Source organism: Gluconobacter morbifer G707 (assembly GCF_000234355.1).
Classification (GTDB): Bacteria; Pseudomonadota; Alphaproteobacteria; order Acetobacterales; family Acetobacteraceae; genus Gluconobacter; species Gluconobacter morbifer.
In genome coordinates, this window is record NZ_AGQV01000013.1 from 55,017 (window position 1) to 112,687 (window position 57,671).

Annotated in this window: 50 protein-coding genes; 29 read left to right on the top strand and 21 right to left on the bottom strand. The window is 61.6% G+C overall.

The genetic code is table 11. From position 1 onward, the window contains the following. Positions 1-6: 6 nt before the first annotated feature. The 3 genes from GMO_RS12545 (at position 7) to dld (ending at position 4,355) form a co-directional block, all read left to right on the top strand. Positions 7-579 (top strand): DUF3035 domain-containing protein, encoded by a 573-nt coding sequence (locus tag GMO_RS12545; protein WP_040509668.1) that lies wholly within the window; start codon positions 7-9, stop codon positions 577-579. Positions 580-665: 86 nt separating this feature from the next. Continuing rightward, entirely contained in the window at positions 666-2,543 is a 1,878-nt protein-coding gene (mutL, locus tag GMO_RS12550) for a DNA mismatch repair endonuclease MutL (protein WP_008852811.1), read from the top strand. Between the two features lie 81 nt (positions 2,544-2,624). After that, entirely contained in the window at positions 2,625-4,355 is a 1,731-nt protein-coding gene (dld, locus tag GMO_RS12555; RefSeq protein WP_008852812.1) for a D-lactate dehydrogenase, read from the top strand. 21 nt (positions 4,356-4,376) lie between these two features. Here dld and GMO_RS12560 read toward each other — a convergent pair whose 3' ends face one another. From GMO_RS12560 to GMO_RS12580, 5 genes are all read right to left on the bottom strand, one after another. Beyond that, positions 4,377-6,482 carry a TonB-dependent receptor gene (locus GMO_RS12560; protein WP_139064478.1) on the bottom strand — a complete coding sequence of 702 codons (2,106 nt, stop codon included), beginning with the start codon at positions 6,480-6,482 and terminating at the stop codon, positions 4,377-4,379. Between the two features lie 177 nt (positions 6,483-6,659). Further along, positions 6,660-7,124: a DUF2946 family protein gene (locus GMO_RS12565; RefSeq protein WP_040509671.1), complete on the bottom strand. Its 465-nt coding sequence runs from the start codon at positions 7,122-7,124 to the stop codon at positions 6,660-6,662. A gap of 237 nt (positions 7,125-7,361) precedes the next feature. Continuing rightward, the gene (locus GMO_RS12570; RefSeq protein ID WP_008852817.1) at positions 7,362-8,258 is read right to left on the bottom strand and encodes an EamA family transporter; all 897 of its coding nucleotides are present in this window, start codon (positions 8,256-8,258) and stop codon (positions 7,362-7,364) included. 2 nt (positions 8,259-8,260) lie between these two features. Further along, complete coding sequence (parE, locus tag GMO_RS12575; protein ID WP_008852818.1) at positions 8,261-10,282, bottom strand: DNA topoisomerase IV subunit B; 2,022 nt, start codon at positions 10,280-10,282, stop codon at positions 8,261-8,263. A 69-nt stretch (positions 10,283-10,351) separates the two neighbouring features. Continuing rightward, positions 10,352-10,927: a hypothetical protein gene (locus GMO_RS12580; protein WP_040509721.1), complete on the bottom strand. Its 576-nt coding sequence runs from the start codon at positions 10,925-10,927 to the stop codon at positions 10,352-10,354. A gap of 314 nt (positions 10,928-11,241) precedes the next feature. Here GMO_RS12580 and GMO_RS12585 point away from each other — a divergent pair, with 314 nt between their 5' ends. Then, entirely contained in the window at positions 11,242-11,808 is a 567-nt protein-coding gene (locus GMO_RS12585) for a hypothetical protein (protein WP_040509722.1), read from the top strand. Between the two features lie 126 nt (positions 11,809-11,934). Here the strand turns inward: GMO_RS12585 and GMO_RS12590 are convergent, their stop codons facing one another. From GMO_RS12590 to gltX, 9 genes are all read right to left on the bottom strand, one after another. Then, on the bottom strand, positions 11,935-13,083 hold the full coding sequence (locus GMO_RS12590; RefSeq protein ID WP_040509674.1) for an OmpA family protein: 1,149 nt from the start codon (positions 13,081-13,083) through the stop codon (positions 11,935-11,937). 142 nt (positions 13,084-13,225) lie between these two features. Further along, positions 13,226-13,570 (bottom strand): DUF1491 family protein, encoded by a 345-nt coding sequence (locus GMO_RS12595; protein ID WP_040509677.1) that lies wholly within the window; start codon positions 13,568-13,570, stop codon positions 13,226-13,228. A gap of 24 nt (positions 13,571-13,594) precedes the next feature. Beyond that, entirely contained in the window at positions 13,595-15,355 is a 1,761-nt protein-coding gene (locus GMO_RS12600; protein ID WP_008852823.1) for a S41 family peptidase, read from the bottom strand. Between the two features lie 101 nt (positions 15,356-15,456). After that, entirely contained in the window at positions 15,457-18,147 is a 2,691-nt protein-coding gene (gene topA, locus GMO_RS12605; protein WP_008852824.1) for a type I DNA topoisomerase, read from the bottom strand. After that, positions 18,144-19,349, bottom strand: coding sequence for a DNA-processing protein DprA (dprA, locus tag GMO_RS12610; protein WP_008852825.1), 1,206 nt, complete (start codon positions 19,347-19,349; stop codon positions 18,144-18,146). Before dprA ends, topA begins: the two co-directional genes overlap by 4 nt. Before the next feature lie 47 nt (positions 19,350-19,396). Beyond that, a complete protein-coding gene (gene plsY, locus GMO_RS12615) occupies positions 19,397-20,035 on the bottom strand; it encodes a glycerol-3-phosphate 1-O-acyltransferase PlsY (protein ID WP_008852826.1) in 639 nt (212 codons plus the stop codon). Continuing rightward, a complete protein-coding gene (locus tag GMO_RS12620) occupies positions 20,032-21,306 on the bottom strand; it encodes a dihydroorotase (protein WP_008852827.1) in 1,275 nt (424 codons plus the stop codon). The genes plsY and GMO_RS12620 overlap by 4 nt, the downstream gene beginning before the upstream one ends. Continuing rightward, entirely contained in the window at positions 21,303-22,244 is a 942-nt protein-coding gene (locus tag GMO_RS12625) for an aspartate carbamoyltransferase catalytic subunit (RefSeq protein ID WP_008852828.1), read from the bottom strand. The genes GMO_RS12620 and GMO_RS12625 overlap by 4 nt, the downstream gene beginning before the upstream one ends. After that, positions 22,237-23,670, bottom strand: coding sequence for a glutamate--tRNA ligase (gene gltX / locus GMO_RS12630; RefSeq protein ID WP_008852829.1), 1,434 nt, complete (start codon positions 23,668-23,670; stop codon positions 22,237-22,239). Before gltX ends, GMO_RS12625 begins: the two co-directional genes overlap by 8 nt. A 498-nt stretch (positions 23,671-24,168) precedes the next feature. On the opposite strand from gltX, the gene GMO_RS12640 reads away from it, so the two are divergent. From GMO_RS12640 to GMO_RS12665, 6 genes are all read left to right on the top strand, one after another. Continuing rightward, the gene (locus tag GMO_RS12640) at positions 24,169-24,756 is read left to right on the top strand and encodes a cupin (RefSeq protein WP_008852831.1); all 588 of its coding nucleotides are present in this window, start codon (positions 24,169-24,171) and stop codon (positions 24,754-24,756) included. Beyond that, complete coding sequence (locus GMO_RS12645) at positions 24,753-25,478, top strand: NADPH-dependent F420 reductase (RefSeq protein WP_040509723.1); 726 nt, start codon at positions 24,753-24,755, stop codon at positions 25,476-25,478. The genes GMO_RS12640 and GMO_RS12645 overlap by 4 nt, the downstream gene beginning before the upstream one ends. Before the next feature lie 53 nt (positions 25,479-25,531). Continuing rightward, on the top strand, positions 25,532-25,819 hold the full coding sequence (locus GMO_RS14285) for a hypothetical protein (RefSeq protein ID WP_008852833.1): 288 nt from the start codon (positions 25,532-25,534) through the stop codon (positions 25,817-25,819). Then, a complete protein-coding gene (locus GMO_RS12655; RefSeq protein WP_008852834.1) occupies positions 25,816-27,552 on the top strand; it encodes a ComEC/Rec2 family competence protein in 1,737 nt (578 codons plus the stop codon). The genes GMO_RS14285 and GMO_RS12655 overlap by 4 nt, the downstream gene beginning before the upstream one ends. A 40-nt stretch (positions 27,553-27,592) precedes the next feature. After that, positions 27,593-27,787 carry an energy transducer TonB gene (locus tag GMO_RS12660; RefSeq protein WP_008852835.1) on the top strand — a complete coding sequence of 65 codons (195 nt, stop codon included), beginning with the start codon at positions 27,593-27,595 and terminating at the stop codon, positions 27,785-27,787. 168 nt (positions 27,788-27,955) lie between these two features. Further along, positions 27,956-28,468: a hypothetical protein gene (locus GMO_RS12665; protein WP_139064474.1), complete on the top strand. Its 513-nt coding sequence runs from the start codon at positions 27,956-27,958 to the stop codon at positions 28,466-28,468. Between the two features lie 8 nt (positions 28,469-28,476). On the opposite strand, the gene nth is transcribed toward GMO_RS12665, so the two are convergent. After that, on the bottom strand, positions 28,477-29,172 hold the full coding sequence (gene nth, locus GMO_RS12670; RefSeq protein WP_175282627.1) for an endonuclease III: 696 nt from the start codon (positions 29,170-29,172) through the stop codon (positions 28,477-28,479). A 123-nt stretch (positions 29,173-29,295) separates the two neighbouring features. Between nth and GMO_RS12675 the strand changes: the two genes are divergently transcribed. Next, the gene (locus tag GMO_RS12675; protein ID WP_008852838.1) at positions 29,296-31,134 is read left to right on the top strand and encodes an ABC transporter ATP-binding protein; all 1,839 of its coding nucleotides are present in this window, start codon (positions 29,296-29,298) and stop codon (positions 31,132-31,134) included. A gap of 83 nt (positions 31,135-31,217) precedes the next feature. Next, positions 31,218-32,600: an amidohydrolase family protein gene (locus GMO_RS12680; protein ID WP_008852839.1), complete on the top strand. Its 1,383-nt coding sequence runs from the start codon at positions 31,218-31,220 to the stop codon at positions 32,598-32,600. Between the two features lie 20 nt (positions 32,601-32,620). Here GMO_RS12680 and GMO_RS12685 read toward each other — a convergent pair whose 3' ends face one another. The 3 genes from GMO_RS12685 to rph form a co-directional block, all read right to left on the bottom strand. Beyond that, positions 32,621-33,838, bottom strand: coding sequence for a cation:proton antiporter (locus GMO_RS12685; RefSeq protein WP_008852840.1), 1,218 nt, complete (start codon positions 33,836-33,838; stop codon positions 32,621-32,623). 148 nt (positions 33,839-33,986) lie between these two features. Further along, the gene (gene rdgB, locus GMO_RS12690; protein ID WP_008852841.1) at positions 33,987-34,586 is read right to left on the bottom strand and encodes an RdgB/HAM1 family non-canonical purine NTP pyrophosphatase; all 600 of its coding nucleotides are present in this window, start codon (positions 34,584-34,586) and stop codon (positions 33,987-33,989) included. Then, entirely contained in the window at positions 34,586-35,296 is a 711-nt protein-coding gene (gene rph, locus GMO_RS12695; protein WP_040509684.1) for a ribonuclease PH, read from the bottom strand. The genes rdgB and rph overlap by 1 nt, the downstream gene beginning before the upstream one ends. Before the next feature lie 83 nt (positions 35,297-35,379). Between rph and hrcA the strand changes: the two genes are divergently transcribed. From hrcA to GMO_RS12740, 9 genes are all read left to right on the top strand, one after another. Continuing rightward, complete coding sequence (hrcA, locus tag GMO_RS12700) at positions 35,380-36,450, top strand: heat-inducible transcriptional repressor HrcA (RefSeq protein WP_040509687.1); 1,071 nt, start codon at positions 35,380-35,382, stop codon at positions 36,448-36,450. Between the two features lie 127 nt (positions 36,451-36,577). Beyond that, the gene (locus GMO_RS12705; protein WP_008852845.1) at positions 36,578-37,462 is read left to right on the top strand and encodes an aldo/keto reductase; all 885 of its coding nucleotides are present in this window, start codon (positions 36,578-36,580) and stop codon (positions 37,460-37,462) included. Positions 37,463-37,564: 102 nt separating this feature from the next. Further along, positions 37,565-40,210, top strand: a complete 2,646-nt coding sequence (locus GMO_RS12710; protein ID WP_040509725.1) for a penicillin-binding protein 1A — start codon at positions 37,565-37,567, stop codon at positions 40,208-40,210. 34 nt (positions 40,211-40,244) lie between these two features. Then, positions 40,245-41,376 (top strand): peptide chain release factor 2 gene (gene prfB / locus GMO_RS12715; RefSeq protein WP_139064475.1). Its coding sequence is split into 2 segments (ribosomal slippage): positions 40,245-40,313 and positions 40,315-41,376, totalling 1,131 coding nucleotides; the frame shifts between segments, so codons are not numbered across the junction. A gap of 384 nt (positions 41,377-41,760) precedes the next feature. After that, entirely contained in the window at positions 41,761-42,429 is a 669-nt protein-coding gene (locus GMO_RS12720; protein ID WP_008852848.1) for an energy transducer TonB, read from the top strand. 135 nt (positions 42,430-42,564) lie between these two features. Next, positions 42,565-43,632, top strand: coding sequence for a MotA/TolQ/ExbB proton channel family protein (locus GMO_RS14045; protein ID WP_083813686.1), 1,068 nt, complete (start codon positions 42,565-42,567; stop codon positions 43,630-43,632). Between the two features lie 4 nt (positions 43,633-43,636). Continuing rightward, positions 43,637-44,062, top strand: coding sequence for an ExbD/TolR family protein (locus GMO_RS12730; RefSeq protein ID WP_040509690.1), 426 nt, complete (start codon positions 43,637-43,639; stop codon positions 44,060-44,062). A gap of 72 nt (positions 44,063-44,134) precedes the next feature. After that, positions 44,135-44,569: an ExbD/TolR family protein gene (locus GMO_RS12735; RefSeq protein ID WP_008852851.1), complete on the top strand. Its 435-nt coding sequence runs from the start codon at positions 44,135-44,137 to the stop codon at positions 44,567-44,569. Between the two features lie 3 nt (positions 44,570-44,572). Next, positions 44,573-45,814: an outer membrane protein assembly factor BamD gene (locus tag GMO_RS12740; protein ID WP_008852852.1), complete on the top strand. Its 1,242-nt coding sequence runs from the start codon at positions 44,573-44,575 to the stop codon at positions 45,812-45,814. A gap of 58 nt (positions 45,815-45,872) precedes the next feature. Here the strand turns inward: GMO_RS12740 and flgH are convergent, their stop codons facing one another. After that, positions 45,873-46,619: a flagellar basal body L-ring protein FlgH gene (gene flgH, locus GMO_RS12745; RefSeq protein ID WP_040509693.1), complete on the bottom strand. Its 747-nt coding sequence runs from the start codon at positions 46,617-46,619 to the stop codon at positions 45,873-45,875. Positions 46,620-46,822: 203 nt separating this feature from the next. Here flgH and GMO_RS12750 point away from each other — a divergent pair, with 203 nt between their 5' ends. The 3 genes from GMO_RS12750 (at position 46,823) to GMO_RS12760 (ending at position 51,266) form a co-directional block, all read left to right on the top strand. After that, positions 46,823-49,651 (top strand): mechanosensitive ion channel domain-containing protein, encoded by a 2,829-nt coding sequence (locus tag GMO_RS12750; RefSeq protein WP_008852854.1) that lies wholly within the window; start codon positions 46,823-46,825, stop codon positions 49,649-49,651. Between the two features lie 363 nt (positions 49,652-50,014). After that, entirely contained in the window at positions 50,015-50,182 is a 168-nt protein-coding gene (locus tag GMO_RS14475) for a hypothetical protein (protein WP_008852856.1), read from the top strand. 175 nt (positions 50,183-50,357) lie between these two features. Then, positions 50,358-51,266 (top strand): NAD-dependent epimerase/dehydratase family protein, encoded by a 909-nt coding sequence (locus GMO_RS12760; RefSeq protein WP_008852857.1) that lies wholly within the window; start codon positions 50,358-50,360, stop codon positions 51,264-51,266. Between the two features lie 4 nt (positions 51,267-51,270). Here GMO_RS12760 and GMO_RS12765 read toward each other — a convergent pair whose 3' ends face one another. Further along, on the bottom strand, positions 51,271-51,840 hold the full coding sequence (locus GMO_RS12765; RefSeq protein ID WP_008852858.1) for a D-sedoheptulose 7-phosphate isomerase: 570 nt from the start codon (positions 51,838-51,840) through the stop codon (positions 51,271-51,273). A gap of 229 nt (positions 51,841-52,069) precedes the next feature. On the opposite strand from GMO_RS12765, the gene GMO_RS12770 reads away from it, so the two are divergent. Both GMO_RS12770 and GMO_RS12775 read left to right on the top strand, forming a co-directional pair. Then, entirely contained in the window at positions 52,070-52,876 is an 807-nt protein-coding gene (locus GMO_RS12770; protein WP_008852859.1) for an MOSC domain-containing protein, read from the top strand. 36 nt (positions 52,877-52,912) lie between these two features. Continuing rightward, on the top strand, positions 52,913-54,652 hold the full coding sequence (locus GMO_RS12775) for a glycoside hydrolase family 13 protein (protein ID WP_083813685.1): 1,740 nt from the start codon (positions 52,913-52,915) through the stop codon (positions 54,650-54,652). Positions 54,653-54,666: 14 nt separating this feature from the next. Here the strand turns inward: GMO_RS12775 and GMO_RS12780 are convergent, their stop codons facing one another. After that, positions 54,667-55,434, bottom strand: a complete 768-nt coding sequence (locus GMO_RS12780) for a glucosamine-6-phosphate deaminase (protein ID WP_008852862.1) — start codon at positions 55,432-55,434, stop codon at positions 54,667-54,669. A 274-nt stretch (positions 55,435-55,708) separates the two neighbouring features. On the opposite strand from GMO_RS12780, the gene hpxZ reads away from it, so the two are divergent. Genes hpxZ through GMO_RS12795 form a run of 3 tightly spaced genes read left to right on the top strand, consistent with a single transcriptional unit; the run spans position 55,709 to position 57,626 of the window. Beyond that, positions 55,709-56,092, top strand: a complete 384-nt coding sequence (hpxZ, locus tag GMO_RS12785) for an oxalurate catabolism protein HpxZ (protein ID WP_040509729.1) — start codon at positions 55,709-55,711, stop codon at positions 56,090-56,092. 20 nt (positions 56,093-56,112) lie between these two features. Further along, positions 56,113-56,292, top strand: a complete 180-nt coding sequence (locus tag GMO_RS12790) for an AtzG-like protein (protein ID WP_040509698.1) — start codon at positions 56,113-56,115, stop codon at positions 56,290-56,292. Continuing rightward, a complete protein-coding gene (locus GMO_RS12795) occupies positions 56,289-57,626 on the top strand; it encodes an AtzE family amidohydrolase (RefSeq protein WP_008852866.1) in 1,338 nt (445 codons plus the stop codon). The genes GMO_RS12790 and GMO_RS12795 overlap by 4 nt, the downstream gene beginning before the upstream one ends. Positions 57,627-57,671 lie beyond the last annotated feature (45 nt).

Sequence of the window (57,671 nt, forward strand, 5' to 3'; positions counted from 1 at the left end):
TCCATCATGACCGCGTCCCAGGGGCTCTCCATGCGTCGTTACCGTCTCTCTGCCGCCCGTCTCAGCGCCCGGATGGGTGTCGTTGCTTCTGTGGGGCTACTGCTTTCCGGCTGTTCCGGCAGCGATGTTTCGCGCGCCCTAGGGCTCCAGCGTTCCATGCCGGACGAATATACCGTCACCACGCGTGCACCACTTTCGATGCCGCCTTCGGAAAAGATGCAGCTTCCCGGCGCCGCCGATGCGCACCGTCCGGATGAAAGCCCCCGGATGCAGGCGCTCGAAACCCTGTCTCCCGATACGGCGGTGCATCCCAACGTGGGAAGCAACAGCCCCGGGCAGTCCGCTCTCGTCGGGCAGGTGGACAAGTCGGCGGAAGGGCCGAACAACGCCGAACTGGGCGCGGCTGATGCGGGCTTCGTGGACAACATTATGTTCTGGAAGGGCGGCTCCGCCGGTTCCGTCGTCGATGGGGACGCCGAAAACCGTCGTATCCGTGAGAATTCCGCCCTTGGACGCAATGCGGCCACCGGAGCGACGCCGACTGTCCGCAAGAAAGGCCGTGTCCTCGGCGTCTTCTGATCCCGGAAACGCTGTCTTCCATATCCGGCGTCTCTCAGGGATGCCGGCGGAACGATCTGCTGCCGTCCAGATCATGAAGGACCGTCATGTCTGAGACTTCTTCCCCCCGTTCCAGCATCCGTCGTCTTTCCGGGCATGTCATTGACCTGATCGCCGCAGGCGAGGTCATCGAGCGGCCAGCCGCAGCCCTGAAGGAACTGGTCGAGAACGCCATTGACGCGGGGGCGACGCGCATTTCCGTCGCACTCCGGGGTGGCGGAACGGATCGGATCGACGTCACCGACAATGGCTGCGGCATGACGCCCGCTGAGCTTGAACTGGCGGTCGAGCGTCACTGTACTTCCAAATTGCATGACGAGCATCTGGTCCAGATCCGCACGCTCGGCTTCCGGGGCGAGGCCCTGCCGTCCATCGGAGCGAGCGCCCGTCTTTCCATCACGTCCCGCACGCCGGACGCGGACACGGCCTGGTGCCTGAGGGTGGACGGCGGTGTCATCACGCCACCGCAGCCCGCATCCGGTCCGGCTGGCACGCGGATCGTCGTCACGGACCTGTTTTTCGCCACGCCCGCGCGCCGCAAGTTCCTCAAAAGTGCACGGGTGGAGGGTGGCCATGCCGAATCCGTGATGCGGCGTCTGGCCCTGTCCGCGCCGCATTGCGCCATGCGGGTGACGATGGATGACAGGCTCCTGTTCGATCTTCCGGAACAGAGCCCGATCGCCCGGACCGCCGCCATCCTGGATACGACGCCCGAAATGCTCCTGCTGCTGGACGAGCAGCGCGGCGCCGTGCGGCTGTCCGGTTTTGCCTGCGGACCGGCCCGGACGCGCGCCACCGGGGCCGGGCAGTTCATTCTCGTCAACAACCGCCCCGTCACGGATCCGATGCTCAGGACCGCCATTCGCGTGGCCTATCGTCCCGTGATCGAGCGGGGGCGTTTTCCCGTCATGGCGCTGCATCTGAAGGTCCCGCTGGAGCGGCTGGACGTGAACGTCCATCCCGCCAAGACGGAACTCCGTTTTGCCGATGAAGCAGAGGTCCGAAGTCTCGTGATCGGTGGTCTGGGGCGGGCGCTGGGGCATGGGTCCAGCAGGGGCGGCGGACTGCATGCCAGCTTTGGCAGTCGCCCGCGTCCCTCCATTGCCTATCCGCCCCGACCGGACAGGGCGGCCTTGGAAGAGCGTCTGCCGGCCTTTACGGCGGAGCAGGATGAACAAGACGGGACGCCTTTGCCTCCTGCGTCCTCGGCCATTTTCGTTTCGTCGGACGTCAGCCTGCCGCGCCGTGAGGGCTTTGCCGAGACGGATCAGGAATTTGCGCCTGCGGCCCGCGTCCCGCGCCAGCCTGAAGCGCTGGATGCCGCTTTTCCGCTGGGCGCTGCCATCGCACAAGTTTTCGACACCTACATTATCGCCGTGGCTCCGGACGGTGATCTCGTCCTCGTGGACCAGCATGCGGCCCATGAACGCCTGACGCATGAGCGCCTGCGCGCGCAGTACGCCAGCGGGCACCTTCGGTCACAGGCGCTTCTGCTGCCCGAGGTCGTGGATCTGCCGCGCCGGGAAGCCGAGGCGCTCCTGGCCTGCACGGAAGACCTCTCGAAACTGGGGATCGAACTGGAATCCTTCGGTCCGGGCAGCGTCCTGCTTCGTTCCGTGCCGGCCCTTCTGGGCACGAAGGACGTACAGGGGCTGCTGCGGGACATTGCGGATGAACTCGCGGATGATCCTGCCCTCGATGCAGGCAGTACGGACAGCTTTTCCCATCGTCTGGACGCAGTGATCGCGCGGATGGCCTGTCACGGCAGCATCAGGGCGGGCCGTCGGCTCAAGCCGGAAGAAATGGATGCCCTTCTGCGCGAAATGGAACGGACGCCACGCGCCAATACCTGTTCACACGGAAGGCCAACATGGCTGAAATTGACCCGTAATGAACTTGAACGCCTTTTTGGTCGCGTTAAATAACACAGAAGCTTGAAATACGGCTGAAGCATCCGTGTGCTAGATGCAGTGCCAATAACTTTGCCGGAAGGGATAGACAATAGTATGTCAGCGCCATCACGGGCAAACACAAAGGCCGAAAAAGCATCGTTTATTCATTCTTTACGGAATGTCGTTGGTAAAAGACATGTTCTGACCCGTCCGGGCGCTACGTACCGCTTCCGGAAAGGCTTCCGCTTCGGAATGGGGAACGTGCTTGCTGTCGTGCGCCCTGCCAACCTGATCGAACTGTGGCACACCGCCAGGCTCTGCGCGGAAAGTGACCGGATCATCATCATGCAGGCCGCCAATACCGGCCTGACAGGTGGTTCCACCCCGGATGGCAATGACTATGACCGGGACATCGTCATCATCAGCACAAACCGTCTTGATGGTATTCATCTGATTGGTGGCGGAAAACAGGTTGTCTGTCTGCCCGGCTCGACTTTGCATGACCTTGAAGAGAAACTGGCGAAGGTCGGACGCGAGCCGCATTCCGTCATCGGGTCGTCCTGTATCGGGGCTTCCGTTCTCGGCGGTGTCAGCAACAACTCGGGCGGCGCGCTCCTTCAGCGTGGTCCGGCCTATACGGAGATGGCGCTGTTCGGCCAGATGGGGGAGGACGGGAAACTCCAGCTCGTCAATCATCTGGGCATCCGGCTGACCGGCGAGCCGGAACAGATCCTTTCTGCTGTTCAGGAAGGTCGGCTGGTGGACAGCACCGTGGACTGGAACGCGGGCCGCGGTCACGACGCCAGCTACGCCACGCATGTGCGCGAGGTCGATGCCGACACGCCGGCCCGGTACAATGCCGATCCGCATCGCTGGTACGAGGCTTCGGGCTGTGCGGGCAAGCTGGTCGTGTTCGCCGTGCGGCTGGATACGTTCGAGGCGGCGAAGAACCCCGCGGTCTTCTACATCGGTACCAACAACACCAGCGACCTCGAAGACCTGCGCCGTCACATGCTGACGCATTTCGATGAGCTGCCGATCGCCGGCGAATACATCCATCGCGATGCGTTCAATATTGCGGAGGAATATGGCAAGGATACTTTTGCCGTTATCCGCTATTTCGGCACGCGCTATCTGCCGATGTTCTTCAGCATGAAGTCCCGTTTCGATGTACTGGCGCAGCGTCTGCCGCTCATTCCCAGTCATTTCAGTGATCTGGCGATGCAGTTCTTCAGCCGCTTCCTGCCCAAGCAGCTTCCGAAGCGGATGTGTGACTACCGGGACCGCTTCGAGCACCATCTGATGCTCAAGGTTGCCGCTGATCTGACGGATGAAACCCGCCAGTATCTGACCGAATGGGCCTCCAGCACGGGCGGGGAGTTTTTCGAATGTATGCCGGATGAAGGCAAGCGTGCGTTCCTGCACCGTTTTGCCGCCGCTGGCGCCGCCGTCCGTTACCGTGCGGTCCATACAAAAACGGCCGAAGACATTGTGGCGCTCGACGTGGCTCTGCGCCGGAATGACCGGGACTGGTTCGAGACCCTTCCGGAAGATATCCAAGACAAGCTCATCGTCAATCTCTATTATGGCCACTTCTTCTGCCACGTAATGCACCAGGATTACGTGGTGAAGAAAGGCTTCAGCGCCATGGAGGTTGAACATTCCATGCTGCCGGGTCTGGACGCCCGTGGGGCGCGCTACCCGGCGGAGCACAACGTCGGTCATCTCTACAAGGCGCCGGACGAGATGATTGCGCATTATCGCAGTCTAGATCCGTGCAACTGCTTCAATCCGGGGATCGGCATTTCCACCAAGAAGCGCAACTGGGTGGCGGAGAGCGTCTGACCCGCTCCCGCGTTCTTCGCGTCAGAAGGAGGCGGTCAGGTTCATGTTGAACGACCGCCCCATGCCCGGCAACGGCCCCAGAATACCCGTCGCGTCATAATCGCCCAGTGAGAGGCCGCCGAGCGGCAGGTAATATTTCTGGTTCAGCACATTGGCCAGTTCCGCATTGAGCGTGAAATACCGCCATTTGTAGCTTCCTCCCAGACCCAGAAGAGCATAGCCGGGCGTGCGCGGTTCATTGCGCAGCCAGTCCACCGTGCTTTTGGATTTCACCAGCGTGACCTCCACGCGGCCGGTCCAGTTCTCATAGGTCTCATGCACGCCGATGACACCATTTGTTGGCATCTGATGGTACAGGCCGGAATGCGTGACCAGATCCTGGCCCCGCACCCAGTTGACGTTCCCGACCAGTTCTCCCCGTCCGAAGGCCTTCGTCTCCCAGAGCCGGAGGGCGCCCGACGCATTGATGCCATAGCTCTGGGCATTGTGATTGACGAAGCGGAGCATGGACAGGCCGTTCGAGAAGCTCCCGATCCGGCGGACGTTTATGTAGTTGTGGGTGTAGGTGTAATAGGGCTGGATCTTCACGTCCCACCGCTTCGCAGGGGTAGGATCATGCCAGTTGATCGTCACGCTGGCGGTATTGGCGACTTCCGGCGTCAGGTTGAGGTTGCCCACATACCCGTTTCCGTCGCCGAACCACCCGATCATGCGTGTGGACATGCTGCCCATGCCCCAGGCATAGCGCTCATACAGGTTCGGGGAACGTGTCTTGCGGGCATAGCCGCCCTCGATGGTCAGGCTGTCGAGCGGATGCCAGCGGCCGGTGGCCGTGACGTCGAAATTCACATCCGTCCGTGCGCGTGATGCCGCGTTGAATGCTTTTGCCGCCATGGTGTCGGCCATGGACATCATGCCTGTCCAGGAATAGGGCGCGACCTGCCCCGTATTCATCATGACCAGATCACTGCGAAATCCGAGCTGCGTCGAAAAGCGGGGGAGCCACTGTGCGTCCCATTCCGCGTAATGACCCAGACGGTCCCGGTGGCCGTTATTGATGTTGTGGAAGGTTCCCGGCCCCATCATCATGCTGCCCTGAAGGGGCGGCCACCAGTCATTCAGGCCGTTATGATCAAAGGAACTGCCGAGGGTCAGCTTATGTTTCAGACCCAGCGGAATGGTGGCTTTCAGGGCATATCCCGCCGTCCGCTCATCCGTGTTCATGGGCATACCGGTCGTGGCGGAGTGGCCGCCCTTGTCATCCAGCATATCCATGACATGCGAGACACGCTGCCAGAAGCCACGAGCTTCCAGCGTGCCCCAGTTGAAATCCCCCTTGTATTTCCCGTTCAGGAAGGTGGAGCGGTTGTTCGTCATGTCCATGTACTGGTTGGGAAACCCCTCGTAAGGGATGTCCTGCTGACCGAAGGTCAGGGCCAGAAGGTGATTGGCCTTCTTTACTCCCAGTGTGACGGCATGGTTGAAGCTCAGGTAATCCGTTGAACGCACCTGCTGGTCGTTCCCGCCCGAACGGTAGTCGCTGGCATGGGAATAGGAGGCGGTGTAACGCAGGCTGAGCGTGTCATTCGCAACGGTCAGGGAGCCGGAGGCGCCGGAGCCACCGCCATTGCTGCGATAATCACCCCGCACGTGGCCGGTGACGAGGATATTGCCGCTCTGGGCGAATTGCGGGTCCCTGCGTTCGATCTGGACCGTGCCGCCCGTGCTGTCACCGCCAATGCTGACCGGGGTGATCCCCGCAATGGCGACCGCTTTGGAAACACTGTCCGGGTCCACATAGGACATGGCGGGGTTCATGTGGTTGGGGCAGGCGGCGGCGATCCGCATTCCGTCCACTTCCGTCGCCACGCGGTCATCCGCCATCCCGTTCAGGACGGGCAGGGCGGACACTCCTCCTGCCGAATAGGTGCTGTATCCCAGCGACTGGTCTAGCAGATGCGCGGTATCGGCGCTTGTGGTCTGGGGATGGTGCACGCCGGTGACGGTCAGCTGTTCGGCGGCTGTCGCTTCCACATCCGTTGTGGAAGTCTGTGCAGTCTGTGGTGTGGATACGCTCTGGGCCGCAGCCAGAACAGGCAGCGCGCATCCCACGATGAAAACGGACATGGCGTGCAGGCGACGCCAGCCCTCGGCTCTGGAAACCGGGATCATGATCCATTGTCCTCAGCGGTGCTGAAAGAACCGGCCAAGGCGGATCATCTCCCGGTGCGCACGGATTTCTCCTGTAAAAAGGGGAAAAGCACGTGCCGGTGACGATCCTGCCGCAGCCGGAAAGACGTTCGTTCAGACGGCGAGGGGCGGACCGCGAGAGGGTGGAAGAAAACGTGCGGTGGCAGGCGGCGCACGTGGAGAACCGGGACGGCTCTGTCGGGACTGTATGATGAGCCCGGCACCGGGAATAACGGGCAGGACCGTCAGGATAACTGCCAGAAGTTCCAGCAGGGGGCAGAGCGGGCAGGCGCCGTCAGGGGAATGGACGTGATGATGATGACCCATCATGTGATGATGACCCATCATGTGATGATGACCCATCATGTGATGATGGGAGGCTCTCATCATCCCGGAACTGCTCATGCCCGGTGCGATGTCGATGCCCGTCAGGCGCTCGATGGTTGCCCGGGGTGCTTCTCCCGGATAGGCGCAGCCCTGAAGAACGAGCTGCCCCAGAAAACCCGCCAGAATCAGAACGACAAGAGCCAGCACGCTGGCTGGTGACCGTCTGTTCGGAAAGTGGGACGTGCGGGACATGACCGGCGCATCAGACGTCCGCGCCAGTCTCCGGTCAAGAGGGAGAAATAGGGGCGGGGCGTATTTTCCGCCAGTTTTCGGCTGGTGAGGATTTAGAAAAGCGGGTCTGTCAGTGATCGCCGGCTCTGGGCAAGAGAAGCGTCGGGACCGGAGCATCCGTTTCGGTAGGGAATGCCCTGAGTCCGCTTGATGCGGGTCACGGCGGCGTCCGGCCAGTCTGTTCTCAAGGGGCCGCGTTTAATGCGCTGTGGTTTTTTTCCGTCCCGTCAGCACGTTCCCGGCTGAGGCCACGACAATGCACAGGACACCCAGCCACCGCGAGGCGGAGAGCGCTTCGTGCAGGAAGACGAACCCGGAAACTGCGCCCAGCATCGGTTCCATGCTGAGGAGGATGCCCAGATCACGGGGTGTCAGGCGGCGCATGGCCATCATGTCGAGGATATAGGGCACCGCCGAGGACAGGACTGCCACGCTCAGCGCCTCACCCCCCTGCCAGGGATGATGGACAACAGCCGGGAGGACGGGAATCAGGCAGGGCAGCAACAGGATGCCCGCCGTCGTCATGCCAAGCGTGGTGGCGACAGGGGCGGGAAACATGTTCCCCATCCGGGTCCCGGTCAGGATATAGATGATCCATCCGCATCCACTGAGCAGAGCCGCGGCGATCCCGAACAGGTCGAGGGAATGAAACCCTCCGGTGGCTGCGCCTTCCGGGCGGAGCAGCAGGTACAGCCCTGCAATCACGAACAGCGTCCAGCACAGATCCAGCCATCGGCGTGATCCCGTGAGGGCAAGGGTCAGGGGGCCTGTGAATTCCAGCGCCACCACGATCCCCAGCGGCAGCCGGACCAGCGCGACATAAAAGCAGAAATTCATGATCGCCACGGATGCGCCGTAAGGGATCAGCAATTTAAGGCGTTCGGTCGTCAGCGTGCCCCGCGTGGGCCGCCAGATGCAGAGCAGGATGACAGCGGCCAGACACACGCGCAGCCCGACCATGCCCGTTGGGCCGAAATACGGGAACAGACCCTTGGCCAGCGAAGCTCCGATCTGGAAGGAGGAAATCCCTCCGATCAGGCAACCGACCGCTTTCAGCTGGTCATGACGTTCATGGGGCTGGACAGTGCTGTTCACACTCAGACGTCGAGCATCTCATCAACGGAACGGGCATGTTCCTGAATGAACCGGAAGCGCAGTTCCGGCCGCCGTCCCATCAGGCTTTCCACGCGTTCGCTGGTGGCCAGCCGGTCTTCGGGCGGCGCGATGACGCGCAGCAGCGTCCGTCGCGCAGGGTCCATCGTCGTTTCCTTGAGGTCCTTCACCGGCATTTCGCCCAGCCCCTTGAAGCGGGACACCTCGACTTTCGCATTCGGCTTGAAATCTGTCCGGATGCGGCGCTCGCGGTCATTGTCGTCCATCGCATAGATCGTTTTCGGTCCATGGGTGAGACGATAGAGCGGCGGCTGTGCGAGATGGAGATGTCCGCGCCGGATCAGTTCCGGCATTTCGCGATAGAAGAACGTCATCAGCAGGGACGCGATATGGGCGCCGTCCACGTCCGCATCGGTCATGATGATGACGCGGCCATAACGCAGCTTCTCGATGTCGAAGGTCGATCCCAGACCGCAGCCCAAGGCTTCCGTGAGGTCGCGCAGCTCCTGATTCGCGCGCAGCTTGTCCGTGGTGGCGGAGGCGACATTCAGGATCTTGCCCCGCAGCGGCAGGACGGCCTGCGTTTCGCGGTCACGGGCCTGCCGGGCCGATCCGCCAGCCGATTCGCCTTCCACGAGGAAGATTTCCGTCTCCGAGGCGTTCTCGCGCGTGCAGTCCGTCAGCTTGCCGGGCAGGCGCAGCTTGCGCGTTGCGCTCTTGCGGGCGGTTTCCTTGACCTCGCGGCGGCGCAGGCGTTCTTCCGCCCGTTCCACCATGAACGCCAGAAGGTTGTCCGCCTGTTGCGGATTGCCGCCCAGCCAGTGATCCGTCCGGTCGCGCAGGGCGCCTTCCACGAGGCGGGAGGCTTCCTGCGAGGTCAGCTTGTCCTTGGTCTGGCCCTGGAACTGTGGATCGCGGATGAAGACGGACAGCTTGGCCGCCACGGAGCCCAGCACGTCCTCGGCCGTGATCGCGCCTGCGCGCTTGACCTTGCGCTGATCGCCCCAGGCGCGGAAACCCTTCACCAGTGCCGCCCGGAAGCCCGCCTCATGCGTGCCACCCTGGGGCGTGGGAATCGTGTTGCAATAGGATGTGAGGGAAGCGGTCCCGCTTTCAAGGAAAGCGACCGCCCATTCCACGCGCCCACCCGTACGGCCATCCGCCGCTACGGGCAGATCTGCCGTCCCGGCCCAGACAGGAGCCAGAAGGGCCGGATCGGCGCCGAGTTCAGCGTTGAGTGCATCTTCCAGTCCGTTGGGGAACTGGATGGTCGCTTCGGTCGGGGTTTCGTCGCCGGCCTTGATCAGTTCAGGATTGCAGCGCCACTGGATGGTGACCCCGCGGAACAGGGCCGCCTTGGAACAGCACATCCGGTAAAGTCGGGCCGGAGAAAAGTGATGGCTTCCGAAGATTTCCGGGTCCGGTGTAAAGCGCACGGTGGTGCCCCGGCGGTTGGGCGCGTTGCCGATCGCCGCCAGTGCGGCGACAGGCGCACCCCGGACGAAATTCTGCCGGTAAAGCGTGCGATCCCGCGCGACTTCCACTTCCAGCTTTTCGGACAGGGCATTGACGACGGAACTGCCGACGCCGTGCAGTCCGCCGGATGTGTCATAGGCCTTGCCGGAAAACTTGCCACCGGCATGAAGCGTGGTGAAAATGACTTCCAAGGCGGATTTGTCGGGAAATTTGGGATGAGGGTCCGTCGGGATGCCGCGACCGTTATCGCGCACCATGAGCGTGCGCGGGCCTTCCAGCCGCACCTCGATGCTGCTGGCATGGCCTGCCACGGCTTCATCCATGGCATTGTCGAGGATTTCGGAGGCCAGATGATGATAGGCGGTATCATCCGTGCCGCCGATATACATGCCGGGACGGCGCCGGACAGGCTCAAGCCCTTCCAGCACCTCGATATCGTGGGCTCCGTATTCGGCCTCGCCGCCCGCTCTGGCGCGGGTGGCCTTGCCTCCGGGTTTGCCCGTCTTGCCTGACTCGAACAGATCGCTCATGTCTGCGTTGTCGCCGCCCCATCACGGAACGTCAAGCGAACGCTGCGGGACAGGGCGACTCTTCCGGTTTCAGGCGCGGTGAAGATGGCGCGACGTGCTGGAAGAACGGCGTGTCGCGGTGCTGCCATGACGCGAATGACGGTCCACACCGCCCGGTGCTTCGCAGCTTTCGTAGGATGCAGGCTGAGCCACGTCCTTTGCTTCGGCGTAGTGAGCCAGATCGGAGCTTGTTTCCAGCGCGTCGATCTCGTCGAACATCGCTTCGCGCTGCTGGCAGAAGACCGTGCCGGATTTCAGGCCGCCAAGGGACTGAATGTCAGCCAGCTGGGTGATGTAATCATCACGTTCGGCCTGCGCGCGGCGGCCATAGGTCGTACGGAAATAGCCATCGAGACGCTTTTCCGCATCCAGAAGGGCCGGGCGGAACTTCGCAACAAAGGCATTGTACCGGTCCTGCGCCTTGCAGGAGAGGGCCGTCACCATCAGTTCGGATTTCAGGCCCTGAACGTCAAAGGCTTCATGTGCCGGCGAGTTGCCGCATTGTGCAGCCTGCGCGTTCACAGGCGCGGCGGCGGCCAGAAGCGTGGAAAAAGTGAACCCGGCAGCGGCCAGGCGCGTAAAGGAAGAACGGAAGATCGACAGCATCGACAGACTCCAGAAGGCCGGAACGGCCACCCACATACAGATCAGCGGATCACCCATGGGCCAGAACCCGCAACCGGGTGATTCCCCATGTGAGAAAGGTGCAGCAAGCACTTAAGGTGCAACATAATTTCGTGGCGGAAAATGGGCGTAGCACAGTTCAAAGGCAATTTATTCCCCTTCGGGCAGAAAATGCCCTCAAACGGAGTCTCCGGACGCCGCACAGGCTTTCGTCCCGTCGCGTCCTGTTCTACATGCGAACGTCTGTCTGCCGCGGAACACGCGGCTTGTCCTGTCACGCTGCGTTGGAGTTGACCGTGCGTCTGCGAGGTTCCGCGATTATCCTAGGCTCGGCATTCGCCGTGTCGCTGCTTCTTTCCGGTTGTGCCCAGAAGCCGATCGTTCAGCGTTCCGTTGCCCCGAATCCTTTCGGTTACCAGAAGGTCTCCGCCGTCTGTCGGGTGTCTCCCGTCACGAGGGCGCCGGATGGCACGATGCACGTCAACATGACGGTTCGCAGCGATGACGGGCTGTGTTCCATTGCTGTCCAGAAGCCTCTCCCCATGGGAGGGAGCTATACCTCTTTCGGCGTCGATCCGGCGCCCGAACACGGCAAGGCCTTCCTCTACAACTACGATGGCCATACCTATGTGAATTATACGCCGGCCACGGCCTATGCCGGCACGGACACGTTCACGGCGGAACTGATTCCCGGCAATGGCGGCAAGCGCGAGCACCTCGTCATCACGGCGACGGTGGACGCAACCGGTGTCGTAGTGGCACGCCCCGCTCCGGTTGCGACGCCCGCTCCGGTAGCCTCAACCTCTACGAAAAAGACGAAGACGACCACTCGGCGTCGTACAACAACGCCCCGCCACCACTGATTCCCGGCGGCTCCGGAGAAACGGGCAGGGAGCAATCCCTGCCCGTTTTTTGTGTGCAAGGCATGAAAAAACCGGCCTTTCTGAACGAAAAGCCGGTTGGAACGGGCGTGGAAAAGAAAAGGCGTTTTACTTGAAGTCGATTTCCACGCGCCGGTTCTGCGGCTCGCGTGTGTCTGCCGCGGTCACGACAAGCGGGTGCTCTTCGCCAAAACCCTGCGTCGTGATCAGGCCGGATGCCACGCCATCGCGGATCAGTTCGGCCCTGACGGTTTCAGCCCGGCGCTGCGAAAGGGCGAGATTATAGGCTTTCCCGCGTTCGCCCGGATGCGCGGCGGAATTGTCCGTGTAGCCATTGATCTGGATATGGGTGACCTGCACGGAGGTCGAGTTCCTGGCTGCCGTTTCCACGATGGCCCGTGCCCGTTCCGTCAGATCTGCCGAGTCCCAGTCGAAGAAGACCAGATAGCTGCGGGTGGGTGAGGGGGCGGGAATCGGCATTGGCGCTGCATGTGGCTTCGGCGGCGGAGGCGCGGGATCGAACTCGTAACGCAGTCCCAGCATCAGGGAATGGTTGAAGTCGGTCCGTGTGTCCCGGTTTCCGTCAGAGAAGCCGGATTCCTTCGTCTGGTCCCAGCCGCCATAGACGCCGTTGGCCGTGGCGTGATGACCGTTCGGACCCAGCATCGTGTAGAAACGGTATTCCGCCGTCGCGGACAGACCCGGAGCACGCGGAATGGGGAAAGAGAGGCCGAACATGCCCTGATAGGCAAAATTCCCGGCCGTCCCGCCAACATGCTGGCTGAACGTGTTGTTCCGTCCATATACATAGGTATTCATGTGCTGCCAGCCGTAACCGATACCTGCACCAAAATACGGGAACACGTAGCGGGAGCCGATATCCAGATCGAACAGCGCATTGGCCATGATGCCGGACTGCTGCTGCCGTCCGCCGGTTGACGAGGGAAACTGGGAGCTGCGGAACTGCTGGAGGCGGTTGTTACGGTAATTTCCCTCGACTTCCACGCGGAAGCCGTTTCCCAGTCCCCAGCCGATGGCTCCGAGTCCGGTCACGCCGGCCTGATAATGGTCACGTCCGCTGGGAAAGACGGGAGAGAGCCGAACGGTCTGATCCTGGTTGAAGCTGGCACCGCCCTCACCAGAGACATAAAGCCCCTTCACTGGCTGCGCCTGTGCCATTCCCATGATCAGCATCGATACGCCGGTAGTGAACCCAGCCCGGACAAGCCAGGTCCGCACAACGGATCGTTGCATCATGTCATTTCTCTCCAACCAACCCAATCTGTTTGTCTTCTTGCCGAAAGATCGAGTGATGGCAACGCATCCCGGGCCGGAATAGCCCTTTGGGAAGTTTTCTTTTCAGTATGTTCGTCGCCGGGTGTGACTTCATACCCACAGTTTACCCGATTTCGTCGAGATCAAGTCGGCGTGATCCCAGCGTTCTTTCAACAGGGTGCGAGATGTCCTTCATCTCCAGTTCGATGATCCACAGATCGGGGTCATACTGCTTCTGACGCGCGAGGTAGGCCTCAAGGGACGGCCCGTCCGTAACGTTGGCGCGCTCCCAGTGCGACCCGTCTTCGCGCAAGGCACCCACATGCCCGGCTCGGTCCGAGAGGACGAACAGGACCGCGCCGGCGTCCTCGTCCCCTTTCTTGAGGACCATGGCCGCTGTATCGCCGTCCGACGAGATGCGCCGCATCACGGCGCGCACCCAGAGACCTGTTTTCAGTCGTGCGCCCATGACGTTTTCCATCCTGTCTGTAGTTTAATGAAGAGGAGCACTGTTTTCATCCGGTACGGCCTCGATGGCCGCTTTGTAGGCAACCGGGGAAGACAACAGGGCCCGCGCGGTGTCCATGTCCAGATCCGATCCGATGGATGCAGGGCAGTGTTTGCGGATTTCCAGGATTTTCGAGACCGGAACGGGATACCGCGCCGCTCTCGCCATCTGTACCGCTTCCGCCTGCGGGGCGGTTCCATGGGCGAGGGCTGTCATCTGCCCCTGAAGGTCATCTGCTCCGCGCGAGGTGCAGACCTGTGGCATGACGCCGAGACCTTGGATCGGCCAGCCGAGGGGTGCCTGGTTGCGGCTCCAGGTTACGAACAGTTCCCCGCCATTCGGCATCTGCCCGATCACTTGGACCAGCCCCTTGCCCAGTGTTTCGCTGCCGATGACGACGGCGCGACGGTGATCAGCCAAGGCGGCGGCTAGGATTTCGGCGGCACTGGCTGTGCGGCCATCCACGAGAATGACGACTGGGGCTCCATTGGTCATGTCTCCACCCTGAACTGCCCAGATGTGATTGGCCAGAGGGTCCCGCCCATGCGTGGTGACAGCCACGCCATGATCCAGCAGCAGGGCTGCCGTCGTGACGGCCTGTTGCAGTACGCCGCCCCTGTCGCCCCGCAGGTCGATGATGAGACCTGCCAGATGTTTGTTCTGCCCGGTTTCCAGACCGGGAGTCTTTGGCTGGCCTGCCGCCAGATCGTCCATGATTTGATCAAGATACTGGCTCATCTCCTCGGCGGTCTGGGTCGAGAAGGAAGTGATGCGCAGTAGTGTGAACGGACCGAGGGTGGAGGCGAACACCGTCTCCGGCGGGACCTGAAGACGCGGCAGTTTCAGCACGGCCGGGCGGTGGCCCCGGCTCGCCAGCGTCAGCGAGACCGTGCTGTGTTCATCTCCGGCCAGCCAGCCCTGTACGGTGGTGGTCGACTGGCCGCGCGTCGAACGCCCGTTGACGGAAATCAGACGCTGTCCTGCATCCACTCCCGCTTCCCAGGCAGGGCCGTTCGCATTGACGGCCGTGATGACGATGGAACGTCCGTCCTGACCCAGTGTCAGGCCGATGGTGCCGCTGCTGCCGGTGCGTCTTGTCCGGTCCGCTCCCGCTGGAGACGGGCCCAGATAACGGGAATAGGGATCAAGATGATTGAACAGTTCGTCAAAAAAACCCTGAAGCAGGGCGTCACTTCCCGCCTGACGAATGGTCGGAGAGTGGTCCCATGCCGTCTGCATGGCCAGGGTGACGAGGTCGGCCCAGGCGTTACGGTCATTTTCCGCCGGGAATGGTCTTTTCAGAAGAAGTGTCTGTCCCCGCATGACAGTCAGCATGGTGGCGGGCGGCTCTCCGCTCTGCGGATGATCCGGAGAATCCGTGACCGAGATGGCGGGATCGATCGCGGTCAGACCATCCAGTCCCCACAGGCAGAAATCCTGAAAGGAGTGGGCTTCCAGTGTGCGCGGCGCCAGAAAACCGAGTGCCGCCACCAGGACGTCCCGTGTCATGCCGTGTGAAAAAGCGGGACTGTCCGCAGGAGCGGGAGATGTGGCCGTGGCTCCGTCTTGTGCTCGCACGTCTCCACCCGCGGAAGACAGCGCCAGCACCAGAAGGCAGAAAACCAGAAGAGGGCGACAGGCCGACCCGCGGAAACGCGGCGGGAACAGGGTCGTAGGGCGGGTAGCGTGACGCAAGACAGGGTCCTTGAAGGACTGGTGGAGAGAAGCCTTTTTTGGGACCACCATGTGACCACGCCACAAACTTCGACCACGGTAAAGACATAATATGGTCGACAATGTTGGGTCGGCAGTACCCTCTGACAACACTGCCGGCCCCCTTTATCCGATCAACTTCCGGATGAAGGCTTGGCTGATGTTTTACGCGCCCGGGGCGCTGCGGTTGTGGCTTTGGCTGTTTTTTTTACAGTCGTGCGCCGCGTGGTTTTCTTCGGAGCCTCGTCTTTTGGCTCTTCCGCCGCCTTCTTTGCTTTTGTCGTTTTTGTGGATGCTTTCTTGGCCGTGGCTTTTTTGGCTCCGCCCTTCAGGGGTTTGCCCTTTTCGGCCAGAAGCGCCACGGCTTCGTCCAGCGTTACGTCATCCATGGCCCGGTCCCGCGGGAGGGTGGCGATCATCTGGCCATGCTGGACATAGGGACCAAACCGTCCCTTGCGCACCATGACCGGTTCACCATCCTTCGGATGTGCGCCCAGCGTACGGATGGAGGCAAGCTTCTTGGCAAGACTGTCAACGGCCCGGTTCAGCCCGACGGTCAGGACATCATCGTCCTTGTCCAGCGTGCCATAGATGGCGCCCATCTTCACGTAAGGGCCGAACCGGCCCAGACCGGCCTCGATCTTCTCGCCTGTTTCGGGATGAATTCCTACCACGCGCGGCAGCGACAGCAGCCCGAGCGCCTGTTCAAGCGTCAGGGAATTGCCGTCCACGCCCTTGGGAATGGTGGTGCGTTTCGGCTTGGCTTTCTTGTCTTCCGGGTTGGGCTCGCCCTTCTGGATGTAAAGACCGTAAGGCCCGCGGCGGATGGTGATGTCCTCGCCTGTCTCCGGATCCTGCCCCAGAACTTTCGGCCCGTCATTCAGCCCTTCCGTATCGCCTTCCTCGGCGACGAGACGCCGTGTGAACTGGCAGGTGGGATAGTTGGAGCAGCCGATGAAGGCACCGAACTTGCCCAGGCGCAGGCCCAGACGGCCCGTCCCGCAGGCCGTGCACTGACGCGGATCGCTCCCGTCAGAACGAGGCGGGAAGAAATGCGGCCCGAGATCCTCATCCAGCGCGTCAATGACGTCCGAGATCTTGAGATCCTTGGTCTGGGCGACGGCTGCGGAAAAATCCTGCCAGAACGCCGCCATGACATCGTGCCAGTCCGCCCGGCCACCTGAAATGTCATCAAGCTGTTCTTCAAGGGAGGCGGTAAAACCGCTATCGACATACCGTTCGAAGAACGAGGTCAAGAAGGCTGTGACAAGGCGCCCGCGATCCTCGGGGATGAAACGCCGGGCTTCCAGCCGGACATAGTTCCGATCCCGCAGGACGCTGAGAATCGAGGCATAGGTCGAGGGGCGGCCAATACCGATCTCTTCCATTTTCTTGACAAGGGAAGCTTCGGAATAGCGCGGCGGAGGCTGTGTGAAATGCTGCTCGGCCTCGACCTCACCGGTCGTCAGGCGGTCGCCTTCCTTCATGGGCGGAAGGAGCCTGCCGTCTTCATCGTCGCTGCGACTGTCGTCACGGCCTTCAATGTAGAGTTTCAGGAAGCCATCAAAGGCAATGGTCGATCCCGTGGCCCGCAGCAGGATACGGCCGCTTGCATCCGCCAGTGTGACGGCAACCTGGTCCAGCTCGGCGGACTGCATCTGCGAGGCGACGGAGCGTTTCCAGATCAGTTCGTAGAGTTTCTTCTGTTCCGGGGACAGGGCATGGCCAACTTTCTGGGGTGTGCGGAACACGTCCGTCGGGCGGATGGCCTCATGGGCTTCCTGCGCGTTCTTGGCCTTCGTGGAATAGGTGCGCGGATAATCCGGGACGTAATCATCCCCGAACGCCTTGCCGATATGGCCCCGGATGGCGCCGACGGCTTCCTTGGCCATCGTCACGCCATCGGTTCGCATATAGGTGATGAGACCGATCGTCTCACCGCCCAGATCCACACCTTCATAAAGCTGCTGGGCGGTGCGCATGGTGGTCTGCGCACTCATGCCCAGTTTGCGGGAGGCTTCCTGCTGGAGGGTGGAGGTCGTGAAGGGCGGAGGCGGGTTGCGCTTGACGCGCTTGCGCTCGACGGAGCGGACGGTGAACTGCCCGGCCCGGACCGTATCCCGTGCGGCAAAAGCCAGTTCTTCGCTGTTGAGGTCGAACTGGTCGAGCTTGTTGCCGTCCAGATGTGTCAGGCGTGCCTGGAACGCGGCGTTGCCCGGCGTTGTGAACCCGGCGGCAACTGTCCAGTATTCGCGCGGACGAAATACCTCGATTTCCGCTTCCCGCTCGCAGATCAGACGCAGGGCGACAGACTGCACACGGCCTGCGCTGCGGCTGCCAGGCAGTTTGCGCCACAGAACGGGCGAGAGCGTGAAGCCAACGAGGTAATCCAGCGCCCGGCGCGCCAGATAGGCGTCGATCAGCGGACGATCGAGATTGCGCGGCTCCGCCATGGCTGTCTGGACGGCGGATTTCGTGATTTCGTTGAAGGTGACGCGATGGACGTCGATGTTCTTCAGGAGCTTCTTTTCTTCCAGAACGCTGCGGACATGCCAGGAAATGGCTTCGCCCTCACGATCCGGGTCAGTCGCGAGATAGAGGTTCTTTGCCCCCTTGAGCGCCTTGGCGATGGCGGACATCTGCCGCGCGCCACGCTCATCCGTCTGCCAGACCATGGCGAAGTTTTCGTCCGGGCGCACGCTCCCGTCCTTGGGCGGAAGGTCCCGCACATGACCGAACGACGCGAGAACTGTGTACCCGCTGCCCAGATACTTGTTGATCGTCTTGGCCTTGGCCGGGCTTTCGACCACCACAACGTCTGTCATTGCCACTCCGGTTTCCGCGTCGCTTTTCCAGTCGGCAGTAACGCAACGCGCCCGCCGGGCACGAACTCCACAACACCACCGAGCTCAAGTTCGGTGAGGACGGAGAGGACTGCCGAAACGGAGAACTGGCAGCGGCGCACCACCTCGTCAACCGCTATGGCTGTAACAGAAAGCAGGGGCCGGACTTTTTCCAGTACGAGATCCGGGTCCGTCCAGGCCTCCGGTTCAGCATTTTTCCAGAGGGCCTGGGGTTCGGAAAAGCCGGAGAAAAGCGGTTTCCCGGCATCTCCGTTCTGCCATGGTTCCGATTTTCGGGGTGGAAGAACGGTCGGCAGGACGGTCAGGATGTCATGCAGATTTTCCGTCAGGACCGCGACGTGCTGGCGGAGCAGGTCGTTCCCGCCATGAGAGCGAGGATCAAGCGGAGAACCGGGCACGGCAAAGACATCACGATCATAGGAGCCGGCCAGTTTTGCCGTGATGAGCGTGCCTGAACGCAGGGAGGCTTCCACCACGAGACAGCCAAGGGAAATCCCCGCAATCAGTCGGTTCCGCCTGGGAAAATGCCGGGCCTGTGGCGCCGTACCCAGCAGGGCTTCTGTCACCAGGCAGTCGCGCTCGGCAATTTCGGCCTGGAGCCAGGCATTCTCGGGCGGATAGACGTGATCCAGTCCGCCGGCCACGGCGGCGGCGGTCAGTCCGGTGGATAACGCGGCGGCATGAGCCGCCGAGTCGATACCCCGTGCCAGCCCCGATACGACGCAGACGCCGGCATGGGCCAGTTCCGCCGACAGGCTCTCCGCCATGCGGAGGCCTGCGCCCGAGGCGTTCCGTGCCCCCACGACGCCAACGGCGCGCATGGAAAGCCGGGCGGGATTTCCCAGCGTGAAAAGCACTGCCGGAGCGTCGGGAATATGCGCCAGAAGGTGAGGATAATCCGGCTCGCCCCGCAAAAGCATCCGGCCGCCCAGTTTTTCAAGGGCGGCAAGCTCGTCCGCCATCCGTGTCCGGGACGGGATGTCAGGAGGTGCTGCGCGTCCTGCACGGCGCATTCTTTCCGGCAGGGCCTCCAGCGTCCTGTCCGCCGTTCCATACTGTTCGAGGAGACGTGCGAAACTCACCGGACCGCCACCCGGCGTTTTCGCCAGTCGCAGGGTGTCGAGTCGGACGGTCGGAGAAAGAGGGGAGAAGCACGCGGTCATCCGTCGCGTTTACCCCGTATTCGTTAAGGAACGCTTAAAAATGCGGCCTACTGATGCCGCTGTGGCGGTCCGTCAATATTGACGGAAGGTTCCCGTCCCGCCAGTAGGCGGGCGATATTGCTGTAATGGCGGACCCAGATCAGCAGCGACAGCAGCAGCGTCGCAATCGGAAGCGGGGAATGGAAAGGCTGTTCCGACAGGGGTGCCATCAGGATAGGAGCGGCCACGAAAGCCGCCAGCGCTCCGGCCGATGAAATATGGCTCAGCCGCGCCACGGCCAGCCAGATGATGCAGCAGGCCAGTCCGACAGGCCAGCACAGCACCCAGATCGTACCGAGCCCTGTGGCAACTCCCTTTCCACCCCGGAAGCCGAGCCAGACGGGAAAACAGTGCCCGACCACAACCGCGATGGCCGCAACGCCCATCGCGAGGTGGGTCTGCACGGGACAGAACCGGACAGCGATCAGGACCGCCAGCGCCCCTTTGAGGGCGTCCAACAGCAGGGTAGCGGCGGCAACGCCCTTGCGGCCCGTGCGCAGAACATTGGTGGCTCCGATATTGCCCGAGCCGACCTTGCGGATGTCTCCGCCGCCACAAAGAGCCGTCAGGATCAGGCCAAACGGAATACTGCCTAGAAAATAGGCAATCAGTGCGATGACGGCCAGATGGGGTTGGGACATGCTCATGCCAGCCCCTCTGCCGTGAAGACCTCCGCGCCACGCCGGAACGTTCGCAGAACGCGGCCCTTGAGATCCTGTCCATCGAAAGGCGTATTCTGCGCCCGGCCTGGCAGTTCACCTGCCGTTACGGTCCAGACTGCATCCGGATCGAACAGACACAGATCGGCGGTGCGTCCGATTTCCAGAACCCCGGCATCGATTCGCAGCAGCTTTGCTGGTGCGGACGTGACAAGACGCAGTGCATCGGGCAGGGGCAGGCCGGTCCCGAGCGTCACGCCCAGCAATGTGACCAGTCCGGTGCCCCCCGCCCGGGCCTGTGCGAAAGGAAGACGCTTGTCATCGGCATCCGCCGGAGCATGATCCGAGGCGACGGCATCTATCGTCCCGTCCGCCAGTGCAGCGCAGACTGCCGCGCGATCCGAATCGGCCCGCAGGGGTGGAGAGAACTTGGCGTAAGTCCGGAAATCGCCGATGTCCTCTTCCGTCATGGCGAAATAGGGAGGGGCAGTGTCGCATGTGATCCGAAGGCCTTTTGCCTTGGCGGCGCGGATCAGGGTCAGTCCTTCTTCCGTCGAGACATGGGCGAAATGCAGTCGCGCCCCTGTCATCTCTGCCAGACGCAGGTCCCGGGCGATCATGATGGCCTCCGCTGCGGCCGGAACCTGTGGCAGACCCATGCGCACAGCCCGCGCCCCGGCAGTCGCGCATGCTCCCCTGGCCAGGGACGGATCTTCCGGATGCTGGACCACCAGCGCGTCACAGAAGCGGGAATAGGACAGCATGTTGCGCATCTGCTTCGCATCGGCGATGGCGCGCGTTCCGTCCGTGAACGCGACAGCTCCGGCCTCTTTCAGGAGGCCCATCTCCGCCAATTCCGCACCCTCGCAGCCGCGTGTAAGCGCGCCATAGGGATGAATGGAAACCAGGCCCGTCTCGTCACCGCGCACCTTCAGCAGATGCACGAGAGCCGGATTGTCGATTGCGGGAGAGGTATTGGGCAGGACGGCCATGGTGGTGATGCCACCCGCCACGGCGGCCTGCGCGCCGGTTGCAATGCTTTCGCGGTATTCGAAACCCGGCTCACCCAGTGTCACGCGCATGTCCACCAGACCGGGACAGAGAACGGCGCCCTGTCCGTCAATGACGCGAGCGCCCTTCGGAGCCTCACTGCCATCAATCGCGGCAATCCGGCCATCCGTAACGACCAGTCGGCCTGCGCCATCACGGCCTGAAGCCGGGTCGATCAGGCGCACATTTTCAAAGACAGTACTCGTCATGATGGTATCCGTGCGCGGGACAGGCGGTCCAGAACGGCCATGCGGATGGCCACGCCCATCTCGACCTGTTCGGAAATCACGCTCTGGTCGGAATCGGCGACATCGGAAGCAATTTCGACGCCACGGTTCATGGGTCCCGGATGCATGACCAGCGCGCCGGGTTTCGCAAGGCCCAGACGGCGCCGGTCCAGTCCGAAGAAGCGGAAATATTCCCGTGCACTCGGGACAAGGCCGGCGCCCATGCGCTCTTTCTGAAGACGCAGGGACATCACGACATCAGCCCCTTCAAGCGCGCTGTCCATATCCGACAGGATTTCGACGTTTCCGAGTTTCGCCATCGCGGACGGGACCAGCGTGGGTGGACCGACAAGGCGAATGCGGCTTTTAAGGGCCGTCAGGAGATGGATGTTCGAGCGCGCAACCCGGCTATGCCCGACATCGCCACAGATGGCGACGGTCAGCCCGTCCAGCCGGCCAAAATGGCGACGGATGGTTAGGGCGTCCAGCAGCGCCTGCGTCGGATGTTCGTGGGTGCCATCCCCGGCATTGACGACGCTGGCCTCGACTTTCTGGGACAGGAGTTCCGGTGCCCCTGACTGCGAATGCCGCACGACGAGCAAATCGCAGCGCATGGCGTTCAGCGTGGCGGCCGTATCCAGCAGGGTTTCGCCCTTGTTCACGGAACTGGTGGCGACCGTCATGTTGATGACATCCGCCCCAAGACGTTTGCCCGCCAGTTCAAAACTGGTGCGCGTGCGCGTGCTGTCCTCGAAGAACATGTTGATGACTGTCCGTCCCCGCAGCGCGTCCCGCGGGGCGGAGCGCGAGCGGCTCAGGAGGGCATAGCTCTCCGCCAGATCGAGAAACGGGACGATCTGCGCCGCCGTCAGGCCTTCAATGCCCAGCAGATGCCGGGGAATGGAGGCTCGCTCAGCCATTGGCATCAACCGTGGCCGCCTCTGGCGCGGACAGGACACTGGCGATGCGGGCCAGAACCTCGTCCTGACCCAGCGCGGCGAGGGTCAGGTCAATGCCGGGTGATGTCGTGGAACCGGTCATGGCAGCACGCAGCGGCTGTGCGACGGACCCGAGTTTCAGCTCATGCTTCTCCGCATAGGCGCGGAGGGTGGCGTCAATGGCTTCCGGTGTGAATGCTTCAAGCGCGGCCAGATCCCTGCCGACGCCTTCCAGAACCCTGCGCCCGTCCTCACCCAGCAGTTTCCGGGCCTTGGGCGTGAAGGTCAGGGGGAGCGTGAAACCGGCGAAAGCGGCATTGTCGGCCAGTTCCACCAGCGTCTTGGCGCGTTCCTTCAGTCCTGGCATCATCGCGAGGATCCGCGCGCGCGTCCTGTCATTCGCTAGAATACCTTCACGGTTCTGAAGGCGTTCCATGACGTCGTTCGTCAGGCGTTCATCATCGGCCTGCCGCATCCAGATCCCGTTCAGATGCGCCAGTTTGACGTAATCCATGCGGGACGGGGAACGGCCAACGCCATCGAGATCGAACAGCCTGATCTGTTCTTCGCGGGACAGGACCTCGGCATCGCCATGGCCCCAGCCCAGACGCAGCAGATAATTGCACAGCGCTTCCGGCAGGTATCCTTCCTCGCGGAAATCCACCACTGACTGCGCTCCGTGCCGCTTGGACAGCTTGGCGCCATCCGGTCCGTGGATCAGCGGCAGATGGGCGAAATGCGGCAGATCCCATCCCATCGCCCTGTAGATCATGGCCTGACGGAACGTGTTCGTCAGATGGTCGTCACCGCGGATGACATGGGTGATGTTCATGTCATGGTCGTCGCAGACCACGGCGTGAAGGTAGGTTGGCGTTCCGTCGGAGCGCAGAAGGATCAGGTCGTCCATTTCCTCGTTCGCGACGCGGACTTCGCCCTGCACCAGATCCCGGATGATGGTCTCACCCTCGCGCGGGGCCTTGAGGCGGACGACGTAGGGTGCATCGGCAGGCGCTTCGGACGGATCGCGGTCGCGCCATGTGCCGTCATAACGCGGTGGGCGCTTTTCCTTCATGGCCTTCTCGCGCATGGCGGCCAGCTCTTCCGGGGTACAGAAGCATTTATAGGCCTGCCCCTTCTCCAGAAGTTCCAGCGCCACCTGCGTGTGGCGGTCCTGACGCGTGGACTGAAAGATCGGCTTTTCGTCCGCTGTGATGCCCATCCAGGCCAGACCGTCAAAGATTACGTCCACGGCTTTCTGGGTGGAGCGTTCCTTGTCGGTGTCCTCGATCCTCAGAAGGAATTCGCCGCCGTGATGCCGGGCGAAGAGGAAATTGAACAGTGCGGCGCGGGCGTTGCCGACATGCAGCAGGCCCGTGGGGGAGGGGGCAAAGCGCGTACGGATTGTCATGTCGCCCTCATATCATGACAGGACCTGTCCTGCCATCCATCCAGACCAGTCAGGTCTGGGGAAAAACAGCCCGGGACAATGTTCAGGTCTTGGGGTGCCGGGCGCATTATCCGGTCGGTGAAGTCTGTCCGGATACGGACGCAGTTTCCCGGGTTTTCCATGCCGGATGTGCTGTTGGGATAAAGACACGCCAATAGCCTGCTGGATAGTATTTCAGAGTATTGTTTTAAAATTTCTGTATTCCGGAGATTATGGAAGTAGTATCTACAGAATGAAATAAGGATTTTCTGTGGTTTTTTAGAAAAACGACATTATATTTTGATGAATAACTGAAGTATTTTAAGGATTCTTTCTGTTCGTGTCCTGATGTGGATAAAATATTCACGATGTTGTTATCGTCAGAATGATATCTTTCAAGGCTTTTCAAGCGTGTGTGATTTTCTGAGCATGCTGGATTTCCTTTATCATTGAAGACTGAAATCTCGGGATGATTCCATCATGGATAGACGCGACTTCAGCGTCCTGCTTGCAGGACTGGGACTGACACTGGCGAACGGTCGGATCCGCAAGGCGAGTGCTGCTTCCGGAAATGTGGAGCTTTTCACGCTCGGGACCAACGGCTGGGTACCCAACAATCCGGGTCTGCCCGTCATCGTGTATCGCAACGTGCTGGAATCCGGCGCGGGGAAGGAAAGTGTGTACGAAGACCTGTTCAACCGGAACGGCTGGCCGGCCCAGTGGCGTAATGGTGTCTATTCCTTTCACCATTATCACAGCCTTGGGCATGAGGTGCTCGGTTTCTCGAATGGTTCGGCCCGGCTGATGCTCGGTGGCCCGGAAGGGCGCGTGGTTGAAGTCCGGGGTGGTGACGTTGCCCTTCTTCCTGCTGGTACGGGACACTGCAATCTCGGATCGGATATCGATTTTACCGTAATCGGCGCCTATCCGCCCCGGCAGGATTTTGACATCCTACGCTCTGCCCCAACACCGGAGCAGCTTGCCCGGATCCGGCATCTGCCTTTCCCGAATAGTGATCCCGTTCAGGGGCTTCATGGCGTCGTAACCCGGGAGTGGCACGCATCATGACCAGTTTTCCCCTCCGTCGAAGACCGTTTCTTGCGGCCCTGGCCGGGCTGGCCGCGGCCAGCGGGGCGAGTGGCGTGCAGGCGTCTGATCCTTCCATGAAAATCGGCATCATCGGCGCCGGACATGTGGGGAGTACGCTCGCAGCTCTCTGGGTCCGGGCAGGCTATCATGTCATGATATCGTCCCGTTCACTGGCAGAGTCCCAGAAGCTATCGACCGCGCTCGGTCCGCTGGCCACGGCCGGGACGCCCGGTCAGGCCGCCGCTTATGGAACCGTCGTTGTGCTGGCAGTGCCGTACAAGGCCATTCCCCAGCTCGGACGCGATCTCAGCCGGACCCTGCTGGACAAGACGATTCTTGATCCGTCCAATCCTTACCCTTTCCGTGACGGGGTGATTGCCGACACGGCGGAAAAAAATGGCGCGGGTATCACGACGCAACGTTATTTTCCGTCGGCTCATGTCGTCCGGGCGTTCAACTCGATTGATATGTCCACGCTCGAAGCGGAGGCGCATCGCACGCCGCCTCTGCTGGCTGTTCCGGTTGCCGGCGACGACGCGGCTTCAGTATCGCGGGTAACGGATCTCGTGCGGGCAGCCGGGTTTGATCCGGTCGTGACCGGTGGTCTGGAAACGGCGCGGCTCTTCCAGCCCGGCAGTGCAGGATTCGAACTGGAGCGTGATGCTCCGGACCTGAAGGACGCTTTGCATCTGAAAGACTGACATCCGCAGTTCCAGACGCGCGGGCAGGAGAAAAATCCGGTATCTTTCCGGCTGTGACAGCCGATATTTTTCCTGATCCCGGGTTCGAACCGGATGAAGCGCCTGAAGAGGTCCCTCCGGTCCGAGCCGCTCCCGGTCTGTTGGACAGGCTCGGGGCATATGTTCTGGCGCAGGGTCGGCATCTCCTGTGCTGGCTTCCGGTCGCTCTGGGGCTGGGGGCAGTGCTTTATTTCGCGCTCCCGTTCGAGCCCCCCGTCTGGAGTACGGTTCCGCTTTTTCTGATGGGAACCGGGCTAATCCTGCGGGGAAAAAAGCCCTGTTTTCCTGGCTGTCCGGAATGACCCTGCTGATGCTGGGTCTTGGTTTCGGCAATGCGGCGTTTCAGACCCTGCGCCAGCCGCCCATGCCAGCCCTGCCCACGCATGCCGCTTTCCTGACAGGGCGGATCACGACGGTGGAGAGCCTGTCCGGCCGAGGCGGAGAAGACAATACCGGACGCCGACTGGTTCTGTCCGGTGTCCGGTTCGAAACGGCCCTTGATACCGGGATGCCCCCCATGCGGCGCACCCTGCGCATCCGGCTGAAAGACAGTGATCCGGCCGTCATTGCGCTCGGCAGTTTTGTCCGGTTGCGCGCCATGGTGCGTCCGCCTCCGCCGCCGGCGCTGCCGGGGGGACGTGATTTCCAGCGGGAGGCCTGGTTTTCCGGTGTGGCAGGAAGCGGTTATGCGCTGGACGCCCTGACGGTGGAGGGTCAATCCGCCGGTCTTTTAGGGCTGGAAACGCTCCGTGAGGGAGTGGCTGACCGGATCCGGCTGGTTCTGCCCGGGCAGACGGGTGCCATCGCCGCCACACTTCTGGCCGGAGAAAGCGCCGGGATTGACGCCGAAACCCGACAGGCTTTTTCAGCATCGGGACTGGCGCATCTTCTGGCCGTGGCGGGGCTGCACCTGGGGCTGGTCATGGCCGTGGTTATTGCCTGTACCCGGGTGGCGCTGGCCATGTCCGAATATGCCGCGCTTCACTGGCCCTGCCGGCAGATCTCGGTTCTGACGGGTTTTGTGGCCGGGTGTGCTTATGTGCTTCTGACGGGTGCGCATCTACCCAGTCTCCGCGCGCTCGGGATGGCCGCATTCGTGACGCTGGCGCTCCTGACGGGGCGACGGGTCCTGTCGATGCGGTCGCTTTCGCTTGTAGCGCTGCTCATTCTGGCAGTTTCACCCGTTTCCGTGCTGGACGTATCTTTTCAGATGTCCTTTACAGCGGTGATGGGGCTGATCGCGGGCTATGAGGTCCTGCGCGACCCGCTTTCCCGTCTGCGAGGAGAGGGGGAATGGCATCGGGTAGCCCTGTCCCATCTGGCGCCCCTGTCCCTGACCAGCCTGCTGGCGGGACTTGCCACCCTGCCGGTCAGCATGGCGCATTTCGGCACTCTGCAGCCCTGGTTCGTTCTGGCAAATCTGATCGCAGTGCCGCTGGCTGCCGTCTGGATCATGCCGGCGGGTCTGCTGGCCCTGCTGCTGATGCCGTTTCATGCTGAAACCCTGCCGTTGCGGGTTATGGGGCAGGGCCTGCGCGTTGTTGAGAAGCTGGCGCGGTGCGTGGCGTCTTTTCCCATGGCGCATAAGGCGGTTCCTGCCATGCCGGGCTGGGGTCTGCTCTGCGTGATGATGGGGCTGTGCGTGCTGTGTCTGTGGCGCGGGCCTTTCCGGCTCTCGGGAATCGCGCCGGTCGTGCTGGGCGTTCTGTCCCTCTGGCTGGTGGCCCGGCCGGTGGTTCTGGTCGCGCCCGATGCCGGACTGATCGCCATTCGCGAACAGGGGCAGCTTCTGGCAGGGCCTTACGGGGGGCTGGAACGCAGTGTCCTGAGAGACTGGGAACAGATGCTGGCGCTTCCGATCGGAACACTGCCAGCAGAATGTACAGCCGGGCCCTGTCGGATTGATCTCGGCGGGCAGACCGTTCTTCTGCGGGTTCGGGAACCGTCCCTGGGTTCCACCCGTGGGATATCACGGCAGGCCCAACCTGCCGCTGGCGCCGGCGGAATAGGAGAAAATAACAAAACATTGCTATAATAGCTGCGACGGGACAGTTACTTTCAGGGAAATCACCGGTGTGAAGAACTCTCTTTCGATCCTGCTGGCTGCTGCGTTTGTCGCGGGCTGTGTGTCCATCCATGCCCGGAATGTCAGTGCGTCACCCGGTCAGGATGTCACGGCGGATTGCACGATCACGCCACAGGGCCGGACAGCGGATTGCCGGATCATGGGCGGGACGGGCCCCGCTCTCGTGCGGGAAACGCTGGATTAGCTTCGGGACGCGCGTTTCGGGCTCGCGACGGTGAATGAATGGCATTACCGGTTCAGGCTGCATTTCAATGACCACGTGATCCGCCGGGCTCATGGGTGGTCGTAGGGTTTTGTTAAGGCTTTGACGCTATCGTCCCTGTCCTCTCCGGGGAGAAGGTGAGGCATGGGCATGACATCATCATACAGGGCCGTGGTGACTGCCGGCTTTCTGGCCCTCGCGGTGTTTCCATTCGCGGGACAGGCTGTGGCCGGACCATCCATCTGGGGTGGTTTCCAGCTTGGCATGACGCAGGGCGAAGCGCGGATGCTTCATCCCGATCTAGAGAGCCGCCCGTTCGAGACAGGGCCGCGTCAGCTGGAGCGCTATCATATGCCCGGCCCCTTCATCGGCTCCTGCCGTTCACGGGTGGCGGCTGATTTTCTGTCCGGGGTGCTGGTGTCCGTGGATGTGGAGGCGCTGACCGATTTCGGAGATGCTCATGTCTGTGCCGAAGAGTGGGGACGCACCATCCGCCGGAAATACGGCGTGCCTCTTTTTGATGTGCGTTCTCCGATGGAGGAGGTCAAAACCTGGAATGCCCGGGAGTTTTCCATCGTAACGGACATGACGGTCCTGAATACGGTTGTTCTTTACACGGTGTCGTATCAGCCTCTGCGCCGAAAGGCGTCCGAAATGCTGTGAACGACCAGTCAGGCCGGAGCGGTTTTTTTCGTTTCCTGTCCGGCAGGGGCATGCATCCGCTTGTCCGGATAAAGGCACCATTTTGTCGCGGGACAGCGCCAGCATTCCGGTGCTCTCGCCTTGCAGACATAGCGCCCGTGCAGGATCAGCCAGTGATGGGCCGGGCGAAGCATTTCTTTCGGGATGCGCGCGACCAGACCGTCTTCGACCTGCCGTGTTGTCTTGCCCGGCGCCAGTCCCGTTCGGTTGCCGATGCGGAAGATATGCGTATCCACCGCCATCGTGTCCGCTCCGAACGCCACGTTCATCACCACATTCGCCGTCTTGCGCCCCACACCGGCCAGTGCTTCCAGCGATTTCCGGTCTGAGGGAACTTGCCCGTCATGCCGTTCTAGAAGCTGGTTGCATAACAGCGCGACATTATGGGCCTTGGCGCGCCACAGGCCGATGCTGCGGATGTAACGGGCAATGCCCTCTTCCCCGAGATTCGCCATCGACCGGGGATCAGGTGCACACGCGAAGAGCGGCTTTGTCGCCTTGTTGACCGATTTGTCCGTCGCCTGTGCCGAGAGAACCACACTGACCAGAAGTTCGAACGGATTACGGAACACCAGTTCGCTCTCCGCGTTTGGGTTAGCTTCGGCCAGGGCAGTGATGAAAGCCCGGGCCGCTGCCTTTGTCATGGGTCGCGGGACGTTGGTCATCGGGAACTCCGTGCGGATGTTGCGTCCGGTCAGGACAGGCCGCAAGATAAGACAAAGTTTCAGAAACGCCATCACAGCAGGCCGTTTTTCCCTTCGGAAAACAGACGGCGGAGCCTCTTTTTCGTGTCCGATACAACCCAAGACCTGACCGCCCATCAGAAAGAGGGCGCAAAGGCAGATGTTTCTTTTACTGATGCCCTGTCCTTCGTCGCCCGGCGCTGGCTCGATCATCCTCTTCTCCTGTTCCGGACGCTGGGGGGCGTTGCCCTCGCAACACTTGCGGATGTGGTGACCCCGCTTCTGGCCGGGCGGCTGGTGTCGGATATTTCGAAGCACGCTGCCGGTCCGACTGTAGGGAAAACGGTTGAACTCCTGCAGCTGCGGGATGACGCATTCCTGATGGTGGGCGGGCTGATTACGCTGGGGATCGTGGGCATCTTGGGACGCCGGTCGTCCTATGTTGGTATCTCGTACTTGACGCTGGCCATCATGCATCGCGTGGCCAATCAGGCGTTCGACCGGATCCAGCATTTCTCCACCAACTGGCATGCCAATACCTTCGCCGGGTCCACGGTTCGCAAGCTGACACGCGGGATCTGGGCCATCGATATGCTCGATGACACTTTGCTTCTCCTGATCGTGCCGGAAGTGCTGGTTCTGGGCGGGACGACGGCCGTACTGATGGTGCGTTCGCCCCTAATGGGTTCGGTGCTGGCGGTCACGGTGGTGCTGTTCGCCGTGCTGTCGATTCTCCTGACACTGCGTTATGTCGCGCCCAGCGCCCGTGCCTCCAACCAGTGGGACACGAAAATGGGCGCCGCCATGGCCGATGCCGTGACCTGCAATGCCGTGGTCAAGGCGTTCGGCGCGGAAGACCGGGAAGACCGGCGCCTCGACACCATCATCCGGGGCTGGCGCCAGCGGACGCTGCGGAGCTGGCTGCGTGGCACGAACAGCGCCAACCTTCAGGCGGTGGCTTCCCTGTTCATGCGGATGGTCCTGATCGGCATGGCGGTCTGGCTGTGGTGGGAGGGCAAGGCCGGTCCGGGAGATGTGGCCTATGTCCTGACGATGATGTTTCTCGTCCAGGGCTATCTGCGCGATCTCGGACAGCAGGTCAGTCAGGTTCAGCGTTCGGTCAACGAAATGGAAGAACTGGTCAGTCTGTTCCGTCGCGAACCTGCCATCCAGGACGCGCCGGACGCGGAAGAAGCCCGGTTCCCACACGGGAATATCTGCTTCAGCCATGTCGAATTCCGTTATCCGGGTCAGGAGACGCCTCTGTACCGGGATCTGGATATCGATATCGCTCCCGGATCGCGCGTGGCGCTGGTGGGGCCGAGCGGCTCCGGCAAGACGACCTTCACCAAGCTGCTCCAGCGGCTCTATGACGTGACGGGCGGCCGGATTACCATTGACGGGCAGGACATCGCGCATGTCACGCAGTCCTCCCTGCGGTCACACATCGCCATCGTCCCGCAGGAGCCCATCCTGTTTCATCGCACGCTGGCGGAGAATATTGCCTATGGACGACCAGACGCCACGCCGGCCGAGATCGAGGAAGCGGCCCGTCTGGCCAATGCGGCCCCGTTCATCGATCGTCTGCCCGAGCGTTACGCCACCATGGTCGGTGAGCGGGGCGTGAAACTGTCCGGCGGCGAACGACAGCGTGTCGCCATTGCGCGCGCCTTTCTGGCGAACGCTCCGATTCTCATTTTCGACGAGGCTACCTCCAGTCTGGATTCCGAATCCGAAGCGCTCGTTCAGGAAGCCATGCAGCGTCTGATGCAGAACCGCACGGTCATCGTGGTGGCGCACCGTCTGTCCACGGTCATGGAGCTGGACCGTATTCTCGTGTTCAGTCAGGGCGCGGTCCGGGAAGACGGCACGCATGCCGAACTCATCATGCGTGAAGGCGGTATCTACCGGCGCCTGTTCGAACTCCAGTCCCTGGACGTCTGAACGCCCGGGAGAGTGGAAAACGCATCTTTTTCCACTCTCCGCCGTTCAGCTTTAAGCTGAACCGCGACCGTAAGGATGTACTGATGTTCCGTCGATCCGCCCTGACTACCCTGTTGCTCGCAACATCCGCTACCCTGTCTGTCCAGGGGGCCCGGGCGGAACCTGTGGCTTTCGACCATGCCCGTGTTGTTGATGGAACAGGGGCGTCCGCCCGGAGTGACGTCACGGTGGTGGTGGATAACGGCATCATCGTGTCCGTCGGCACGCCCGCACCCGCCGAGGCACGGCATGTGGATCTGACGGGCCGCACCCTGATGCCCGCTCTGATCAGCGATCACAGCCATGTCGGGCTTGTGAAAGGTACGGGAGCCAGCCGGGACAATTATACCCGCGAGAACATTCTTGCCGCCCTGAAGCAGTATTCCCGATACGGCGTCCTGACAGTGACGGCTCTTGGCCTTAACCGCTCACCTCTCTTCGATGACCTGCGCAGGGAACAGCATGAGGGCCGTAATCCCGGTGCGGATTTGTATGGTGTGGATCAGGGCATCGGCGCCGCAGGTGGAGTGCCGCCTGTCGCCATGGTCAAGGGGCTGGATCAGGATCAGGTCTTCCGTCCGACCACGCCGGAAGAAACCCGGCAGGACGTGGACAAAATGATCTCCGAACATACGGATCTGGTGAAGCTGTGGGTGGATGATTTCCGGAACGACGTGCCCGATGGCAAAACCTATCCCATCATGCCGCCTGCGATCTACAAAGCCGCCATTGATGAGGCCCATCTGCACAATACGCGCGTGGCCGTTCACATTCATGATCTCGACGTAGCGAAAGCCATCGTGGCCTCGAAAGCCGATATTCTGGCTCATGGCGTGCGTGACAAACCCGTGGATCATGACCTGATCAGCGCCATGCAGCAGCAGGGAACGTGGTATATCGCGACGCTCGATCTGGATGAGGCCAACTATCTATATGCCGAGCATCCGGATCTTCTGGATAATCCGTTTGTCCGTGCCGGGCTCAATCCCGCTCTGCGCAAACAGTTCTCCGACCCGAAGTGGCGGTCCCAGACCCTGGCAAAGCCTCTGACGAACGCGTCGCATTATGCGTTGTCCGTCAACCAGAAGAATCTGGCCGTTCTGTACCGGGCAGGTATCCACATCGGCTTCGGGACGGATTCCGGCGCATCGCCCACCCGCGTACCCGGCTTTGCGGAACATCGTGAACTGTACCTGACCACGCAGGCCGGTCTGTCTCCCGTGCAGGCCATCAGCCTCGCCACAGGAAACGCCGCGGCTCTTCTGCATCTGTGGGATCGTGGTGTGATTGCGCCGGGCAAACGGGCTGACCTGCTGATCGTGAAGGGCAATGCTGACCAGGATATCGCGGTTGTCGATCAGATCGAGCAGGTCTGGCAGCGTGGAAAACTGGTCAGCCATGGTCCCGTTGCGGATACGCATGGCTGAGAAACGGGGTTTCGGGAAGATTATGCCCGGAGCGCCGGGCGGCCTCTGACCAGACGGAACATCGGTCCTGTCATGGCAGTCGAGATGACGGCCAGGACCATGAGGGATGCAAAGGCAAAATCCGAGATCATGCCATGTTCATGAAGGATCGTGGCCGCCACGATTTCCATTAGCCCCTTGCACTGGAGTAGGGAGCCGACACTGAGGGCCTGCCGGCCGCTCAGGCCCGGAGCAGGAGGATAGGCCCAGACAGCCAGCAGCTTCGTGACAATGGCAATCACGACCAGCGCCAGCGACGCAACGACTGAAGGCCAGGTCAGTGCGTCTCCATCAATGCGTAGTCCACTATGGCCAAAGAACATCGGGGCCAGCCACATCAGGGAAAAGGTTCCGATCTTCTCGACGGGCAGACGGCGGATCCAGCTTGGCGGCATGATCGCACCGGCAAAATAGGCGCCGATCAGTTCATGCAGCCCCAGTTCGTGGCTCGCCCATGAACCCGCGGCCAGATAGAACGGCACGGCCGTCCAGACCAGCCAGAGAGGGGGGTGACGGAGGTTCCGTGTCGCCCAGCTGCTGCCAAGAGCCAGAACAGCGAGCAGAAAGACGGCGAGCAGTTCGAAACCCGTCCAGCCATGCAGTGCAGCAGCGCCGCGGGCTGCAAACTGGAGAATGGCCAGGCCTATCCAGAGCGCCGCATCGTCCACGACGGCCAGTTTGAGGGCGAGCTGTCCAATTGGCCGGTCTTCCGGCGCAAGTTCCCTCACGATCCCGATCAGGACAGGCAGGGCGCTGACGGAAATGCACAGGCCCAGCGACATAGCGCTGACCCAGGTTCGGCCAATAGGGGCGGCCCATCCGTGAAGGGGAAGAAAGAAGGCCTTCACCAGCAGGGTGCCGGCAATGAAGGGGACCCCCAGCGCAACGAATGCGCCACCCAGAAGGCGATGCAGGGAAGGCGAGGGAATGGCGCGTGCCTCGGGCGTCTGGGTGGGATTCTGCCACATTTCCAGCCCCGCCGTGAAAGCGAGAACAAGAACAGCCAGCCACCCGAGGTAATCGCCATACAGGGAGGGAACACCGAAAGACTGTACGGGAACGTGCAACACGGCGAGAAGAATGCCGACAAGAATAGGCAGGATGGCGATGGGAAGGGTCCGTTGCAGAAGCCGCCAAAGTATCCAGGGAGCCAGAACGAAGATGATGGCGTCAGCAAATAGTCCCGTGATGTTTCCCATTGCGATCCCTTTATTCCGGTTCAGGTGGTGTCAGGATACCACACAAAACTCATTTCATAATAATATTCTGTGTTGTGGGTCAAATTTCCTGATGCTGCCGTAGAGGCAAGAGAAAATCAAAGTATTCAAAGTGTAATACTGCGCAATATTATTTTTCTATAAATCTTTTCAGGAAAAGCTCCAGCGCCCGGCCGCGATGGCTTATGGCGTTCTTGTCGCTTTCCGGCATCTCGGCAAAGGTACGTGTTTCTCCTTCAGGGACGAACATGGGATCATAACCATGCCCCTGCGTGCCGCGTGGGGGCCAGACAACCGTTCCGTGGCACTCGCCCTGAACGGTCTGTGTTTCTCCGTCAGGCCACGCCAGACAGAGTGCCGCCACGAAAAATGCCCGGTGATCCGGATTGTCACCCATCTCCCGGTGAACACGTTCCATCGCCAGTGTCATATCCTTGGATGGACCTCCCCAGCGGGCGGAATAAACGCCCGGCTTTCCATCCAGCGCTGAAACGCAGAAGCCGGAGTCATCGGCCAGTGCCGGAAGCCCGGATGCTTTTGCTGCAGCGAGAGCCTTGATGGCCGCGTTTCCGGCAAAGCTGTCCTCGGTTTCCTCGGGTTCGGGGAGATCCAGTTCTCCCGCCGAGAGAACCGTGATGCCGCTTTCGGCCAGCAGGGTGGAAAACTCACGCAGTTTTCCTGCATTGTGGCTTGCGAGGACGAGTTTGGAATTGGGGGACAGATAACGCATCAGAGGGTCTCCAGGGCATGGATCTGGGCTTTGAAGAGATGGGCGGTTCCGGTTTTGGCAAGGCCCAGCAGTTCAAGGAATTCGCTTTCCGCGAATGGCGCCGTTTCTGCCGTGCCCTGGATTTCCACGATGCCACCCGTGGACGTCAGGACAAAATTCGCGTCAGCCTGTGCGCTGCTGTCTTCAGTGTAATCAAGGTCGAGAACCGCACCTGCTTCCGTCAGGCCGCAGGACACAGCCGCGACCTGCGCCGTCAGGGCTGACGACATGTTTGCGGTTTTCAGGGCAATGGCCAGAGCGATCCATGCGCCGGTGATGGACGCGCAGCGTGTCCCGCCGTCAGCGTTCAGGACATCGCAGTCAAGGGTGAGGGTACGCTCCCCCAGTTTCTTCAGGTTCACGCAGGCTCGGAGGCTCCGGTCGATCAGGCGCTGGATTTCCTGTGTGCGGCCCGACTGTTTACCCTTGCTGGCTTCCCGTGCGCCGCGGCTGTGTGTGGCGCGGGGCAACATGCCGTATTCCGCCGTGATCCATCCCTGTCCCTTGTTACGGAGGAAAGCGGGAACGCGGTTTTCAAGCGATGCCGTACACAGCACCTCCGTTCCGCCCATGCGGATCAGCGCTGAACCTTCGGCGTGCCGGGCGAAACCAGTTTCGATGGAAATGGGCCGAATTTCATCACGGGCGCGGCCGGACGGGCGCTTGGACATCAGGGAAAATCCTTTGTTATGGATATGGCGTGCCTCTACCGCGTTTGACGAGAAGGCATCCAGCCCCGACAGTCAGAAACATCATGATGAGACAAGATCCTCCTTTCTTCCGTCCTTCCAGTGCGCTGCCTCACGGGTTGGGGGAGCGTGAAGCCTCCATCCTGCGCGAGATTGTCGAGGAATATGTGGAGACAGGTGAGCCGATCGGCAGTCGCACCCTTTCCGAACGGCTTCAGGCTTCCCTTTCGCCTGCCACGATCCGGAATGTGATGGCGGATCTTGCCAAGGCAGGGCTGCTGTTCAGTCCACATGTCTCGGCCGGGCGTCTGCCGACCGAAAAAGGGGTCCGCCTGTTTGTGGATGGCCTGCTCCAGTTCGGAACGCTGGCGGAGGAGGACCGCGCCAGTATAGACCGTCGGCTCGACATCCACGGCCGCTCCTATCAGGACATGCTGGCTGAGGCCTCCGCCCTGCTGTCGGGACTGTCTTCGGCGGCGGGGCTGGTCCTGGCTCCGAAATCGGACGCGATCCTGCGGCATATCGAGTTCGTGGCACTGGGGCCGGGGCGGGTGCTGGTCATTCTGGTCAGTTCTGATGGTCAGGTCGAGAACCGCATCATCGAAACCCCTCCCGGTGTGCCGCCTTCCTCTCTTGTGGAGGCCGGGAACTACCTGAACGCCCATCTCGGCGACCTGACCCTGACCACCCTGCGTGACCGTATTCGTCAGGAAATGGAAGCCAGCCGCCATGAACTGGACAGCCTGACGGCCAGTGTGATCGAAAGCGGGCTTGCGACCTGGGACGCCGATGGGGGTACCCTGTTTGTCCGCGGGCAGGGGAAACTTCTGGCGGATATCACGGAGCTTGAGCGCCTGACGACCATCCGGATGCTGTTCGAACAACTGGAAACGCAGGAGACCATGCTCCAGCTTCTGCAACTGGCGGATACGTCTGAAGGGGTGCGGATCTATATCGGGCGTGAAAGCGGGATGTTCGGGATGTCCGGCGTGTCCATGATCGTGGCTCCGGCCCGCAACGAGGCGCAGAAGATCGTGGGCGCCATCGGTGTCATCGGCCCGACGCGCCTCAATTACGGACGTATTGTTCCGGTTGTGGATTACACGGCCAAACTGGTCGGGCGCATTCTGGGATAAAACCGGGCCGTCCAGCCGGGCGCTGGTACGCGATCGCGGGGTGTGCCGTCAGGCACGGTGGGGAAAGTGGCAACTTTCTGTCATGCGCACCTGTTAAGTCGTCAGGACATTATGGAGGACATTTCTCATGGCTACTCCTGACGCCAGAAAATCCGGCACCTTTCTGATTGGCGGGGACCTGAAGGTCCATCGTCTCGGTTTCGGGGCCATGCGCATCACGGGAAAAGGCATCTGGGGCGAACCGGAAAACCGGGCACAGGCTGTGCGCACGCTGGAAAGCCTGCGTGGTTTCGGCATTGATTTTGTCGATACGGCGGATTCCTACGGTCCGTTCGTTTCCGAAGATCTGATCCGCGAGGTGCTTTATCCTTACAAGGACATGGTCATCGCCACGAAAGGCGGCCTGACGCGGCATGGCCCGGATATCTGGAAGCCGGTCGGCAACCCCGATTACCTGCGCCAGTGTGTCCTCATGTCGATGCGTCGTCTCGGGGTGGAGCGGATCGATCTGTGGCAACTGCACCGCATCGGGCCAGACTGTCCGGCGGAAAAGCAATTCGAAGCCATCGCGAAATTTCGCGAGGAAGGACTGATCCGACATGTCGGCCTGTCGGAAGTTACGGTGGATGAAATCCGGAAGGCCAGCCAGTATTTCCCGGTCTCGACCGTGCAAAACCGCTTCAATCTGGTGGACCGCAAATCCGAGGACGTTCTCGATTACTGTACGCAGGAGAACATCGGCTTCATCCCCTGGGCGCCACTGGCGGCCGGAGAACTGGCAAAGCCGGGTACATCGCTGGATCGGATCGCACATCATCACCGGGCCAGCGCAGGCCAGATTGCGCTGGCATGGCTGCTGAAACGATCGCCCGTCATGCTGCCCATTCCCGGAACGGCAAGCCCTGAACATCTGGCTGCCAACGTTCATGCCGCGTCCATTCATCTCAATGATGAGGAATGGACCGAACTGGACCGGCAGGGACGCCAGACATGGGAGAAATCGGAAGGGTGAGAGGGATGCCGGAGAGGGAAGGATGTTCCGCTACCGGCAGTCACAAAATCGCCCCGTTCAGTGGGGGCGACGAAGGGATCGGAACAGTGCTATGCAGGCCGCATGACGCGCCGTTCCTTTCGATCCCGTAATTCACAGGCTTCTGGCAATCCTTCGCCACGTGGCCCCCGCTTCCGCCGTTTCCGCCAGTCTCTCGGCATCCTTGCGGGTGTCGGGGTTCTGGGCGTGGCCGGTGTGGGGGCTGCGGGCTGGATCACCTACGGCAAGTTCGCGAGTGATCTGCCCAGTGTGGACAGTCTGCGGGCTTATCAGCCGCCGACCGTCAGCCGGATCTACGCGTCCGATGATCGCCTGATGGCTGAACTGGCGAATGAGCGGCGCATCTTCGTGCCCGTCAATGCCATCCCGGAGCGCGTCAAGAACGCCTTCATCGCCACGGAGGATCATAACTTCTACACCCATGGCGGTGTGGATGTCATGGCGATTGCCCGGGCCGGAATGACGGATGTCTTTGCCCGGCATGGCAAGCGGCCGCTCGGCGCGTCCACCATCACCCAGCAGGTGGCGAAGGTCATGCTGCTGAACAGCAACGTCCTGACCTTCAACCGGAAGGTCAAGGAAGCGCTGCTTGCCCTGAAAATGGAACGCGTGCTGTCCAAGGACAAGATCCTCGAGATCTATCTGAACGGCATCTATCTGGGGAACGGGGCTTACGGTGTGGCCGCGGCGGCCCAGACCTATTTCAACAAGCCGCTCGACCAGCTTGATGACGCGGAAGCTGCCTCTCTCGCGGCTCTTCCAAAATCGCCGACCAACTATAATCCCTTCCTGCATCCACAGGCCGCGATGATGCGCCGGAACACCGTACTGGACCTGATGGCCGAGCAGGGTGTCATCAGCCGCGAGCAGGCGGAACAGGAAAAGCAGGAACCGCTCGTCCCCCGCCAGAAGCAGCGTTTCGGACCATTGCCGGATTCCGAATGGTTCGGAGAGGAAGTCCGCCGGCAGCTGATCGCGAAATATGGACAGGACCGAGCCCTGACTGGTGGGCTGGAAGTTCATACCAGCCTCGATCAGTCTCTCCAGACAACGGCGACACGCCTTCTGCATGAAGGCCTGATGTCCTATGATCGCACCCATGGCGGCTGGCGCGGTCCTGTCCATCATCTGGCGGACATCCAGGAGAGCGACTGGGAACCAGACCTTGACCACGTAACGCCCCCGGCGGGCATGCTGCGGGAATGGCGTCTTGGCGTGGTGCTGCCCGGTGGAACGCATGTCGGATGGATCGAGGACGGCACATCCCGGACGGCCGCTCTCCCGGCTTCGGACATTGCCTGGGCTCGGCGGATGCATCCCCTGCGGGCCGGAGATGTCATCATGATCGAGCCGCAGGAAAGCGGCGCCGCGGCCCTGCGTCAGATTCCGCAGGTAGAAGGATCGGTTGTCACGCTCGATGCCCACACCGGTCGCGTGCTGGCGATGGTTGGCGGCTGGTCCTTTCATGAAAGCCAGTTCAATCGTGCCACACAGGCGCTCCGGCAGCCTGGCTCGTCCTTCAAGCCGTTTGTCTATCTGGCAGCCATGGAGCAGGGGATCTCTCCATCCGAAAAATTCGATGACGCGCCCATTTCCTACGGGGACTGGCATCCCCGGAATTACGAACACGACAACTGGGGCCCGACAACCCTGCATGATGCGCTGCGGGAAAGCCGCAATCTCGTCACCATCCGCGTTGCCGCGCATCTGGGCATGAAGGCCGTGGCCGATACGGCCATCCGCGCCGGGCTGGTCGAAAACATGCCGCATGTCCTACCCGCGGCCCTGGGGGCGGTGGAAACGACGGTCATGCGGGAGGCCGCTGCCTATGCCACGCTTGCGAATGGCGGGCATATCGTCGTGCCGTCCCTTGTGGATGATATTCAGGACCGGGCCGGCAATATCCTCTGGCAGGCGCCTGGTTACAAACTGGGAACCCTCATGCAGGCGCCTCCTGCGCCTCCGGCCGATCCGAATGCCCCAGCGTCTGCACCGACCATTACACCCGCCGCCCCTGCGCCTTCTGCTTCCACCCCTCCGGCTCCGGCGACGCCGGCGGAGCCTGTGCCGGGAAGTGTGGAAGTGCCGTCACTGACGGATACACGCCCCACACTGGCCAGTGAGCAAAGCACGTTCCAGATCGTCGACATGATGAAGGATGTGATTGCCCGGGGAACCGGACGGATGGCCGGGGTTGGTATTGACCGTCCGATCGCGGGGAAAACCGGGACCAGTCAGGACTTCCATGATGCCTGGTTCGCCGGTTTCTCTCCGGATCTTGTTACGGTTGTCTGGGTCGGATTCGACACGCCTCAGACGCTGGGGCGCAATTCCGATGGTGGACGCGTTGCGGGGCCGATCTGGAACCGGATCATGAAAGTCGCGCTTGCCAGCCGCCCAAAACTGGATTTCCGTGTTCCGGACGGGATCACGCTTGCCTCCTATTCCACGGGGCGTATTCAGGCGACGGACGGATTCAAGGCGGATCAGGTTCCGGGTGCGTCGGTCGCGCTGCATGGCTTTGGTGCTGGCACCGAAGCCCTGACAGCCGCGGATACCGGTGCGGATGCGGTTATTTCGGATTCCGAGAGCGACATGGGCTCGGCTCCATCGACGGAGAGTGGTGCGCCCGCACAGGCTGGACCGAACGGGCAGACGCGGAAACAGGCTCCATCCGAGGGTGACATCGGCGTGGGCGGCCTGTACTAGAGCAGCCCAACCGCCCTTACAGTGGAGGATTATCATGTCGGCCGAAACCGAGGCCCTTTCCGAGCAGATCAAGCAGTCGGTGGCGCTGCTGAGGAGGCATCTTTAACTGGGATGTCGCTACGACACGCCTCGCGGAACTGAACCACCGCGCGGAAGACCCAGAACTGTGGAACGACGCTGACGCCGCACAGAAGCTCATGCGCGAGCGCACGATGCTGGCCAATCAGATCGAAGGTGTCGAACGGATCGAGAATGACGTGCAGGGCACGCTCGAACTGGTCGAACTGGCCGAGATGGAAGGTGATGAAAGCCTCGTCAACGAGGCGATCGGAACGCTCAAATCCTTGGCCGAAGAAACCCACAAGCGCGAGATCGAGAGCCTGCTGTCCGGCGAAGCTGACAGCAATGACTGTTACCTTGAGGTCAATGCGGGCGCAGGTGGCACGGAGGCCCAGGACTGGGCGGAAATGCTTCTGCGCATGTACACCCGCTGGGCCGAGCAGCATGGCTACAAGGTCACGTTCATCGAAAGCAGCGAGGGCGAACAGGCCGGCATCAAGTCCGCGACAATCCAAGTCTCCGGTCCGAACGCCTATGGCTGGCTCAAGACGGAAGCCGGCGTTCACCGTCTGGTCCGGATTTCGCCGTTTGATGCGGCCGCCCGGCGCCAGACGTCCTTCGCCTCCGTCTGGGTCTATCCGGTGGTGGATGATTCGATCGAGGTCGAGGTCAACGATTCGGACCTGCGTGTGGACACGTTCCGTGCCTCGGGTGCAGGTGGCCAGCACGTTAATAAGACCGATTCGGCCATCCGGATCACCCATATCCCGACCGGTATCGTCGTAGCCTGTCAGACAGACCGCTCACAGCATCGCAACCGCGCTAAGGCGATGGAAATGCTGCGTGCCCGTCTCTATGAAGCGGAGCTGCAGAAGCGTGAGGCCGCGGCGGCCCAGACGGAAGCCGCCAAGACGGATATCGGCTGGGGCCATCAGATCCGGTCTTACGTCCTAGCGCCCTACCAGCTCGTGAAGGATCTGCGGACCGGAGTGGAAAAAGGCAATCCCGATGCGGTGCTTGATGGCGCCCTAGATGATTTCATGTCTGCTTCACTGGCGCAGCGGGTCGGTGCGACTCGTTCCGAGGCAAGTGCTAGCGCACAATAGGCACAATCTGTATCGTGTAACCCATTGAAAACCGGGGCAGGAAACATCCTGCTCCGGTTTTTTTATGGAGCCACAGCAGGATTTCAGCAAAGCCCAGCGAGCATTGGATTCAGAAAATGCCCGAAAAAGGGACAGCTTTTTGTCCCTTTTAAGGCGTGGGCCGGGAACTTTCTCGAAAACAAGAAGAATTTCGTTTCGAAGGAAGGAATAATCGGCTTGACACCAAAGGGGTTAAGCTGCCCAATCAGCATATCGGGTATGTTTGTACGGCATACGGAAACACGTCTGTGTGACTGCAAAAACCTGCATGAATGAGATCGGGATAGCGCAGCCGGCCCAATGTGGACCAATGCCGGCGTCAGTGAGGGGTGAAAAAGTTTCGACATGAAGAGCTACGCCACACAGCAGCGCAAGCCGACGGACTATATTGTCGCGATCGTCGTGGCCGTGCTGGCTATGGGCGCGGTGATCTATGCGCTTATGAGCGGTGCTGTGAGCAAGCTGGTCCACGAGAAGCCGCCTATCAAGACGGAAGTGATCAAGGAGCAGCCCAAGCCGCCGCCGCCACCACCGCCACCGCCGCCACCGCAGATGGAGCAGCCGCCGCCGCCTTATATTCCTCCGCCGAAGATCAGCGTGCCGCCGCCGCCCAAGGCTGTTCAGCGCGTGACGCATGTGAAGCCGCCGCATCCGGTGCCGCCAAGCCCGACCCCAGCGCCTGAGCCTGTTCCGGCTCCGCCACAGGGTCCGCCAGCTCCGGCCGTTCCGGATCACACGGCAGGTGCGTCTCCGATCAACGGTGCGCAGCCGGTCTATCCGGAAGAAGCGCAGGAAGAAAACCGCGAAGGTAAGGTTACGGCGTCCTGTGACATTCTGCCGAACGGACATACGGCGAACTGCTCAATCGTCAGTTCCAGCGGTGGCCACGAATTTGTGGAAAGTGCGCTCGACTTCCTTCGTCGGGCCCGGTACCAGCCAGCCGTCGTGAACGGCGCACCGGTGACCGAGCACCACCACATCCTGCACGTCGACTTCACCATGGGTGATGAGTGATTGTCCGACTGTAACGCAACCAGATTGCCTCTCCGGAAAGATCTCCGGGGAAGGCTCAGGAAAGGGCCGGTCTCCATATGGCCGGCACCCCAGAAAGCTCCGGAAACGGGCATCTCTAACGAGGATATGGAGTTCATGACCAGACTGTTCCGCCTTCCTGCTATTGCCGTTCCGACGAAGGCGCGCGCCGTCCGGGCCAGCGCCTTGGCCCTGACGCTGGCCTTGACCTCAGGTGCCATTGCACCGGCTGTCGCTTTTGCCCAGGAAGCCCCCCCGGCTGACCAGAGCGCCCCTGCTGCGCCTCCGGCAGATCCGTCTGCTGCTCCCGCTCCGACGGATGCAGCCCCTGCACCCGCGCCGGATGCTGGTGCTCCTGCACCGGATGCCGGTGCGCCTGCTCCCGCCCCTGCTGACCAGTCGCCGGCTGCTGCTGCCGCTCCGGGTGAGAGCGCAACCGCCACGCCGGAAGCACCTGCTCCGCAGGGTAACCCGTATGGCCTTGGCGCTCTGTGGGCCAATGGTGACGCGATCGCCCGTGGCGTTCTCATCATCATGGTCATCATGTCCGCCGGAACCTGGATCATCATGGTCATGAAGTTCCTTGAGCAGGGCCGCGTACTCGCTGCCGCCAAGGAAGCTTCCCGTGAATTCTGGACCAAGCCGTCCGTTCATGACGGTGCTGCTGCCCTGAAGGCTTCTTCGCCGTTCCGCTACATTGCTGAAACCGGCATTGTCGCTGCGGAGCATCATGAAGGGTCCATGCGTGACTCCATCGATCTGCATTCTTGGACTGAAATGTCCATCGGTCGTGCGGTCGACACCATCAACACCCGTCTCCAGGGTGGTCTGGCCTTCCTCGGTACGGTTGGTTCGACCTCTCCGTTCGTCGGTCTGTTCGGTACGGTGTGGGGTATCTATCATGCTCTGACAGCCATCGGCATCGCCGGTCAGGCATCCATCGACAAGGTCGCCGGCCCGGTCGGTGAGTCCCTGATCATGACCGCTATCGGTCTGGCCACCGCTGTTCCGGCCGTTCTGGGCTACAACCTGCTCGTCCGCCGCAACAAGGGCTGCATGGATCGCGTCCGCAACTTCGCTGCTGACGTCCAGTCCATCCTGATCGGTGGTTTCCGTCATGGTGTAGCTCCGGAAGAAGGCACCATGAGCGTCCCGACCACCATCACCACCAGCGAACGGATCTGAACCCATGGGAATGAACGTCGGAGGAGGCGGCGGTGACGACGAGGTGGTGTCGGCAATCAACACCACTCCCCTCGTCGACGTCATGCTGGTGCTGCTGATCATCTTTCTGATCACCATCCCGGTCGCCACACATACCGTGAAGGTCAAGCTGCCGGTTGATGCCAATCAGCCGACACAGACCAAGCCAGGAAACGTCGTTCTGGCAGTCAACTCGAACGGGCAGGTGTTCTGGAACACCACACTTGTCCCAAACCACACTGAACTGCTGAACCGCCTCGTCGAGGCGGCCAAGCAGAAGCCCCAGCCGCAGATCCAGATCCGCGGCGACCAGGCCGCCAAGTATCTGGCGGTCGGTCAGGTGGTCGCGACCTGTCAGGAAGCTGGCATCGCCCATGTGGACTTCATTACCGAGCAGCCTCACACGAACTGAGGTACAGCCGGGCCGTTATGTGAAAACGGCCCGGCACCCTCGTTTACGTCACCCTTTTGGAGAACCGCCGTCATGGGCATGAGCGTCGGATCGGACAGCACGCACGAAGACGAAGGCATCGTCGATATCAACACCACACCGCTGATCGACGTGATGCTGGTGCTGCTTATCATGCTGATCATCACCATCCCGCTGCAGACGCATTCGGTGGCGATTGACCTTCCGCAGGGCAATCCTCCTCCGTCCACGGAGCAGCCCAAACTCGTGACCGTCAGCATCGGTTACGACAATAGCATCACGTGGAACAACGAACCCATCAATTCCGAAGCTGCGCTCCAGGCGCATTTCGAGGCCGCAGCGGCCCAGCCTGACCAGCCGGAAATGCATATTCATCCCGACCGTCTTGCCGATTACAAAACGGTTGCCCACGTCATGGCTGATGCACAGCGTCTGGGCGTCACCAAGCTGGGTATTGTCGGTCTGGATCAGTTCATGGAAGGACAGTAATTCGTGTCTTTGTCCCTTAACCGCCATCTGAGTCCCCGCAACTTCCTGCTGGCGGGGGCGCTCGGCCTTGTTACACTCACCGGATCTGCTCATGCGGCCGATGTGCTGGGACAGGCCGTCGGCAAGGATCTCCAGCAGGCCCAGAGTGCTCTGGGGGCCAAGAGCTATGGCAAGGCCATGGCGGCTGTCGATGCGGCGGATGCGGTCAAGGGCAAGACCGATTACGAGTCCTACACGATCGCACAGATGCGTGCCGCCGTGGCGGCACAGTCGGGTGATACCGCGGCTGCCATCAAGGCCTATGACGTTCTCATCAACAGCCCCCGCACGCCCAAGGCTGCCAAGGGGCAGATGCTGATGGCTCAGGCCAGCATGGCCTACGGCGCGAAGAACTATGCCGCCGCCATCCCGCCAACCGAGCGTTATCTGCGCGAATACGGGGCCGACCCGCGCATGCAGACGATGCTGATCCAGTGCTATTACCTTCAGCAGGACTGGAAGGGCACGGCGAAGGCAGCCCAGGAACAGGTGGACGCTACGATCAAGGCGGGCAAGGTTCCGGCTGAAAACCAGCTTCAGATGTTGGCGACGGCCTATACGAACCTCAAGGATACCGACGACAAGACGCACGCTTATGTCCTGCTGGCGAAGTACTATTCCAAGCCTGATTACTGGTCGATGCTCATCCATGACCTGGTGGCGAACCCCAATCTTTCGCCGCCACTGGTGTTTTATGTGGAACGTCTGCGTCTTGCGACCGGTGTGCTGAAAAACCCGTCCGATTACCAGGATATGGGCGAGCGCGCCGTGCAGATGGGGCTCTCCCAGCTTGCGCTGAACCTTCTGAACCAGGGCTATGCCAGCAAGGTTCTGGGGTCCGGTCCTACAGCCGCGTCCGATGCCAAGTTCCATGCTTTTGTCGCGCAGCGTGCGGCGGCGGAGCGCAGCCAGTTGCCGCAGGCTGTTGCGCAGGCTCCGTCCTCAGCGACAGCTGGTTCGGCTCTGACTGCTGGATACAATCAGGTTCTGAACGGGCAGGTTGATCAGGGACTGGCCCTGATGCAGACCGGGCTGGCAAAAAAACCGCACTACCCGGATCTGGCGCAGATCCAGTACGGCATGGCGCAGATGGATGGTGGTCACAAGGCTGATGCCATCAAGACGTTCCAGTCCGTACAGGGCAACACACCTGCCCATGATGTAGCGGAACTCTGGGCGCTTCTGCTTTCGAAGCCCTCCCGCTAAGCGGTTTTCTCTTTTCAGACGTCACAGGAAACGCCGGGACATTGTCCCGGCGTTTTTTTTAGAACGGCAGGATCGCGTCCATGACCTGCTGTCCGTATCGCGGCGACTGGAGCTGTGTCAGGGTGCCGCGTCCTCCGTAGGAAATCCGGGCTTCTGCCATTCGGTCATGGGTGACGGTATTATCGGCGGTAATGTCCTGCGGGCGCACGATGCCGCTGACACCGAGTTCGCGCAGTTCGCTGTTCACCCGTACTTCCTGTTTGGCCATCACCACGAAATTTCCATTCGGTAGAACCTGGGTAATGGTCCCGGCCAGCCGAAGAGTAACGGTCTCGTTGCGCGTGATTTTGCCTGTGGCGCCGCTGTCGCTGCTGCTGGCGGTGCTGAGGCTGTCCGCACCGGTAATATGGCTGATGATCTTTCCCTTGAGACCAAAGAGATTGGGAATGCCGATTTTCTCATCAGCTGTCCGGTCGGCGGTCGTTCCATTGTTGAACGCGGCGTTGTCCGTGATGTCCACGATAATGGTCACGAGATCGCCAACCTGCGAGGCGCGCTGATCCTTGAAAAAGGCGCGGCTTCCGGACCGCCAGAGACTGGCGGCTTCCTGCGGCGGTGCACGCAGGGGAGGCATCGGCATGGTCACGGGGCGATAATTGGCCGCGAGCGTGGGATCGGAGATTGACGTCATCCGGGGCGGGCGTCCCGTTTCGGAAAGCTGTGCAAACGTATTGCAGGCGCACAGGGCCGGAAGCAGCGCAACAAGACCCAGATGGCGGAGGCAGGATGGTAAAAGCTGGGGCATGAAGATTTTCTGACATCCGTCTGTTCCGAACGGCATCACCCAAGCACAGGGATTCTAAAAAACCCGTTAAGAACGAGCGGCCGCGGGTACATGCGAAGGTACTGCGGGGCCATCACGCGTTGTTTTGAAACCGGTCTTTTTCATGTTTTCTGGGTGAATCCGGGTCTTCCTTCAGATTCCCGGACGGAACGCTCGTATGTTTGATGCGTAAAAAACGTCTGGAGCGCAGCATTTTCAAAATGGCTCTGGCCGTTCAGGTCTGTCCTGCGCCCTGTCATTCTGTCCTGAAGGAGCGCAGCGCATGCCGCCGAAGGCTGGCCTTCGACCGCCAATCCCCCGAGATTCTGGCTTTTTTTTTCCCTTCGGGGAACCTGATCCAGTCACTCTGTACCGTCATTCTGCTTTGTCTGACCCTGCTGCCATTGTCCGTGCAGGCACAGACTCCGGCACATGGGCATTCAGAAACAGAGACTGCGCAGGCGGAAGCCTCCAGTGATCCGTCCCATCTCACTCCGGATCAGGCCCGTCAGCTTCTTGGCGTTCTCGATAATGACAGCAAACGCAGGGAGTTCACGACAACCCTGCGGAATCTGGCTGCGGCACAGAGCGTTGCGCCCACTGATAATGGGACGAAGTCCGGCATCACTGCCCCATCCGTAGCTGTTAACGACAATGCTGCCCCCAGAAATCTGGGCAATGACATGCTGCGCAGCCTGACCAGTCTTGGTCTGACATTGCGGCATGAAGCGCAGGTTCTGGTCGGTACGATTGGTAATTTCCGGTCGCTGGGGCCTTGGGTCCGGCATGTCCGCGCTTCGTCGCAGCTCCAGAACGAGATCCTGAAGATCCTGCTGCGGGTGGCCGTTCTGATCGGTATTGGCGGCGCTCTCGCTTTCTGTGTCCGGCTTCTGCTGCGTCACCCGTGCACACGCCTGGAGGAGGCCGCCAGACAACGCAACTTCCGCGAGGAAATGCAGGAGCGGCGTGATGCCCAGGATGCCCGTACTGCTGCAGAGACAGCCGAGACGCAGAATGCGTCGGAAGCGGAAGGTGGCGCCCAGCATTCCCCGTCCCAGACGGAGGCCATGCAGCAGGCTGCGGTCGAAAATCCAAAGGTCGACCCCTATCAGAACATGGATGAGGCCACCCGTCTGGCCGAGGCGGAGCAGGAACAGAACGAACGCCTGCGTCATCAGGGGTCTCTGGCGCAGTTGATGATGGCGCTGCACCGGTTGCCATATTCGCTGGGATGCTTCCTGCTTGATCTTCTGCCCATCGTCATGTTTCCGCTGACCGCTTTCATCATGCAGAGTGTCGATCCGGATGCGGACAGCCATACAGCCAGCGCTCTGGAGGGCGTCGCATGGATTGCCGGCATGGGAGCTGGTGGATCCGTGGCGCTTGCGCGTGCCATTTTCGCACCCCGGCAGATCTGGCTGCGGCTTGGCATGTTCGGTGACCGGGCTTCGGCGTTCTGGTTCTACTGGCTGCGTCGGATCGCCTGGGCTCTGGGGGGGGGCATCGCCATTCTGGTCGTGCTTTCAAGCTGCACGATGCCGCAGAACATCATAACGGCCTTTGGAAAGATTGTGGCCCTGACCGTCCACGTGATGGTGGCCTGCATGATCCTTCAGGGACGCGCACCAGCCTGGCATCTGTGCCAGCGTCTGGCGGAGCATAGCCGCGTTCCCGGGCTGATCCGTTTCATCGGACATTCGTGGTGGGTGGCGGCCCTGTTCTTCGATCTCAGTCTGTGGCTGGTCTGGGCTGCGGAAATCCATGGCGGATACGCCGCGATCGCCATCGTCTTCCTGCGGACCTGCGTGGCCGTCATCATCATGCGTCTTGTCAGTATCGCAGCGTATGGCGGACTGGAGCGGCTTTTCCGGAGGGCGCCGGCATGGGCATCCCTCAGCGACGAGGCACAGGCGCGGATTGCCCGTTACTATCCGGCAACGCGGCGCGTGCTGGGCGGTCTGATCGGATTGATGACGGTGTTCGCCCTTGCCGTTGCCTGGGGCGCGCCTCTGCGGGATCTCTTCGGCAGCGGCGGGATCGGCGAGCGCATCCTGTCTTCATGTGTCACGCTTCTTGTGGCTGTCACGGTCGGCGTCATGGTCTGGGAGGCCGTGAATATCGGGATCGAGCGGCATATCGACCGTATCAGTGCGGAAAATGACGGAACGGCCCGCGCGGCCCGCTTTCGCACGCTTCAGCCGATGTTCCGGATCCTGCTGATGGTTGTCCTGATCGCGATCATTGGTTTGACGGCCCTGTCTGAACTGGGGGTCAATACGGCGCCGCTGCTGGCCAGTGCCTCGATCTTCGGCGTGGCGCTGGGTTTCGGCTCCCAGAAGCTGGTTCAGGATTTCATCAGCGGGATTTTCCTGCTGCTGGAAAATGCCCTGACGGTTGGGGATGCCGTTACGCTGAGCGGGACCTATGGTGTTGTGGAAAAGCTGTCCCTTCGGACGGTGCATGTCCGCGCCAATGACGGGTCCATGAACATCTTCTCGTTCAGTTCTCTCAGCCAGATCATCAACTACAACCGCGATTTCGCGCGCGCCATCATCGTGGCGGAGGTCGGTTATTCCGTGGATACGGACGACGTCGTGAAGGCTCTGAATGACATTACGGCCGAAATGCGGGCTGATCCGGATTTCAAGGATCTCATCATTGATGACTTCCAGATGTGGGGCGTGGATTCACTGAACGATTCTTCCGTCACGGTCCGTGGAACGTTGCCTACCACGACGGCGGGACGCTGGCCGGTGCAGCGCCAGTTCTATCGCCGCATGAAGAAATGCTTCGAGGCGCGGAATATCGACATTCCGTTCCCGACCCGGACGCTGGAAATCGAAGGGCTGGAGCGTCTGATTGATTATCGCGGCCCCAATGGGGAAACACCCAACCCGATGCCTGGTCATCAGGCGACTGACCGCAAAAGTGCGGATGACAGCACCGGACCGGGGTCCGGGGCCGGAGAGGCGACTGGAGGAGACGGAGGAAGCGCAAGCCCGGGTAATAGCTGAGACATTCTCCCGTACGGTCTGAAGGCTGAATTTTCCCGGTCTTCAGGGCGTGCGGTGTGTGAGGCCGTTTTGCCAGCCGGACCAGCCTTCTTTCCGGCGGTACGAAAGTTCTTTGTCTTCCTGTGCGTCGGACGGAACGCTTTTTCAGGTCCATCCTCTGCGGTTATGTCGGACTGGAGGAATGCGCAGGAGGGCGTCTGCCGCAGTAGAGCGGCCGACCCCGCAGGACCGGAGGAACAGCCGGAACTGCCCGATCAGGGGGGTGTCATTTCTCTGGAAAATTCCGGGAACAGGAAAGAACGCAACTTCTTCCAGATATGCATCGTTCAGCATCACTCGGTTTTATTTCATTGGAGTCGCCCCGTGCGCAAAACAGTTCTGCTTCTTCTGGCTCTGTCTTTTTCCTCGGTGACGCTGACGGCCTGTCATCAGCACCGGACCTTCGGTCAAAAGGTCCGCGATACCGTTGATCCGCCGAAGGGACCGGTAGAGAAGGCCGGACGCTCCATCGATCGTTCCATGGGGGACTGAGGCACTTCTAGGGCCTGCCCGAAGAGGCCATTCCCTTGCCCTGAAAAGGGTTCTGGACAACACTTGCCCCCTGGTTTCGGGCCAAGTGTTGTCCTGTCCCGACCTGTATGGAAGGGAGAAAGACCGTGCTGGCAGCCGCAGATGTCCTTGGATCCGGGCTTTCGGAGTGGGAAGAATGAGAATTCTTCTTACTGGCGTCGCGGGTTTTGTTGGACAGCACCTGAAAGCCCGTCTGGCCGCGCGCCGTCCTGATGATGTCATTCTTGAAGATCCGATGGATATTCGGGATCGTGCTGCTGTGGAGCGGTTTGTCCGGGATGAAAAACCCGAGGCCTGTATTCATCTCGCGGCCGTGTCTTCGGTAGAGCGCGCGCGGGCGGATACGAGCGGAGCCTGGACGGTCAATCTGGACGGAACGCTGATCCTTGCGGAAACTTTCGAGAAATACGCAAGGAATGCGCGTTTTCTGTACGTGTCTACGGCAGAAATTTATGGTTCGAGCTTCAGGACGGGAGAGCCTCTGGACGAAAAGGCCGTGATCTCGCCGGTCAATCCCTATGCCGCGAGCAAGGCAGCCGCCGACATGGCGATAGGGACACTGAGTGCGGAAGGGCTGCATGCCCTGCGGTTACGGTCTTTCAGCATTACCGGAACGGGCGAGGATCGCCACGCCATCGTGTCCTATCTGGCGGCACAGGTGGCGCGGATCGAGGCGAAGATGCAGCCGCCGGTCGTGACAGTGCGGGATCCGTCAGACGGGTTCGACATCATGGATGTCCGCGATGCGTGCGACGCTTATATCGATGCGCTCGAACCGGTGGAAACGCTTCCGGATGGGGCGGTTCTGAACGTCTGTACGGGGCGGACGCGGACCGTGCGGTCCATCTTACATGATCTTATGGCCGAGGCGGGGGTCAGCGCCTCGATCGAGAGCGACCCGTCAGTTCCGTGTCCGTCCGGTCTGGCCTCCATGCAGGGTAATCCCGATGCGACGATGCGGGCGCTGGGGTGGCGCCCGAAAGTGGACTGGAAGGAAACGGTGGCGGCGGCCCTGAACGACTGGCGGCTGCGGATCAGGGACTGAACGTTCAGCCTTCGCGCGGGCAGAGGGCGCGTTCCACCAGCGCGCAGACGATATGGGCGGCGGCGATATGCATCTGCTGGACCAGAGGGGTCCAGTCCGAAGGAACGCGCAGGGCGATGTCGGCATCTTCCAGATCAACGCCGTTGCCACCGAGGAAGACAACCGTGGTCAGCCCGCCGCGGCGGGCTTCCCTGAGCGCGTGGACGATGTTGGGGGAACGGCCCGAGGTCGTGATGCCGAGGAAGACGTCTCCCGGGCGGCCAAGCGCCGCAATCTGGCGGGAAAAGACATGCTCGAAGCCGTAATCGTTGCCGATGGCGGTCAGGCCGGAGGTGTCGGTCGTCAGGGCGATGCCGGCCAAGGGGCGACGGTCATACATCAGGCGGGAAGTGAATTCACCGGCGATGTGCTGTGCATCGGCGGCGCTGCCGCCATTGCCTGCGACCAGCAGTTTGCCGCTGTCCCGCAGGGCAGCGCAGACGGCAAGGGCGATTTCCTCCATATGCTGTGCGCAGGCTTCGTTTTCCGCGAATGCCGCCATCGTCTCGGCGGACCGGCGAAGATAGTCCTGCATGTAAAGACGTTCTTCGGCAGGCAGTCCGTTGGAGAGGTCGGTGGGTGTAGTGTGAGGCACGAGGGCGGAACTCCGCGAAAACTGGACAACAGATACGCGACGCATCGCCGCCGCGAACGATTGCCCCGAGACAGACGTGTTCCTGTCCGTCCTGTCAAGGGATGGAATGGCGTGTTGTGGGTCGGGGAACAGTTGAAAAAGAACATGCTTTTCCGGGAGGAGACCCCGAATGCTGCGGATTGAGTCGCTTCACAAGTATCCGGTGAAAAGCTGTCACCGGATTTCACCGGACCATCTGTCTTTCGAGCCCTGGGGCGCTGCCGGAGACCGGCAGTGGGGAGTGTTCGATCCGGATGGCGTGTTTCTCACGCAGCGGGCCCATCCGGTCATGGCGCGGATCGGCGTTCAGGTGGATGGGGCCGGGCTCGTGCTGCAATGCGCGGGTCAGTCCGATCTTGCCGTGGCTGTTCCTGCCGGGGCCGAGCGGTCCGTCCGGGTCTGGGGGGATGACATGCCGGCGGTGGATGCCGGGGAGGGGGCGGCGCACTGGCTCAGCCAGGTGATCGGTCATCCGTGCCGGCTGGCCTACATGGCCAGTCCGGCCACGGCACGCCCCCGGCTTTACGACGGGAACGGGTTTCATGTGTCCTTCGCGGATGAGTTCCCGGTGCTTGTCTGCACCACGGCGTCGCTGGCGGATCTGAACACGCATCTGGCCAGTCCGGTGCCCATGACGCGCTTTCGTCCCAATGTGGTGATCGCAGGCGCGGAACCTTGGGAGGAAGATAGCTGGACCCGCCTGCGGATCGGCACGGTTGAGCTACGGCTGGTCAAGCCCTGTCCGCGCTGCGGGGTGACGACAGTGGATCAGGAGAGCGGCGCGCTGCCCGATCGGCGGGAGCCGTTGCGGGCGCTGGCCGAGTTTCGGAAGCAGCCGGGGGGCGTCATGTTCGGGCAGAATGCGGTGGTGGATGTGCCGGGGATGATGCGGGTTGGAGATGAAGTGACGGTTCTGGAACGCAGGGCAGTGTCGTGACGTTCAGGGGGTGCCCCGTTCAGGAGGACTGTGTCCATGTCCGACGCATCGCAGACAGATACTCTTCAGACGAATGCTTCCCGAAAAGACGACCACCGGGATGATGATCCGGCTTTCGACCCCCGGTGGTGGAAGGAAGCGGTGGTCTATCAGGTCTATCCGCGGTCTTTCTGTGACAGCAACGGAGACGGGATCGGGGATCTGCCGGGGCTGACGTCGCGGCTGGATCATATCCGTTCGCTGGGGGTGCAGGTCATCTGGCTCTGTCCGCATTATGACACGCCCAATGTCGACGGGGGTTATGATGTGCGCGACTATCGGCGCATTGATCCGGCGCTGGGGACGATGGAGGATTTCGACCGGCTGATCAGCGCCATTCATGAGCGCGGCATGAAGCTGATCGTGGATCTGGTGGTCAATCATACCAGCGACCAGCATGAATGGTTCCGTCAGGCACGGTCCAGCCGGGATAGCCCTTACCGGGATTTCTACATCTGGCGTGACGGGCGCGGGGAAAACGAACCGCCCAACAATTTCGTTTCGGTTTTCGGGGGAGCAGCCTGGAGCCGGGACGAGGCGAGTGGCCAGTATTACCTGCATTATTTCACGCCGGCGCAGCCGGATCTGAACTGGGACAACCCGCAGGTCAGACAGGAGGTCCATGCCCTCATGCGGTTCTGGCTGGAGCGTGGGGTTTCCGGATTCCGGATGGATTCCATCTGTCTGATTTCAAAACCGGAAGGATTGCCGGATCTGACGCTAGCGGAGCTGGAAAATCCCGAGCGGATCTATGCGCGGGGGCCGCGTCTGCATGATTATCTGCGGGACATGAACCATGAGGTTCTGGCGCCACATGACTGCATGAGCATAGGGGAGGCCTTCGGGGTGTCCTATGCCGAGACGCCGGATTTCGTGGATGCGAGCCGGCATGAACTGGACATGCTCTTTCATTTCAACATCATCCGGGTCGGGCGGCATGACTGGCAGGTCCAGCAGTGGACGGTGCGGGAATTCAAGGCCCTGATGCGGGAGGAGGACACTTCCCCCGGGCCCGGAGGATGGACGACGACCTTTCTCGAAAACCATGACAACCCGCGTTCGGTCTCGTGGTTCGGGGATGATCGGCCTGAAATGGTCGCGGCTTCGGCCAGGGCGCTGGCGACGCTGATGCTGCTGCGGCGGGGGACGCCCTTTGTCTATCAGGGGGAAGAGATCGGGATGACCGATATTCCGTTCACGGGGGTTCAGGATTTCGAGGACGTTCATGCCCGGACGGTCTGGCATAATACGGTGGAAGCCGGGAAAGTGCCGGCAGAGGAGGTCCTGCCGCAGCTTGGACGCATCAGCCGGGACAATGCGCGGACCCCCATGCAGTGGGACGATGGCCCGCAGGCCGGGTTCACGACCGGGACGCCGTGGTTCCGGCTCAATCCCCGATACCGGGACATCAATGTCGCGCGGCAGGAGACGGACCCGTCATCGGTCCTGAACCATTACCGACGGCTGATCGCCCTGCGGGCGGCGCATCGCACGCTGATCTACGGGGATTTCGTGGATGTCGATCCGGATCATCCGTCCGTTATCGCGTTCACGCGCGGGCTGGAGGGGGAGCGGTTTCTGGTGCTGGTGAACCTCTGTTCCAGTCCGGTGCATTATATCCTGCCGCTTGGCCTGGAACTGGCGGAGGTTCTGATCGACAGCACAGGCGCGGCATTAAGGGACGTGTTGCCAGAACTGGCGCCATGGCAGGCGGGCGTTTACCGGCTGAAAAACTGAGACGTTCAGCGGAATCAGGCAGGGTGTTCGCAGGTCAGGGCGTCTTTTTCCCTGTGCCAGAGGGCGGCGGCGTCTTCATCGAGGATGACGGTGCAGTCCGGATGGAGATGGATGGCGGAGGCACAGTTCTCCCGCGTGACAGGGCCGAGCAGGGTCTGGGTGATGATGGGCGCTTTCTCCGTACCGACCGCGACGAGGACGAGTCTGCGGGCCTGAAGGATGGTGCCGAGACCCATGGTCAGGGCGCGGCGCGGAACATTCTGGGGATTGCCGCCGAAAAGGGGCGCGCGCTGGCGGCGGGTCACCGGGGTCAGGTGGACGAGGCGGGTGCGGCTGTCGAAATCCGCCGGGGCTTCGTTGAAGGCAATGTGACCGTTCAGTCCGATAGCAAGAAGCTGGATGCCGATGCCGCCAGCCTCCGTGATGGTTTCTTCAAAGGTGGCGCATTCTTCCGGGCGATGGGGATTGTTGCCGTCCAGAACGTGAATGTTCTCCGGAGGGATGTTCACGCGGCTGAAGAGGTCTTCCTGCATCCGGTAATGGCTGGAATGCGGATCATCGAGCCTCAGACCGACATATTCGTCCAGATTGAAGGTGCGGGTATGGGAGAAATCGAGCCCGTTTTCGGCGTGCTCCCGCGCGAGGCAGGCATAGATGGCTTCCACGGTATGGCCCGTTGCAAGGCCCAGCACGGGATTTTCGGCAGTGCGGATTTCATGGGCCAGAATGAGGGCGGCCTGCTGAAAAGCGGTCTTGCTGTCAGGTTCGATGATGACACGCATGGAGCCTCCTCTCTCTTTCCAGAGATGGGCCTGCTGCCTGATGGGCAGAACGGATCTGGAATACCGGCGCTGTCCGCAGGATGCTGGAAGGGGACGTCCATTTGACCTTCCTGTCCATCTGCATGTCATTCTTTCATGACTTTATGTGTCTGTTCAACCCTCTGGGCAGGGTTCGTCATGACGCCTCCGTGTGCCGGGGGATGCGCTGGACGGATCCGGCCGGAGAAGGCAGGGTCATGGCACTGAAGAGACCGACAGCAGGCCCGGAGATGATCTGATGCTGAATGATCCGCAGACCGTGGCGGAGGTGACTGCTTTGTCAGACCGATACGAAAAGGCGCTGGGCGAGAATGACCTGCCCATACTGGATGCGCTGTTTTATGACGGGCCGGAGACCGTGCGCTATGGCGTGGGGGAGAACCTCTATGGTTTCGATGAGATCCAGGCGTTCCGCAAACGTCGTCCGGGCGGTTCGCCGCCGCGTGATGTCCTCAGGCGGGTGGTGACGGCGATCGGAACGGATGTTGCGGTTGTGGATCTGGAGTTCCGGCGCAAAGGCGGGACGAAGACCGGGCGGCAGAGCCAGACATGGTTCCGCACGCCGCAGGGGTGGAAGATTCTGGCCGCGCATGTTTCTCTGATGGCCGATATGTCCTGATGTCTGACGGAGCAGAAGCGATGACCCCCATGGAAGATCCGGAAATCACGGCCCTTGCGGCTGCGAACAGGCTGACCATCGATCCGCGGTTTCATGAGGGCGTGCGCCAGAACCTGACGCTGCTGCGTTCCTATGCGGAACTGATCGAGGGATTGGATTTGCCGGAGCGGCTGGAACCGGCTTTCGAGTACGTGCCATGAGCGGTCTGACACGGCGTACGAACGACATTGCTTCGGCCGTCCGCATCGGAGCGCTGTCCGCTGTTGACCTGACGAAGGAGGTTCTGGCGGATCTCGCGGCGCGGGACGGGGCCTATAACTGTGTCACGCGCGTTCTGACGGACAGGGCGCTCCGGGCGGCGGCGAATGTGGACAGGGCGGTTAAGGAAGGACGCGATCCGGGGCTGTTGGCCGGGGTGCCGTTCGGGATCAAGGATCTGTTCGATGTGCGCGGGCAAGTGACGACGGCGGGCTCGAAAGTCTTGGCCGATAATCCGCCTGCGACGGAAGATGCCGTCCTGGTCGCGCGGCTGATCGCGGCCGGGGCCATTCCGGTGGCGCTGACGAACATGGATGAGTTCGCCTACGGTTTTGCGACAGATAACGCGCATCATGGCGTGACGCGCAATCCGCATGCGCCGGATCATCTGGCGGGCGGCTCGTCCGGCGGGTCCGCGGCGGGCGTGGCGGCGCGGCTGTTCTCACTGGGGCTGGGATCGGACACGAACGGATCGATCCGCGTCCCCGCGTCCCTGTGCGGGATCTGGGGACTGCGTGCCACGCAGGGGCGGCTACCCGTGAAGGGCAGTTATCCGTTCGTGGCCAGTCTCGACACGGTCGGCCCGTTCGGGGACAGCGCGTCCGGGCTGAAAACCTGCTTCGAGGCCCTTGCGGGGACGACGCTGGAGCCGGTGACGGTCGGGGAGCTGCGGATCGGACGGCTGGGCGGCTGGTTTGCGGAGAACATGTCGGCCCCGATGCAGGCGGCGATCGATGGTCTGGCGTCCGCGCTGAACGTTGAGCGCACGGTGGACGTGCCAGAAGTGGCGCGGGCGCGGGCCGCGGCGTTCGTCATCAGCGCGTCCGAAGGGGCGGGGCTGCATCTCGAACGTCTGCGGAGGCGGGCGCAGGATTACGATCCTGCCGTGCGGGACCGTCTGCTGGCTGGTGCGCTCCTTCCAGCCACGCTGATTTTCCAGGCGCACCGGTTGCGGAACTGGTTCCGGGCGCGGATGCACGAGGCTTTTTCCGATACGGATATTCTCATTGCGCCCGCCGTGGTGGGGGAAAGCCCGCGTTTCGATCAGCCACTGATTGAGGTCGGAGGAGAAAAAGTATCGGCGCGGGCCAATCTGGGGTTTTATACGCAACCGCTGACGCTGGCCGGTTTCCCGGTTCTGACCGTGCCGCTGGATGTTCCGGGGCTTCCGCTCGGAGCGCAGCTTGTGGCCCGTCCGGGGCGGGAAGACCAGCTTTTCGCGCTGGGTGAGGCGCTGGAGCAGCGGGGAATCGCCCGCGCCCGTCTGGTGGTCTGACGCCGGGCGCTCCGGTCAAGGCGCGGTGGGACTGGTGGTCTCCCG

What these genes read in the sequence shown, in the direction of transcription:
- GMO_RS12545 (WP_040509668.1), top strand. Translation starts at nt 7, where the DNA reads ATGACCGCGTCCCAGGGGCTCTCCATGCGTCGTTACCGTCTCTCTGCC.
- mutL (WP_008852811.1), top strand. Translation starts at nt 666, where the DNA reads ATGTCTGAGACTTCTTCCCCCCGTTCCAGCATCCGTCGTCTTTCCGGG.
- dld (WP_008852812.1), top strand. Translation starts at nt 2,625, where the DNA reads ATGTCAGCGCCATCACGGGCAAACACAAAGGCCGAAAAAGCATCGTTT.
- GMO_RS12560 (WP_139064478.1), bottom strand. Translation starts at nt 6,482, where the DNA reads ATGTCCGTTTTCATCGTGGGATGCGCGCTGCCTGTTCTGGCTGCGGCC.
- GMO_RS12565 (WP_040509671.1), bottom strand. Translation starts at nt 7,124, where the DNA reads ATGTCCCGCACGTCCCACTTTCCGAACAGACGGTCACCAGCCAGCGTG.
- parE (WP_008852818.1), bottom strand. Translation starts at nt 10,282, where the DNA reads ATGAGCGATCTGTTCGAGTCAGGCAAGACGGGCAAACCCGGAGGCAAG.
- GMO_RS12580 (WP_040509721.1), bottom strand. Translation starts at nt 10,927, where the DNA reads ATGCTGTCGATCTTCCGTTCTTCCTTTACGCGCCTGGCCGCTGCCGGG.
- GMO_RS12590 (WP_040509674.1), bottom strand. Translation starts at nt 13,083, where the DNA reads ATGATGCAACGATCCGTTGTGCGGACCTGGCTTGTCCGGGCTGGGTTC.
- GMO_RS12595 (WP_040509677.1), bottom strand. Translation starts at nt 13,570, where the DNA reads ATGGGCGCACGACTGAAAACAGGTCTCTGGGTGCGCGCCGTGATGCGG.
- GMO_RS12600 (WP_008852823.1), bottom strand. Translation starts at nt 15,355, where the DNA reads ATGGTGGTCCCAAAAAAGGCTTCTCTCCACCAGTCCTTCAAGGACCCT.
- topA (WP_008852824.1), bottom strand. Translation starts at nt 18,147, where the DNA reads ATGACAGACGTTGTGGTGGTCGAAAGCCCGGCCAAGGCCAAGACGATC.
- dprA (WP_008852825.1), bottom strand. Translation starts at nt 19,349, where the DNA reads ATGACCGCGTGCTTCTCCCCTCTTTCTCCGACCGTCCGACTCGACACC.
- plsY (WP_008852826.1), bottom strand. Translation starts at nt 20,035, where the DNA reads ATGAGCATGTCCCAACCCCATCTGGCCGTCATCGCACTGATTGCCTAT.
- GMO_RS12620 (WP_008852827.1), bottom strand. Translation starts at nt 21,306, where the DNA reads ATGACGAGTACTGTCTTTGAAAATGTGCGCCTGATCGACCCGGCTTCA.
- GMO_RS12625 (WP_008852828.1), bottom strand. Translation starts at nt 22,244, where the DNA reads ATGGCTGAGCGAGCCTCCATTCCCCGGCATCTGCTGGGCATTGAAGGC.
- gltX (WP_008852829.1), bottom strand. Translation starts at nt 23,670, where the DNA reads ATGACAATCCGTACGCGCTTTGCCCCCTCCCCCACGGGCCTGCTGCAT.
- GMO_RS12640 (WP_008852831.1), top strand. Translation starts at nt 24,169, where the DNA reads ATGGATAGACGCGACTTCAGCGTCCTGCTTGCAGGACTGGGACTGACA.
- GMO_RS12645 (WP_040509723.1), top strand. Translation starts at nt 24,753, where the DNA reads ATGACCAGTTTTCCCCTCCGTCGAAGACCGTTTCTTGCGGCCCTGGCC.
- GMO_RS12655 (WP_008852834.1), top strand. Translation starts at nt 25,816, where the DNA reads ATGACCCTGCTGATGCTGGGTCTTGGTTTCGGCAATGCGGCGTTTCAG.
- GMO_RS12665 (WP_139064474.1), top strand. Translation starts at nt 27,956, where the DNA reads ATGACATCATCATACAGGGCCGTGGTGACTGCCGGCTTTCTGGCCCTC.
- nth (WP_175282627.1), bottom strand. Translation starts at nt 29,172, where the DNA reads ATGACCAACGTCCCGCGACCCATGACAAAGGCAGCGGCCCGGGCTTTC.
- GMO_RS12680 (WP_008852839.1), top strand. Translation starts at nt 31,218, where the DNA reads ATGTTCCGTCGATCCGCCCTGACTACCCTGTTGCTCGCAACATCCGCT.
- GMO_RS12685 (WP_008852840.1), bottom strand. Translation starts at nt 33,838, where the DNA reads ATGGGAAACATCACGGGACTATTTGCTGACGCCATCATCTTCGTTCTG.
- rdgB (WP_008852841.1), bottom strand. Translation starts at nt 34,586, where the DNA reads ATGCGTTATCTGTCCCCCAATTCCAAACTCGTCCTCGCAAGCCACAAT.
- rph (WP_040509684.1), bottom strand. Translation starts at nt 35,296, where the DNA reads ATGTCCAAGCGCCCGTCCGGCCGCGCCCGTGATGAAATTCGGCCCATT.
- hrcA (WP_040509687.1), top strand. Translation starts at nt 35,380, where the DNA reads ATGATGAGACAAGATCCTCCTTTCTTCCGTCCTTCCAGTGCGCTGCCT.
- GMO_RS12705 (WP_008852845.1), top strand. Translation starts at nt 36,578, where the DNA reads ATGGCTACTCCTGACGCCAGAAAATCCGGCACCTTTCTGATTGGCGGG.
- GMO_RS12710 (WP_040509725.1), top strand. Translation starts at nt 37,565, where the DNA reads ATGACGCGCCGTTCCTTTCGATCCCGTAATTCACAGGCTTCTGGCAAT.
- GMO_RS12720 (WP_008852848.1), top strand. Translation starts at nt 41,761, where the DNA reads ATGAAGAGCTACGCCACACAGCAGCGCAAGCCGACGGACTATATTGTC.
- GMO_RS14045 (WP_083813686.1), top strand. Translation starts at nt 42,565, where the DNA reads ATGACCAGACTGTTCCGCCTTCCTGCTATTGCCGTTCCGACGAAGGCG.
- GMO_RS12730 (WP_040509690.1), top strand. Translation starts at nt 43,637, where the DNA reads ATGGGAATGAACGTCGGAGGAGGCGGCGGTGACGACGAGGTGGTGTCG.
- GMO_RS12735 (WP_008852851.1), top strand. Translation starts at nt 44,135, where the DNA reads ATGGGCATGAGCGTCGGATCGGACAGCACGCACGAAGACGAAGGCATC.
- flgH (WP_040509693.1), bottom strand. Translation starts at nt 46,619, where the DNA reads ATGCCCCAGCTTTTACCATCCTGCCTCCGCCATCTGGGTCTTGTTGCG.
- GMO_RS12750 (WP_008852854.1), top strand. Translation starts at nt 46,823, where the DNA reads ATGCGTAAAAAACGTCTGGAGCGCAGCATTTTCAAAATGGCTCTGGCC.
- GMO_RS12760 (WP_008852857.1), top strand. Translation starts at nt 50,358, where the DNA reads ATGAGAATTCTTCTTACTGGCGTCGCGGGTTTTGTTGGACAGCACCTG.
- GMO_RS12765 (WP_008852858.1), bottom strand. Translation starts at nt 51,840, where the DNA reads ATGCAGGACTATCTTCGCCGGTCCGCCGAGACGATGGCGGCATTCGCG.
- GMO_RS12770 (WP_008852859.1), top strand. Translation starts at nt 52,070, where the DNA reads ATGCTGCGGATTGAGTCGCTTCACAAGTATCCGGTGAAAAGCTGTCAC.
- GMO_RS12775 (WP_083813685.1), top strand. Translation starts at nt 52,913, where the DNA reads ATGTCCGACGCATCGCAGACAGATACTCTTCAGACGAATGCTTCCCGA.
- GMO_RS12780 (WP_008852862.1), bottom strand. Translation starts at nt 55,434, where the DNA reads ATGCGTGTCATCATCGAACCTGACAGCAAGACCGCTTTTCAGCAGGCC.
- GMO_RS12790 (WP_040509698.1), top strand. Translation starts at nt 56,113, where the DNA reads ATGACCCCCATGGAAGATCCGGAAATCACGGCCCTTGCGGCTGCGAAC.
- GMO_RS12795 (WP_008852866.1), top strand. Translation starts at nt 56,289, where the DNA reads ATGAGCGGTCTGACACGGCGTACGAACGACATTGCTTCGGCCGTCCGC.